At 67.3% G+C, this 50,220-nt stretch carries 48 protein-coding genes and 1 pseudogene (1 of these 49 running past the window's edge); 28 read left to right on the forward strand and 21 right to left on the reverse strand.

What is annotated here, in order from left to right; genetic code table 11:
• The 8 genes from AU188_RS20050 to AU188_RS20085 form a co-directional block, all read left to right on the forward strand.
• Window positions 1-867 carry the 3' portion of an NYN domain-containing protein gene (locus tag AU188_RS20050; protein ID WP_059165223.1) on the forward strand. It extends 3 nt beyond the left edge of the window, so only the last 867 of its 870 coding nucleotides appear in the window; the start codon falls outside the window, past its left edge; it ends in the stop codon at window positions 865-867.
• 63 nt (window positions 868-930) lie between these two features.
• Entirely contained in the window at window positions 931-1,644 is a 714-nt protein-coding gene (locus AU188_RS20055; protein ID WP_059165224.1) for an MBL fold metallo-hydrolase, read from the forward strand.
• Between the two features lie 7 nt (window positions 1,645-1,651).
• Window positions 1,652-2,341 carry a glycoside hydrolase family 25 domain-containing protein gene (locus tag AU188_RS20060; RefSeq protein ID WP_286137572.1) on the forward strand — a complete coding sequence of 230 codons (690 nt, stop codon included), beginning with the start codon at window positions 1,652-1,654 and terminating at the stop codon, window positions 2,339-2,341.
• A gap of 63 nt (window positions 2,342-2,404) precedes the next feature.
• Window positions 2,405-3,235, forward strand: coding sequence for a DUF8453 domain-containing protein (locus AU188_RS20065; RefSeq protein WP_059165285.1), 831 nt, complete (start codon window positions 2,405-2,407; stop codon window positions 3,233-3,235).
• A gap of 67 nt (window positions 3,236-3,302) precedes the next feature.
• Complete coding sequence (locus AU188_RS20070; protein WP_059165225.1) at window positions 3,303-4,004, forward strand: crotonase/enoyl-CoA hydratase family protein; 702 nt, start codon at window positions 3,303-3,305, stop codon at window positions 4,002-4,004.
• A 9-nt stretch (window positions 4,005-4,013) separates the two neighbouring features.
• Entirely contained in the window at window positions 4,014-4,613 is a 600-nt protein-coding gene (locus tag AU188_RS20075) for a TetR/AcrR family transcriptional regulator (RefSeq protein WP_059165226.1), read from the forward strand.
• Between the two features lie 107 nt (window positions 4,614-4,720).
• Complete coding sequence (locus tag AU188_RS20080) at window positions 4,721-5,458, forward strand: hypothetical protein (RefSeq protein WP_059165227.1); 738 nt, start codon at window positions 4,721-4,723, stop codon at window positions 5,456-5,458.
• Between the two features lie 31 nt (window positions 5,459-5,489).
• Entirely contained in the window at window positions 5,490-7,061 is a 1,572-nt protein-coding gene (locus AU188_RS20085) for an HD domain-containing phosphohydrolase (RefSeq protein ID WP_059165228.1), read from the forward strand.
• On the opposite strand, the gene AU188_RS20090 is transcribed toward AU188_RS20085, so the two are convergent.
• Window positions 7,053-8,183: an NAD(P)/FAD-dependent oxidoreductase gene (locus AU188_RS20090; RefSeq protein WP_059165229.1), complete on the reverse strand. Its 1,131-nt coding sequence runs from the start codon at window positions 8,181-8,183 to the stop codon at window positions 7,053-7,055. The genes AU188_RS20085 and AU188_RS20090 overlap by 9 nt on opposite strands.
• A gap of 343 nt (window positions 8,184-8,526) precedes the next feature.
• Window positions 8,527-8,895: a VOC family protein gene (locus tag AU188_RS20095; RefSeq protein WP_059165230.1), complete on the reverse strand. Its 369-nt coding sequence runs from the start codon at window positions 8,893-8,895 to the stop codon at window positions 8,527-8,529.
• Between the two features lie 57 nt (window positions 8,896-8,952).
• Between AU188_RS20095 and AU188_RS20100 the strand changes: the two genes are divergently transcribed.
• Complete coding sequence (locus AU188_RS20100) at window positions 8,953-9,687, forward strand: DUF3060 domain-containing protein (protein ID WP_172799547.1); 735 nt, start codon at window positions 8,953-8,955, stop codon at window positions 9,685-9,687.
• On the opposite strand, the gene AU188_RS20105 is transcribed toward AU188_RS20100, so the two are convergent.
• Entirely contained in the window at window positions 9,684-10,580 is an 897-nt protein-coding gene (locus tag AU188_RS20105) for a haloalkane dehalogenase (protein ID WP_059165286.1), read from the reverse strand. The two genes, AU188_RS20100 and AU188_RS20105, sit on opposite strands and share 4 nt — an antisense overlap.
• 190 nt (window positions 10,581-10,770) lie before the next feature.
• On the opposite strand from AU188_RS20105, the gene AU188_RS20110 reads away from it, so the two are divergent.
• A complete protein-coding gene (locus AU188_RS20110; RefSeq protein WP_059165287.1) occupies window positions 10,771-11,013 on the forward strand; it encodes a hypothetical protein in 243 nt (80 codons plus the stop codon).
• Window positions 11,014-11,086: 73 nt separating this feature from the next.
• Here the strand turns inward: AU188_RS20110 and AU188_RS20115 are convergent, their stop codons facing one another.
• The 3 genes from AU188_RS20115 to AU188_RS20125 are packed head-to-tail and all read right to left on the reverse strand — an operon-like array spanning window position 11,087 to window position 13,023.
• A complete protein-coding gene (locus AU188_RS20115; RefSeq protein ID WP_059165232.1) occupies window positions 11,087-11,932 on the reverse strand; it encodes a sulfurtransferase in 846 nt (281 codons plus the stop codon).
• A gap of 3 nt (window positions 11,933-11,935) precedes the next feature.
• Complete coding sequence (locus AU188_RS20120; RefSeq protein ID WP_059165233.1) at window positions 11,936-12,544, reverse strand: HD domain-containing protein; 609 nt, start codon at window positions 12,542-12,544, stop codon at window positions 11,936-11,938.
• A gap of 11 nt (window positions 12,545-12,555) precedes the next feature.
• A complete protein-coding gene (locus tag AU188_RS20125; protein ID WP_059165234.1) occupies window positions 12,556-13,023 on the reverse strand; it encodes an LppP/LprE family lipoprotein in 468 nt (155 codons plus the stop codon).
• A gap of 85 nt (window positions 13,024-13,108) precedes the next feature.
• Between AU188_RS20125 and recC the strand changes: the two genes are divergently transcribed.
• The 8 genes from recC (at window position 13,109) to AU188_RS20165 (ending at window position 28,299) form a co-directional block, all read left to right on the forward strand.
• Window positions 13,109-16,375, forward strand: coding sequence for an exodeoxyribonuclease V subunit gamma (gene recC, locus AU188_RS20130; protein ID WP_059165235.1), 3,267 nt, complete (start codon window positions 13,109-13,111; stop codon window positions 16,373-16,375).
• Entirely contained in the window at window positions 16,375-19,674 is a 3,300-nt protein-coding gene (gene recB / locus AU188_RS20135) for an exodeoxyribonuclease V subunit beta (RefSeq protein WP_059165288.1), read from the forward strand. Before recC ends, recB begins: the two co-directional genes overlap by 1 nt.
• Window positions 19,671-21,362, forward strand: coding sequence for an exodeoxyribonuclease V subunit alpha (gene recD, locus AU188_RS20140; protein ID WP_059165236.1), 1,692 nt, complete (start codon window positions 19,671-19,673; stop codon window positions 21,360-21,362). Before recB ends, recD begins: the two co-directional genes overlap by 4 nt.
• A gap of 140 nt (window positions 21,363-21,502) precedes the next feature.
• Window positions 21,503-23,107, forward strand: coding sequence for an SLC13 family permease (locus tag AU188_RS20145; RefSeq protein WP_059165289.1), 1,605 nt, complete (start codon window positions 21,503-21,505; stop codon window positions 23,105-23,107).
• Window positions 23,104-24,150, forward strand: coding sequence for a tartrate dehydrogenase (locus AU188_RS20150; protein ID WP_059165237.1), 1,047 nt, complete (start codon window positions 23,104-23,106; stop codon window positions 24,148-24,150). The genes AU188_RS20145 and AU188_RS20150 overlap by 4 nt, the downstream gene beginning before the upstream one ends.
• Window positions 24,151-24,201: 51 nt before the next feature.
• A complete protein-coding gene (locus tag AU188_RS20155; protein WP_059165238.1) occupies window positions 24,202-24,651 on the forward strand; it encodes an SRPBCC family protein in 450 nt (149 codons plus the stop codon).
• Window positions 24,648-26,471: a sulfatase family protein gene (locus AU188_RS20160; RefSeq protein ID WP_059165239.1), complete on the forward strand. Its 1,824-nt coding sequence runs from the start codon at window positions 24,648-24,650 to the stop codon at window positions 26,469-26,471. The genes AU188_RS20155 and AU188_RS20160 overlap by 4 nt, the downstream gene beginning before the upstream one ends.
• A 193-nt stretch (window positions 26,472-26,664) precedes the next feature.
• A complete protein-coding gene (locus AU188_RS20165; protein ID WP_059165240.1) occupies window positions 26,665-28,299 on the forward strand; it encodes a fatty acyl-AMP ligase in 1,635 nt (544 codons plus the stop codon).
• An 8-nt stretch (window positions 28,300-28,307) separates the two neighbouring features.
• Here the strand turns inward: AU188_RS20165 and AU188_RS20170 are convergent, their stop codons facing one another.
• Entirely contained in the window at window positions 28,308-29,435 is a 1,128-nt protein-coding gene (locus AU188_RS20170) for a fatty acid desaturase family protein (RefSeq protein WP_059165241.1), read from the reverse strand.
• Window positions 29,436-29,647: 212 nt separating this feature from the next.
• Window positions 29,648-29,851 carry a cold-shock protein gene (locus AU188_RS20175; RefSeq protein ID WP_059165242.1) on the reverse strand — a complete coding sequence of 68 codons (204 nt, stop codon included), beginning with the start codon at window positions 29,849-29,851 and terminating at the stop codon, window positions 29,648-29,650.
• A 231-nt stretch (window positions 29,852-30,082) separates the two neighbouring features.
• On the opposite strand from AU188_RS20175, the gene AU188_RS20180 reads away from it, so the two are divergent.
• Window positions 30,083-30,586, forward strand: coding sequence for a DUF5994 family protein (locus AU188_RS20180; RefSeq protein ID WP_286137577.1), 504 nt, complete (start codon window positions 30,083-30,085; stop codon window positions 30,584-30,586).
• Here the strand turns inward: AU188_RS20180 and AU188_RS20185 are convergent.
• Window positions 30,561-30,980, reverse strand: coding sequence for a pyridoxamine 5'-phosphate oxidase family protein (locus tag AU188_RS20185; RefSeq protein WP_172799554.1), 420 nt, complete (start codon window positions 30,978-30,980; stop codon window positions 30,561-30,563). The genes AU188_RS20180 and AU188_RS20185 overlap by 26 nt on opposite strands.
• Window positions 30,981-31,142: 162 nt before the next feature.
• Here AU188_RS20185 and AU188_RS20190 point away from each other — a divergent pair, with 162 nt between their 5' ends.
• Window positions 31,143-32,507 (forward strand): flavin monoamine oxidase family protein, encoded by a 1,365-nt coding sequence (locus AU188_RS20190; protein ID WP_059165244.1) that lies wholly within the window; start codon window positions 31,143-31,145, stop codon window positions 32,505-32,507.
• A gap of 6 nt (window positions 32,508-32,513) precedes the next feature.
• On the opposite strand, the gene AU188_RS20195 is transcribed toward AU188_RS20190, so the two are convergent.
• On the reverse strand, window positions 32,514-32,870 hold the full coding sequence (locus AU188_RS20195; protein WP_059165245.1) for a hypothetical protein: 357 nt from the start codon (window positions 32,868-32,870) through the stop codon (window positions 32,514-32,516).
• A gap of 81 nt (window positions 32,871-32,951) precedes the next feature.
• Here AU188_RS20195 and AU188_RS20200 point away from each other — a divergent pair, with 81 nt between their 5' ends.
• Window positions 32,952-35,306: an AAA family ATPase gene (locus AU188_RS20200; RefSeq protein WP_059165246.1), complete on the forward strand. Its 2,355-nt coding sequence runs from the start codon at window positions 32,952-32,954 to the stop codon at window positions 35,304-35,306.
• A 3-nt stretch (window positions 35,307-35,309) separates the two neighbouring features.
• On the opposite strand, the gene AU188_RS20205 is transcribed toward AU188_RS20200, so the two are convergent.
• From AU188_RS20205 to AU188_RS25850, 3 genes are all read right to left on the reverse strand, one after another.
• Complete coding sequence (locus AU188_RS20205) at window positions 35,310-35,684, reverse strand: type II toxin-antitoxin system death-on-curing family toxin (protein ID WP_059165247.1); 375 nt, start codon at window positions 35,682-35,684, stop codon at window positions 35,310-35,312.
• Window positions 35,681-35,887 carry a hypothetical protein gene (locus tag AU188_RS20210; protein WP_059165291.1) on the reverse strand — a complete coding sequence of 69 codons (207 nt, stop codon included), beginning with the start codon at window positions 35,885-35,887 and terminating at the stop codon, window positions 35,681-35,683. Before AU188_RS20210 ends, AU188_RS20205 begins: the two co-directional genes overlap by 4 nt.
• Before the next feature lie 82 nt (window positions 35,888-35,969).
• Window positions 35,970-36,485 (reverse strand): hypothetical protein, encoded by a 516-nt coding sequence (locus AU188_RS25850; RefSeq protein ID WP_286137587.1) that lies wholly within the window; start codon window positions 36,483-36,485, stop codon window positions 35,970-35,972.
• Here AU188_RS25850 and AU188_RS25855 point away from each other — a divergent pair.
• Window positions 36,451-36,621: a DUF2293 domain-containing protein gene (locus tag AU188_RS25855; RefSeq protein WP_286137586.1), complete on the forward strand. Its 171-nt coding sequence runs from the start codon at window positions 36,451-36,453 to the stop codon at window positions 36,619-36,621. The two genes, AU188_RS25850 and AU188_RS25855, sit on opposite strands and share 35 nt — an antisense overlap.
• On the opposite strand, the gene AU188_RS20220 is transcribed toward AU188_RS25855, so the two are convergent.
• A complete protein-coding gene (locus tag AU188_RS20220; RefSeq protein ID WP_059165248.1) occupies window positions 36,607-37,239 on the reverse strand; it encodes a TetR/AcrR family transcriptional regulator in 633 nt (210 codons plus the stop codon). The two genes, AU188_RS25855 and AU188_RS20220, sit on opposite strands and share 15 nt — an antisense overlap.
• Window positions 37,240-37,310: 71 nt before the next feature.
• Between AU188_RS20220 and AU188_RS20225 the strand changes: the two genes are divergently transcribed.
• Both AU188_RS20225 and AU188_RS20230 read left to right on the forward strand, forming a co-directional pair.
• Entirely contained in the window at window positions 37,311-38,531 is a 1,221-nt protein-coding gene (locus AU188_RS20225; RefSeq protein WP_059165249.1) for an oxygenase MpaB family protein, read from the forward strand.
• Between the two features lie 448 nt (window positions 38,532-38,979).
• Complete coding sequence (locus AU188_RS20230) at window positions 38,980-39,999, forward strand: TIGR03617 family F420-dependent LLM class oxidoreductase (RefSeq protein WP_059165292.1); 1,020 nt, start codon at window positions 38,980-38,982, stop codon at window positions 39,997-39,999.
• A gap of 30 nt (window positions 40,000-40,029) precedes the next feature.
• On the opposite strand, the gene AU188_RS20235 is transcribed toward AU188_RS20230, so the two are convergent.
• The 4 genes and pseudogenes from AU188_RS20235 to AU188_RS20245 form a co-directional block, all read right to left on the reverse strand.
• Complete coding sequence (locus tag AU188_RS20235) at window positions 40,030-40,743, reverse strand: hypothetical protein (RefSeq protein ID WP_286137579.1); 714 nt, start codon at window positions 40,741-40,743, stop codon at window positions 40,030-40,032.
• 47 nt (window positions 40,744-40,790) lie between these two features.
• A complete protein-coding gene (locus tag AU188_RS20240) occupies window positions 40,791-41,999 on the reverse strand; it encodes a hypothetical protein (protein WP_286137580.1) in 1,209 nt (402 codons plus the stop codon).
• A 4-nt stretch (window positions 42,000-42,003) separates the two neighbouring features.
• Window positions 42,004-42,162 (reverse strand): annotated as a pseudogene (locus AU188_RS26075) (hypothetical protein); the annotation flags it as partial.
• A gap of 3 nt (window positions 42,163-42,165) precedes the next feature.
• Complete coding sequence (locus AU188_RS20245) at window positions 42,166-42,450, reverse strand: WXG100 family type VII secretion target (RefSeq protein ID WP_059165251.1); 285 nt, start codon at window positions 42,448-42,450, stop codon at window positions 42,166-42,168.
• 692 nt (window positions 42,451-43,142) lie between these two features.
• Between AU188_RS20245 and AU188_RS20250 the strand changes: the two genes are divergently transcribed.
• From AU188_RS20250 to AU188_RS20265, 4 genes are all read left to right on the forward strand, one after another.
• Complete coding sequence (locus AU188_RS20250) at window positions 43,143-45,128, forward strand: RNase A-like domain-containing protein (RefSeq protein ID WP_082686713.1); 1,986 nt, start codon at window positions 43,143-43,145, stop codon at window positions 45,126-45,128.
• A 23-nt stretch (window positions 45,129-45,151) separates the two neighbouring features.
• Window positions 45,152-45,451: a contact-dependent growth inhibition system immunity protein gene (locus tag AU188_RS20255; protein WP_286137581.1), complete on the forward strand. Its 300-nt coding sequence runs from the start codon at window positions 45,152-45,154 to the stop codon at window positions 45,449-45,451.
• Window positions 45,452-45,983: 532 nt separating this feature from the next.
• Entirely contained in the window at window positions 45,984-46,313 is a 330-nt protein-coding gene (locus tag AU188_RS20260) for a hypothetical protein (protein ID WP_059165253.1), read from the forward strand.
• 135 nt (window positions 46,314-46,448) lie between these two features.
• Window positions 46,449-48,068, forward strand: a complete 1,620-nt coding sequence (locus AU188_RS20265; protein WP_059165254.1) for a peptide chain release factor 3 — start codon at window positions 46,449-46,451, stop codon at window positions 48,066-48,068.
• 17 nt (window positions 48,069-48,085) lie between these two features.
• Here AU188_RS20265 and AU188_RS20270 read toward each other — a convergent pair whose 3' ends face one another.
• The 3 genes from AU188_RS20270 to AU188_RS26080 all read right to left on the reverse strand — a co-directional run bounded on the left by AU188_RS20270 (window position 48,086) and on the right by AU188_RS26080 (window position 49,933).
• Entirely contained in the window at window positions 48,086-49,237 is a 1,152-nt protein-coding gene (locus AU188_RS20270; RefSeq protein WP_059165255.1) for a serine hydrolase domain-containing protein, read from the reverse strand.
• 68 nt (window positions 49,238-49,305) lie between these two features.
• Window positions 49,306-49,716, reverse strand: coding sequence for a type II toxin-antitoxin system VapC family toxin (locus AU188_RS20275; protein WP_059165256.1), 411 nt, complete (start codon window positions 49,714-49,716; stop codon window positions 49,306-49,308).
• Window positions 49,703-49,933 carry a FitA-like ribbon-helix-helix domain-containing protein gene (locus AU188_RS26080; protein WP_082686714.1) on the reverse strand — a complete coding sequence of 77 codons (231 nt, stop codon included), beginning with the start codon at window positions 49,931-49,933 and terminating at the stop codon, window positions 49,703-49,705. Before AU188_RS26080 ends, AU188_RS20275 begins: the two co-directional genes overlap by 14 nt.
• Between the last annotated feature and the right edge of the window lie 287 nt (window positions 49,934-50,220).

Below are 50,220 nucleotides of genomic sequence, written 5' to 3' on the forward strand. Positions count from 1 at the left end.
ACCGAACCCGGCGCGAACCGTGTGGCGGTGTACCTCGACTTCGACAACATCGTGATCTCCCGCTACGACCAGATCCACGGGCGCAGCTCGTTTCAACGCGACAAGGCCGCGGGGTTCCACAAGCAGCCGGGCCGGCTGTCGCAGGCGACCGTCGACGTCGGCGCGATCATCGACTTCGCCTCGTCGTTCGGCACGCTGGTGTTGACCAAGGCCTATGCCGACTGGTCGGCCGACGTCAACGCCGACTACCGCGACCAGCTGGTCGGCCGCGCGGTCGACCTGGTGCAGCTGTTCCCGGCCGCCGCGTACAACAAGAACGGCGCCGACATCCGGCTCGCGGTCGACGCCGTCGAGGACATGTTCCGATTGCCCGACCTGACGCACGTGGTGATCGTCGCCGGCGACTCCGACTACATCCCGCTCGCGCAGCGGTGCAAACGGCTCGGCCGCTACGTCGTCGGCATCGGCATCACCGGTTCCATCAGCCGCTCACTCACCGCGGCCTGCGACGAGTTCGTCTCCTACGACGCGCTGCCCGGCGTCCCCGCGGTGAAGACCGAAGCGCCGAAGCGGCGCCGCACCAAAGCCGACGCCGACCAGGAGCCCGAGACGCCCGACCCGCAGGCCGCGGCGACGGCGCTGCTGGAACGGGCGCTGCGGGTCGCCCACGGCAAGGACGACTCCGACTCCGACTGGTTGCACAACTCCGCGGTCAAGGCGCAGATGAAGCGGATGGACCCGTCGTTCTCGGAGAAGTCGCTGGGGTTCCGCTCGTTCAGCGACTTCCTGCGCTCGCGCACCGACCTCGTCGAGCTCGACGAGAGCAGCACCACCCGGCTGGTGCGGCTGCGGCCCGATAGCCAGTGAACTTCCGCCGATACGCGTGACCTTCCGCCGAACGTGTGAAGCTCCGCCGATACGCTGACGGCCATGGCCTCGGATCGGCTCTACTTCCGCCAGTTGTTGTCCGGTCGCGACTTCGCGGCCGGCGACATGATCGCGCAGCAGATGCGCAACTTCGCCTACCTGATCGGCGACCGCGAGACCGGCGACACCGTGGTCGTCGACCCCGCCTACGCGGCCGGCGACCTCGTCGACACGCTCGAGGCCGACGGCATGCGCCTGTCCGGGGTGCTGGTCACCCACCACCACCCCGACCACGTCGGCGGGTCGATGATGGGCTTCGAGCTCAAGGGCCTCGCCGAACTGCTGGAACGCACCAGCGTGCCGGTGCACGTCAACCGCCTTGAGGCGGACTGGGTTTCGAACGTCACCGGTATCGCGCGCAGCGAACTCACCGAGCACCAGCACGGCGACGTGGTCAAGGTCGGCGACATCGACATCGAACTGCTGCACACGCCCGGCCACACGCCGGGCAGCCAGTGCTTTCTGCTCGACGGGCGACTGGTCGCCGGCGACACCTTGTTCCTGGAGGGCTGCGGGCGCACCGACTTTCCGGGCGGCGACGTCGACGACATGTTCCGCAGCCTGCAGGCGCTCGCGAAGCTGTCCGGTGACCCGACGGTGTTCCCCGGCCACTGGTATTCGGTGGAGCCCAGCGCATCGCTGTCGGAGGTGCGCCAGACCAACTACGTCTACCGGGCCAGCAACCTCGACCAGTGGCGAATGCTGATGGGCGGCTGACCGTCGCGTGCCGGACACGCTCTACGCCGACGTGTCGGAGTGGCAGGTCGGCGTCGACGACAGCTACCCGTACCCGGTTCTGTGCATCCGCTCCAACGATGGAACGCATCGAGATCGCCGGTGGCGCAACAACTATGACTGGTGCCGGCGTAACGCCGACGACGGGCGGCTGACGTTCTTCATCGCGTACTTCGTGTGGCGGCCGAACTGGCAGGACGCCGTGGACACGTTCTGCGAGCAGGTCGGCACGCCGCACCCGAGGATGGCGGTGATGCTCGACGTCGAGTCGTGGGGCGGCCGGATCCGCGGCGATCGATCGGCGGGCATCAACGCCGCCTACGACGCGGTGGGCGATTTCGTCGGCGGAACGGCGCAGGTGATCGGCTACGGCAACGTCGGTGACCTGAACACGCTGTGGCCGCTCAAGCCGCCCGGCATCCGCCTGGTGGTTGCCGCATACGGGCACAACCCGTCATACCCGGGCAAAGTGGCGCATCAGTACACCGACGGCAGCGGACACGGCGGGGGCCTGCCGGAGGGCGCACCGCCGTTCGGTCGCTGCGACATGAACTCCGCCGACGGGTTGAGTCCGGACGCGTTCGCCGATGCGTGCGGGATCACCGGCACCGATCGGCCGGGTCGGCGCGGTCCCAGCAAATCGACGCGGATGCCAAATACGCAAATGATGTATGGCTAACTCCTGCGTGGTATACAGCGGTGCGTGAACGGGGATGGGAATCTGCTCGGCCTGTCGGCCGGCATGTGGACGGCGCTCGCCGCCTGGCTCGCCGTGGTGGTGGGCATCGCCGCGCTGATCTACGCGTGGCGGCACTATCAACGGGTACGGCGGCAAAGCGAACAGCTGATGCAGCCCAACGTGGCGATGTTCATGGAGCCGGCCCCCAACGACTGGCACCTCATCGAGCTCGTGGTCAAGAACTTCGGCCGAACGCCGGCCTACAACATCCGATTCGACTTCGCCCATCCGCCGACCGTGGCCAAGTACGAGAACGTCTACGACGACCGCTACGTCGACATCGTTCCGCTGAATCTGCCTGCCGAGATTCCGTATCTGGCGCCCAACCAGGAGTGGCGGATCGTCTGGGACTCGGCGCTCGACCGTCGTGAGGTCGGCGAGGCCATCGCGTCGCGGTTCGACGGGGCGGTCACCTATTCCGACCGGCAGGGGCAGGAGAAGGGCAAGGGCGCCCGGCACCGGTTCCGCTCCACCGCGGTGCTGGACTGGTCGACGCTGCACCCGGTCGAACGGTTGGAGCTGTTGACCACCCACGACCTGGCCCGCCAGGAGAAGCAGAAGCTCGAGCTGCTGCGCCACCTGCTGACGTACTACCACTACGCGGCCGCCGAGAGCCGCGAAGACGTGCTCCGCACCGAGATCAACCGGGTGCGAGATGCCGCGAACGAACTGCGCGACCGCTACCGCGCAGAAGGCGGCGGCCCACTACCCAACCCACGCAACGACACGCCTCGAGGGGCGGTCACCGGTCAGCAGAGCGACGCCGCCACGGATCTCGAAGAGGCGCACACCCAGGTGCTGAGCAACCGGCCGGCACGCCACCGGATCGCCTAGGCCTTGGCATTCGTAGCCATGTTTCGTAACATCGGTACGAATTAGCGGCGCTGCAGAAGGAGCATCGATGACCAGCCTCGTCGGCTATGAACTCAACGACTCGGTCGCGACGATCACCCTCGACGACGGCAAGGTCAACGTGCTCGGTCCGGCCATGCAGACCGCGATCAACGAGGCGCTCGACCGCGCCGAGAAGGACTCGGCCAAAGCAGTCGTGCTCGCGGGCAACGGGCGGGTGTTCAGCGGCGGCTTCGACCTGACGGTGTTCCAGTCCGGCGACGCGCAGGCCGCTCACGGCATGCTGGCCGGCGGGTTCGAACTCGCGGTGCGCTGCATGACGTTCCCCGCGCCGGTGGTCATGGCGGCGACGGGCCCGGCGATCGCGATGGGTTCGTTCCTCCTGCTTTCCGGCGACCACCGAGTGGGCCAGCCGAAGAGCCGCTGCCAGGCGATCGAGGTGGCGATCGGCATGACGATCCCGATCGCCGCGCTGGAGATCATGCGGTTCCGGTTGACGCCCCCGGCCTTCCAGCGAGGCGCGGCGCTGGCAGCGACGTTCGCCGGCGAGGAGGCCGTCAACGGCGGATGGCTCGACGAGATCGTCGAGGCCGATCGGGTGCTCGCGCGGGCGCAGGAAGTGGCGACCGAGGCGGTGACGACGCTGAACACCGGCGCGCACGTAGCGACCAAGCTGAAGGCCCGCGAGCCTGCGCTTGCCGCGATCCGCGCCGGGATCGACGGGCTGGCAACAGAATTCAGCCTCGGCTAGGCAGTTCCGATGCCGAGGGCGAAGCAGCGCACGCCCGAACTGAAGGGCCATCTGCTGGAGGTGGCGATCGCGACGCTGTCCGAGGAAGGCATCGCGGGGTTCACCACGCGACGGGTCGCCGAGCGGGCGGGCACGTCGGTGCCCGCGGTGTACGAACTGTTCTCCGACAAGGCCGGCCTGCTGCGGGCGATGGTCTTCGAGGGGTTCCGGCGGTTGGGCGACGAACTGGCGACGGTGCCGCTGACCGACGATCCGCTCGCCGACCTCGAACGGCTGGTGCCGGTGTTCCGGCGGTTCTGCCGCGCCTATCCGCGGCTGGCGCAGCTGATGTTCGCGCGGCCGTTCGCCGAATTGGAGCCCGGGCCCGACGAACTGGCGGCGGGCGCGTCGGTGCGCGAGGCGTTCACCGGCCGGATTCAGCGGTGCGTCGACGCGGGGCTGCTGGCCGGCGACGTCGCCGACATCGCCCACGTGCTGCTTGCACTGGCCCAAGGACTGGCGGTGCAGGAGCTCGGGCGGTGGCTGGGCTCGTCGGCGCCGACGATCGAGCAGCGGTGGCGGCTCGGCGTGCACTCCCTGCTGGCCGGTCTGCGCCCGCCGCCGTCGTGATTTCGGTGTAGTTGGTGGCGCTCAGCGCAACCGCCGACACCGAAATCCCACGTTTTGGGGCGTTTGCCCCATGTGGGCGATCGGCTCGTCGACACACGATGGCAGTCATGACCACCACACCCCAGGCCGCAGCTGCCGCCACCAAAACCATGCCCCTGCCCGACGGAGACGACGAACGGGTCGTCGGCTTCGGCGTCATGGGCCTGCCCTTCGCCGGCGGCCACTACCTCGCCTACCGCGACTTCCCCGAGACGTCGTTCTCCCCCGCCTACAAGTCGGTGTGGCACCGCACGCCCGACGGGGTGTGGACCTTCTACGCGACCACGCCCGGGCCGCAGAGCTGCTCGCGGTACTTCAGCTCGGCGACGGCGGTCGACCCCATTGTCTGCGGCATCGACGCGCACTGGCCCACACCATGGTCGCTGGCGATTTCGATTGCGGGAGTGCTGGATTGGCGTGTCGACATCACGACGACCGTCGCGACCCGGCTGATGAGCGCCGTCGGGTCACGGCTTCCGGCCGCGGCGGCGCGCAACCGCGAAACACTGCGGGTGATGAGCCGCCTCGTCGGGCCCGTGCTCGGCATCGGCAAGGTACGGCTGACCGGCAGCCTGCCCAACGGCCAGGAGTTCCGCATCGCGCCGAAGCGAGTGTGGGCGGTCGCGGACTCCACGGCCGTCGTGCACGGCGTCGACCTCGGCCCGGTCGGCCCGCATCCGGTGCAAGGCAACCTCGCCGACTTCCAATTGCCGCAGCGGGGCATCTGCGTGGTCGCACAAGGCCGATTCGAGGCTTTCGACGTCGCACGGCATCGCGACGCCGACCGTCTTCACCTTTCCCACTGAACCGAACGGGCCGACGGTGGACAATCGGGCTGTGGCCGGCCGTCGCACCCCGCACGAGCTTCCGACCCGGGCGGAAGTGCTCGCGGCGCTGTCGGTCGCGATCGACCTGGGTCTGGGACAGCCCGCCGAACACATGCTGCGGGCCGCGCTGATCGCGATGCGGCTCGCCGATCGGCTGAATCTGTCTGAGCGTCAGCGTGATTGCATCTACTATGCGACGCTGATCATGTGGATCGGCTGCCACGCCGACTCTCACGAGTACGCCCGCTGGTTCGGCGATGACATCGCGGTGCGTCGAAGCTCGTATCTCGTCGACTGGTCCGGGTTACCGTACCAACGCTTCCTGCTCACCAACCTCGGTCGTGGCGAGTCGCTGCTGACCCGGTTGAGGACCGCGGCGACGCTGTATGCCAATGCGCGAGGGCATATCTCGCAGCTGATCCACTCTCACTGCACTTCAGCCGGGCTGCTCGCCGAACGCATCGGCCTGGCCGCCGACGTGCAGAACGCACTGCGCTACACCTTCGAACGGTTCGACGGCGGCGGCCTGCCGAGCGGCGCATCGGGCGACGGCATACCGGTCGAGATGCGAGTGGCCCAGGTGGCCGACATGGTCGAGGTACACCAGCGTGAGTACGGCACCGACGGTGCGGTGGCGATGGCCCGCAGCAGGCGCGGCGGGCAGTTCGATCCCGCGATCGTCGACGCCTTCGTCGCCGACCCGGCCGGGGTGCTGGCGGTCCCGTCGACCGGAGACGTGTGGGCGACGGCGTTGCGGTATGCGCCGGACCGCGGCGCCCGGCTCGACGAGCAGTCGCTCGACGAGCTGTTGGTCGCACTCGGTGAGTTCGTCGACCTCAAATGCCCATTCACACTGGGGCATTCACGAGCGGTGGCGGAGCTGGCCGCGTCGACCGCCGAGACCCTCGGGCTCGACGAACGTGCGGTCGCGACGACACGGCGCGCCGGTTACGTGCACGATCTCGGCCGCATCGGGGTGTCGAACCAGATCTGGTCGAAGACAAGCGAGTTGAGCATGGCCGAGTTCGAGCGGATGCGGCTGCACCCCTATCTGACCGAGCGCATCCTGTCGCAGGTGCCGGCCCTTACCGAGATCGCAACGGTCGCAGCCAATCATCACGAATGTCTCGACGGCTCAGGGTATCCGCGTGGCGTGGCCGCGCGGCAGCTGAGCATGCCCGACCGGGTGTTGGCGTGCGCGGTGAGTTATCAGAGCGCGCTGGAGCCCCGGCCGTACCGGGAGGCGCTCGGCCCGGCGGGCGCAGCGCGACGCCTGCGGGAACGAGTGACCAAGGGGCAGTTGGACTCGACCGCCGCCGACGCGGTGCTGCAGGCGTCGGGGCACGCGTCGGGCAGGCGGCACGCGAGACCGGACGGGCTCACCGCCCGCGAGGTTGAAGTCTTGCGGCTCGTCGCGCAGGGCACAAGCAACAAGGGCATCGCGGCCAAACTCGTGCTCAGCGAGAAGACGGTGCGCAACCACGTTGAGCACGTGTACGCCAAAATCGGTGTCTCGAACCGGATCGGGGCCAGCATGTATGCGCTGGAGCACGGGCTGGCAACCAGTCGTGAGTCACCGTGACAGCAACGCAACCGCGCGGCGGTAGTCGTCGTCGGCGTCCAGCGTCAGCACGCCGACGACGTCGCCGCCCGCCTCGTACCAGACCGTGAACCCGGTGTGGTGGTCGACGAACCGGGCGTTGTCGTAGTCGACGCCCCAGCCGCGGTACTTGAGCACCGAAGTGCCGATGGTGCAGGCGAATCCGGGAACGGTGTCCCAGGCGGCCGGGAACCCGGCTGCGGTCAGACCGGCGACATAACCCTGATGCGCGGCGTCGCGCCAGTGTTCGGCGGGCACGCGCCGGCCGGCGGTGACGTTGTGCGCCAACGCGACGTCGCCGGCGGCGTAGACGTTGCGCGCCGAGGTGTGCATGTGCTCGTCGACGACGATGCGCCCGTCGAGGGTGTCGAGACCGGCGGCTTCGGCGAGACGGATGTCGGGCCGCACACCGGTGGCGCAGACGACGAGGTCGGCGTCAACGGTCTCACCGCTGTCGAGCACCACGCGCGCGTCTTCGATCTCGGCCACCGTGGTCTCACCGGCAAACCGTACACCATTGTCCGACAGGAGTTTTGCGACGCGTTCGCCGGCTTCGAGCCCGAACCGGCGCTGGAGGGGAACGCGTTCGGCGGCGACGACCATCGTCGCGACACCCACCGCGGCAAGACAGGACGCCGCCTCACAACCGATCAATCCGCCACCGATGACCACGGCGCAGTCGGCGTACCGGGCGGCCATCTTCAGCGCCACGGCGTCGGCGAACGACCGTAGCGTCAGCGCGGATTCGATACCGGGGATCGCGGGCCGCACCGCGACGGATCCGGAGGCCAGCACGAGATGCCAGTAGGGATAACGCTGGCCGCCCGCGGTCACGACCTGCTGGCGCGACAGGTCGATGGACTCGACGGTAATACCGCGGATCAGGTCGACGGCGTTGCGCTCGAACCAGCCCTCGCTGTGCAGGGCGAGTTTGGTGTCGCGGCCACAGAGGAAGTCCTTGCTCAACGGCGGCTTGGCGTACGGCAGCGCGGGATCGGTGGTCAGAATGCGCACCGGAATCCCGGGGTGCTTGCTGCGGAACGTCTCCGCGGCGCTCACCCCGGCCGGACCGCTGCCGATAGCGACGAACCCTGCTGCGACCACTCTTCCTGGGTACCAACTTCGGTGCCCGGATAACCGTGGTGTCAGGGATTCGTCACAGTTGGCGGCTAGGCGGCGCTAGTGTCCTGAGTCGTTACTTCGTCGTCAGTGAGAATTCGAGGTACGCGCGTTCGGTGTGGTCCTTCTCGGCTTCCTATGCTCGAGATTGCACACACGGCTGTGGTCGTCTTCTCAGATCAGCACAACCCTGGATGCAATCTCGGTGCTAGGACCATTTCGCATACCAGCACCCCCGGCCACGTGCGTGCGTACAAGCAGCCCAAATTCTGCTCCCGAACTAATGACTCACGACACTAGTCTCGGGGCTAGGCAGCGCTAGTCGGTGCTAATCGCTGATGCCCCAGACGAGGCAGAACGTGTGTCCGGCGGGATCGCGGAAGACCCGGAACTTCGCGTCCTCCGCGGCGTCTGGCACCCGCGTCGCGCCGAGGTCGAGGGCGTCGCGCTCAGCGGCGTCGGGGTCGTCGACTTGGATGTCGAGGTGGAACTGCTGCGAGCCCCGCGGGTCGGGAAAACGCGGCGGCTCATGCTCTGGTGAGTACTGAAACGCCAGTCGTCGTCCCTGGGGGTCGGTGAGCACGACCCAGGTGTCGTCATCCTTGTGGACCTCGCCACCGAGCACGCCCGCGTAGAAGGTGGCCAGAGCCATCGGATCCCGGCAGTCGATGACCGTCGATCGCAGCTTTCCGAGCATGACGGCCGGGTTGCCGGTATTCCGGCGGCGTAAACGGCCGTGTGGCACCATCTGCGCATGAAACCCGAGGACGACCCGGAGGCCCGGATCAGGCAGCTGGAGCAACCGCTGGCCGACTACGGCGCAGTCGAACTGGGCACGTCGCAGCCGACGGTGAACGACCACCCGACATCGGCCCTGCCGCCACCGGTCTACGGTCCGCCGTACCCGCCTCCATATGAACAGCAGTCGCCCTACAGCGCGCCGCCGTTCGGCGTCTCTTTCCCGCCGGGGCCGACGAAAAGCGGTGCGCCGTACGGGCTGATCTTCGGGCTGATCGGAGTGGTCGTGGTGCTCATCGTCGGCGGAATCGGCGTGTTCGTGTGGTCGATGTCGTCGACGCCCGACCGGATCAGCACCCGGCCCGGATTCCCCGACGCGACCGGTGACGGCGGTCCGCGCGGCGGCAGCGTGACGATCGGGCCGTCCCGCACCGCGCCGACCCTTCTGCCGCCGGGGGTTCCGGACGACCAGGTGGCCGTCGCGCCGGCCGGTGGACAGTACAGCGTCTCCGGGGTCGAGAAGATCGAGACCATCGAGTGCAACGGCAGCAACATCAGCGTGAGCGGTGTCGACAACACCGTGACCTTGCTCGGCCATTGTCAGAGCGTCACCGTGTCCGGCGTCGAAAACCAGGTGGTTCTCGACAGCGCAGACAGAATCGACGCCTCAGGTTTCGACAACCAGGTGATCTACCACTCGGGCGATCCGGAGATCGACGCCACCTCCAGGAACAGCGTCACACAGGGCTAGGTGCGCCACTGCAGGACGCGCTCGGCCAGCTCCGGGCCGCAATCCTCCTGCACGAAATGGCTGCCGTTGATGCGGGCATGCGGTTGACCGGCGGCGCCGGGCACGTGCTCGAGGAGCGGGCGGTCGGCGCGGCCGAGGATCGGGTCCTTGGCGCCGAAGACGCACAGAAACGGTTTCTCCCAGCGGCCCAAGGCATCCCATGCGGCGCGGTTGGCCGGCAGCGCCGGATCGTCGGGTGACGTCGGCACCAGAGCGGGAAACGCCCGTGCGCCTGCCTGAAAACTCTTGTCGGGGAACGGTGCATCGTATCCGGCCCGAACTCGCGCGGGCACGTCGGTGACGGTGCCGAACGCGACGATGCGTCCGGCCGGGAACACCGGCGTGTAGCGTGCGAAGGCCCGCCAAAGGCGGAACGGCAGATTCGCCGACGTCTGCCCGGCGGGCAGGAAGCCGTTGGCCACGACGATGCGCCCCACGCGCGCACCCTGTTCGGCGGCGATGCGCAGCCCGATCAACGAGCCCCAGTCCTGCACGAAGATCGTGGTGTCGCTCAGGTCGAGCGCCTCAAACCACGACGTCACCCACTCGACGTGACGTAGGTAGGTGTAATCCTCGATGCGGCCGGGCTTGTCGGAACGCCCGAAGCCGATCAGATCGGGTGCGAGGACCCGGCAGCCACCGGCGGCCAGTGGCGGAATCATCGTGCGGTACAGGTAACTCCACGTCGGCTCGCCGTGCAGCAGGACGACGGGCGGGCCGTCGCGTGGCCCCTCGTCGACGTAGTGCATTCGTAGCGGCCCGGTATCGCCCGCGGTGACGTCGACGTAGTGCGGCGCGAACGGATAGCCCGCGAGGTTGCCGAAGCGATCGTCGGGCGTGCGCAGAACGTCCATGGTGTGCTCCTGTCCGCCGTCTGCAGCGTAGAACGACCGGAGTCGCCGCTTCCCCCGATCGGTGGACATGCGATTCATCCGGTTCACCCTCCGGTCGGCCGACATACATCGCCGTCGCGGCGCAGCAGTCTTGAGTCATCGCCGGAACACACCGGCACAGAACGAAACAAGACTCACCGAGGAGAACGACATGAACACCAACACCACCCGCCGCATCGCCCGCTTCTTCGCTTTGCCGATCGTCTCGGCCGGAATTCTCGCCGGGGCCCTGGGGATGGCCGGCACCGCCAGTGCCGGCACCTACACGCCGGACAACACGCCGCGGCCGGGCATCGTCGCGACGCCGAAGACGTTCGCGCAGCCGACCCCTGGGGCTCGCCACAACCACGGCCTCCCCCACCTGCAGCGGGTCCAGCCGAACTACCATCCCTGATCAGCACAGACATTCCTCCACAGGGGCCCTCCCGGGCGGCGTATCCCGGGAGGGCCCCTCCTTGTCTGCTCGACTATTCGGGTCCGCGCGCCACCGGACGCGACGGATCCGAACTCCACTCCGACCACGAACCCGGAAACAGCGCCGCGTCCACCCCCGCCGCGGCGAGGCTCGCGACGGTCACCGCCGCCGTGACGCCCGATCCGCAGTAGACCGCCACGTCGCTGTCCCGCACCGACTCGAAGAGTCGGGCCAGATCGGCGTCGGTCCGCAGGGTGCCGTCGTCGGCCAGCAGGCTGGTGCTCGGCACGTTCAGCGCGCCCGGGATGTGGCCGGCGACCGGGTCGATCGGTTCGACGTCGCCGCGGAACCGTTCGGCCGCGCGCGTGTCGAGCAGCAGCATGCCCGAGGTGAGCACCGCGTCGGCGGTGACCGTCCGGCGTGCACCGGCGTACAGATCGTCGTGGGTCACGGTCACGTCGCCGGGTTCGGGTGCGACCGCGCCGGTTTCCAACGCGCCGCCGGCAGCCGTCCACGCCGTCAGCCCGCCGTCGAGGATGCGGACATCGTCGACACCGGCTGCGGTCAGCACCCACCACGCGCGCGCCGATCCAGCGCGGTTCCAGTCGTCGTAGACCACCACCGGAATCCCGGCCCGCACGCCCCACCGCCGCGCCGCGTCCTGCAGCGCCGACCCCGACGGCAGCGGATGGCGCCCGCCGCCTTCGACGGTGTGATCGCTCAGCTCGTCCTCCAGCGACACGTACACCGCCCCGGGCAGGTGCCCCCGTTCGTACGCGGCACGGCCGTCCGGCTCGGCGAGCTGCCAGCGCACATCCAACAGCGTCACGGGGTCCCCCGCATCGAATCGCCGCGCCAACTCCGCGGCGGTGATCAACACCGTGTCACGCGCGCTCATACCTCAGACCGTAGCGGCGACCGGCGGGCCGATCTCCTCGGCCAATGTTTCGACGACGCGGGACAGTTCGTCGACCAGCCAGCTGTCGCTTCGGCGCCGGTACACCTCGAGCAGTGACCGGTAGTACCACAGATGTTCATGCGGATCATCGGTGTTGAAGCGCTGCCACACCTTCGGGCCGTACCGGCGCAGGTCCCGCAGGATCGCCCTCGCGTTGTCCAGCTTGTCGGCCATCGACACGCGAATTGCGCTGTCGGAGGCCGTGTTCAAGTGCGCGATGTAGCTCTCTTTGCGTTCGCGCCACGGCGGTTTCGGCGTCACGACGGTGTCGCTGCACTCCTCGACGATCGCCGCGACCTCGGGTCCGAAGCGCTCCTCGATCTGGGCGAGCGTCGCGTCGCCGCCCTGATCCTCGGCGGCGTCGTGGAGCAGCGCGGCGATCGCCTCGGTCTCGGTGCCGTCGGCTTCGATCACCAGTCCCGCGACCGACAGCAGGTGGCCGATGTACGGCACGTCGCTGGCCTTGCGGGTCTGCGTGCGGTGCAGGTCGGCGGCGAATCCGAGTGCCTCGCGAAACCTCGGGCCCAGGCGCGGTGACGTCGTTTCGCTCACCTGCGTCCCCCTTACTGATCCGGCGGCGGATCGAGCATCACTGCCCGGTCGCCGTTCCATCGATACCGCGCGCTGCGGATCGCCGCGGGCGCGCAGGCGTTGCACTCGCCCGGGACCTTGTAGGTGAGCACGACGGTGTCGCCGGTGCTGGCCGCGGCGTCCAGCGACGTGAAGCCGTACGCCTTCGACGTCCCGGTCCCGACGTATTGGCCGCGGTGGAACAGCAGCGCCTGCACGGGCGAGCTGCCGGTGCCGCCCTCGGTCGTCACCAAGATCGTCGACAGCTCCGCGCACGGGTCGTAGTTGCTGTCCACGGGTGTGCTGTCCCACTTGGCACCGGTCAGCGGCTCGAACGGCAGCCGCGCGAGCGCGAGCCGCAACGCGTCGGCCTGGTCCGGCCCGCACGACGGCTGCGCGGCGGCGGTCGGGATCGCGATCAACGACAAGCAGGCCGCGGCGGCGGTCATCGTCGCGGCCATCCATCGAATCATCGGTATCGATTTCCCTTGCCCGCTCTTCCACAAACGTCGCCCACGTCGGACCCACCTCCTATGGTTGGCTGCGATGGCGCTCCACATCCATCGGGCTGAACGCACCGACCTGCTCGCCGACGGACTCGGCGCCCTGCTCTCCGATCCGCTGCCCGACCCGTTCGCCGAGGAGCTGGTCATCGTCCCGGCCAAGGGCGTCGAACGCTGGCTGAGCCAACGACTGAGCCACCTCCTCGGCGCTGGCTCCGGTGCCGACGGTATCTGCGCCGGCGTGACATTCCGCAATCCGCGCTCGCTGATCGCCGACCTCATCGGAACCGGCTCAGGCCGGATTGCCGGCACCGCCGCCGACGATCCGTGGTCGCCCGACGCCATGGTGTGGCCACTGATGGAGGTCATCGACGCCAGCTGCGCCGAGGACTGGTGCAAGCCGCTGGCCACCCACCTCGGCCACTTCGAAGCCGGCGACGAGAAGGAACTGCGGCAGGGCCGGCGCTACGCCGTGGCCCGCAGGCTCGCCGGGCTGTTCGCCTCCTACGCCCGGCAGCGTCCGCAGCTGCTCGTCGACTGGGAGAACGGCGTCGCCGGTGACATCGCGTCCGATCTCGCCTGGCAGCCCCCGCTGTGGCGGGCGCTCATCGAACGCATCGACGCCGACACCCCACACATCCGGCACGCCAAAACGGTTGCCAGGCTTCAGGAGTCGCCCACGGATCTGCCGCAGCGACTCTCGCTGTTCGGCTACACCCGGCTGCCCAGCACCGAGATCGAACTGCTCGACGCGCTTTCCACCCACCACGATCTGCACCTGTGGCTGCCGCACCCCAGCGACCACCTGTGGCAGCAACTCAAAGGGACACACGGCCAGCTCCCGCGTCGCGAGGACACCACCCACCGCCTGGTCGGCCATCCCCTGTTGGCCACCCTCGGCCGCGACCTTCGCGAACTGCAGCGCGGCCTGCCCGGTGACCCGCGCACCGACGAATACCTGGGCGGGCGCGGCCGGCCGGACACGCTTCTCGGCTGGCTGCAATCCGACATCGCCGACAACACGATCCGGCGAGACGGGCGGGTGCACACCGCAACCGATCGCTCGGTACAGGTGCACAGCTGTCACGGGCCCGCACGCCAGATCGACGTGCTCCGGGAAGTTCTGCTCGGACTGCTCGCCGACGACGAGACGCTCGAACCGCGCGACATCCTCGTCATGTGCCCCGACATCGAGACCTACGCGCCGCTGATCGTCGCCGGTTTCGGGCTCGGCGACATGATCAAAGGCGTGCACCCGGCGCACCAGTTGCGGGTGCGGCTCGCCGACCGGTCGCTCGTGCAGACCAATCCGCTGCTCGGAGTGGCCTCGCAACTGCTGTCGCTGGCCGGTGGACGGGCCACCTCGAGCGAGGTGCTCAACCTCGCGCAGGCCGCGCCGGTGCGTTCCCGGTTCGGCTTCACCGACGACAACCTTGAGGACATCACCCGCTGGGTGCGGCAGGCCAACATCCGGTGGGGCTTCGACACCGACCACCGCAAACCCTACGGCGTCGACTTCGTCCAGAACACATGGCGTTTCGGCATCGACCGGGTACTGGCCGGGGTGGCCATGTCCGACGACTCACACGCCTGGATCGACACCACGCTTCCCCTCGACGACGTCAGCAGCAACCGGGTCGACCTGGCCGGCCAACTCGCCGAGTACGTCGACCGCCTGCGCTGTGCGGTGGAATCCCTCACCGGGGCAAGACCACTCGAGCAGTGGCTGCGGTCGCTGACCGACAGCATCGGCCTGCTGGCCCGGGTGAGCGACGACGACATCTGGCAAATCGCCCAACTGGAACGCGAATTCGCCGATGTGCTCGCCACCGCGGGTGCCCGCGCGCACACGCTGATGCGGCTGTCCGACGTCCGCGCGCTGCTCGACCGCCATCTCGCCGGCCGGCCCACCCGGGCCAACTTCCGCACCGGCACGTTGACGGTGTGCACGATGGTGCCGATGCGGTCGGTTCCGCACCGCGTGGTGTGCCTGGTCGGTCTCGACGACGGCGTGTTCCCCCGGCTGGGTGTGGTCGACGGTGACGACGCGCTGGCCCGTGAGCCCATGACCGGCGAGCGCGACATCCGTTCCGAGGACCGGCAATTGCTGCTCGATGCCATCGGCGCGGCGACCGAGACACTGGTGATCACCTACACCGGCGCCAACGAGTACTCCGGTCAGGAGCGGCCCCCCGCCGTGCCGCTCGCCGAACTCCTCGACACCCTCGACCGCACGACACCGCGGAAGGTCCGCGATGCGATCGTGGTCGAGCATCCGCTGCAGCCGTTCGACACCCGCAACGTCGTTCCCGGCGAACTGATCCCGGGTGTGCCGTTCACCTTCGACTCCACGGTCAAACGCGCCGCCGCCACCCGCGCCGGGCAGCGGGCGGAACGGCCGAAGTTCATCTCCGGGCCGCTGCCCGCTCCCCCCGCCGACGACGTCGTGGTCGCCGACCTGGTCGCCTTCTTCCGCGATCCGGTGAAGGGCTTCTTCCGCGCCCTCGAGTACACGTTGCCGTGGGAGGTCGACGGTGTCGAGGACGCGATGCCCGTCGACATCGATGCGCTCGAGGAGTGGACGGTCGGCGACCGCATGCTTCAGGACATGTTGCGCGGCATGGATCCCGATCAGGCCCGCCAAGCCGAGTGGCGCCGCGGCACGCTGCCCCCCGGCAATCTCGGGTGGCGCCGGGCCAACGCGATCTGCGAGCAGGCCACGCTCATCGCCGACGCCGCACGCCCGTACCGCGGTGCCGTTTCGAGCGCGGTCGACGTCGACGTCGAGATCGGCGGGGGCCGTCGGGTCACCGGCACCGTCACGCCGGTCTACGGCGATCGGCTCGTCTCGGTCACGTACTCCAAGCTCGACGGCCGTCATCTGCTGCAGCCGTGGATTCTGTTGCTGGCGTTGCTCGCTCACGACCCGAGCCGCGAGTGGAAGGCGGTCAGCATCGGGCGGGCCAAACGCGGTACCAACCCGCGGATCGAGTCGATGGGCCGACCGGCCGAGCCCGCGCGTGAGTTGCTCGCCGATCTGGTGGCGATGTACGACCAGGGCCGCCGCGAACCACTGCCCCTGCCGGTGAAGACGTCGTTCGCGTGGGCAGAAGCGGAGCACGGCCACGGCGACCCCGAGCAGCGGGCCGGATACAAGTGGCGTTCGGGCATGTACCCCGGCGAGGAGGATGAGCCGGCCTATCAACTGGCGTTCGGCAAGCCCACCTGGTTGAAACACCTCGTCGAACTCGGCCTCGACACGTACTCCGGCCGGTTGTGGCTGCCGATGCTGCGGGCGCTGGAGACCTGATGGAACCGTTCGACCTGTTGGGGCCGTTGCCCGCCGAACGTTCCACCACCGTGCTGGAGGCCAGCGCGGGCACCGGTAAGACGTTCGCGTTGGCCGGGCTGGTCACCCGCTATATCGCCGAGGGTGTGGCGACCCTCGACCAGATGCTGCTGATCACGTTCAGCCGCGCGGCCACCCAGGAGCTGCGCGACCGGGTGAGGCGTCAGATCGTCGATGCCGTAGCGGCTTTCATCGATCCGTCGAGCGTCGATGAGAACGAGATCATCGGGTACCTACTCGACGGCACCGGAGACCAACTCGCCGAACGTGAGCGCAACCTGCGCGACGCGTTGGCCGCCTTCGACGCCGCGACCATCGCCACCACACACCAGTTCTGCCAGCTGGTCCTCAAGTCGCTGGGGGTGGCGGGCGACACCGACTCCGGTGTCACGCTGGTCGAGAGCCTCGATGAACTGGTCACCGAGATCGTCGACGACCTCTACCTGCACCACTTCGGCCGGGAGCGCGACCATCCGCTGCTGACCTATCCCGATGCGCTGAAACTGGCCAAGGCGGTCGTCGAGCAACCCGCAACCGAGCTGCGGCCGACAAACCCCGACCCGGATTCGCGCGCCGAAGTGTGCGTCCGCTTCGCGAAAGACGTTCTCGCCGAACTGGAGATCCGCAAACGACGCAAGGGCATCCTCGGCTACGACGACCTGCTCAGCCGGTTGGCCGACGCGCTGCAGGCCGACAATTCGGCCGCGCAGCTGCGCATGCACCAACGGTGGCCCGTCGTGATGGTCGACGAGTTCCAGGACACCGATCCGGTGCAGTGGCAGGTGATCGACCGCGCGTTCACCGGACGCTCGACGCTGGTCCTGATCGGCGACCCCAAGCAGGCCATCTACGCGTTCCGCGGCGGCGACATCGTCACCTACCTGAGCGCGGCGTCGAAGGCGGACGTGCAGAAGACGTTGGCCACCAACTGGCGCAGCGACGAAGCGCTGGTGAACCGGCTGCAGGCGGTGCTGCGCGGCGCGCAACTGGGCCACGAGAAGATCGTCGTGCACGATGTGGCCGCCAAGCACCCCGGGTCGCGGCTGGTGGGCGCGCCGTCCGCTGATCCGTTCCGGCTGCGGGTGGTGCGACGGAACACATTCGGGCGCAGCGGCACTCGAGACATTCTCATCGACCAGCTGCGCACCCACATTCCCCGCGACCTGGCGGCCGACATCGGCGCCCTGCTGAGCTCGGACGCCACATTCGGGGGCCGCCAACTCGGGGCCGCCGACATCGCGGTCATCGTGGAGAACCACCGCGATGCGCGGGTCTGCTATCGGGCGTTGTGCGACGCGGGCATCCCCGCGGTCTACACCGGTGACTCCGACATCTTCACCTCCGACGCCGCCGAGGACTGGTTGGCGCTGCTCGAGGCCTTCGACCAGCCGCACCGGCCCGGCATCGTGCGCGCGGCGGCGTCGACGATGTTCTTCGGCGAGACCGCCGAGTCACTGGTCGCCGGCGGCGACGGGTTGACCGACCGCATCGCAGAGACCCTGCGCGAGTGGGCCGGTCATGCCCGCGAGCGCGGTGTCGCGGCGATCTTGGAAGCCGCGCAACTGGCCGGCATGGCCGACCGGGTGTTGTCGTGGCGCAACGGTGAGCGGCAGATGACCGACCTCGCCCACATGACCCAGTTGCTACAGGAAGCCGCGCACCGCGAGCACTTCACGCTGCCCGCATTGCGCGACTGGCTGCGGGCCCAGCGCGACGAGCGCAGCGGCGCCGCCGAGCGCTTCCGCCGTCTCGACAACGACGCCGCGGCCGTTGCGGTGATGACGGTGTTCGTCGCCAAGGGCCTGCAGTTCCCGGTCGTCTATTTGCCGTTCGCGTTCAACCGTCACGTCTGGGAACCCGAACTGGTGCTCTACCACGAGGGTGACACGAGGTGTCTGCACATCGGTGGTGACGACAGCCCCGACTTCCATGCGGTGTCGAAGGCGGGCCGCCAGGAGGACGCCAGCGACGACAGCCGCCTGATGTATGTCGCGATGACCAGGGCACAGTCGCAGCTGGTCGCCTGGTGGGCACCGTCGCGCGACGAGCCGAACGGTGGCCTGTCGCGACTGCTTCGCGGCCGGCGGCCCGGTGAGCCCATGGTGCCGGACGTCGTTGCGCCGGCGAAGGTTTCCGACGACGACGCGATGGCGCGGTTCAAGGAATGGGAAGCCGTCGGCGGTCCGGTGATCGAGGAATCGGTGCCGCGTCCGAAGGTTGCGGGTCCGCCGGTGCCCGGCCCCGGCGACTTCGAGGCCCGGCACTTCCACCGCACCATCGACACGACGTGGCGCCGGACCTCCTACAGCGGCTTGATCCGCGCGGCCGAGGCGACGCCGGTCAGCAGCGAGCCCGAAGTGGTCGAGCTCGACGACGAGGTCGCCGAGATCCCGGTGGCGACGACGGCGGCCGGTGCCGATATGGTCTCGCCGATGGCCGAACTGCCGACCGGTGCGAAGTTCGGCACGTTGGTGCACGCGGTGCTCGAGACCGCCGATCCGTTCGCCACCGACCTCGCCGCGGAGTTGGAGGCGCAGATCCGCGAGCATTCGGCGTGGTGGCCGGTCGACGTCGAGGCCGGCGAGTTGGCGGCGGCGATGGTGCCGATGCACGACACCCCGCTCGGACCGCTCGCCGACGGCACAACGCTTCGGCAGATCGGACTGTCGGACCGGATGCGGGAGATGGACTTCGAATTCCCCTTGGCCGGAGGCGATCTGCGCGCGTCGGCACCCGACATTCGACTGGCGCATGTCGGTGAACTCCTGCGGCAGCATCTGGCGTCGGACGACCCGCTGAGCTCGTATGCGGACCGGTTGACCGCAGCGGGGCTGGGCGCCCAGTCGCTGAAGGGATACCTGTCCGGATCGGTGGATGCGGTGCTGCGCATCCCCGATGAGGCCGGCGGGCGTTACCTCGTCGTCGACTACAAGACCAACTGGCTCGGTGACCCCAACCGGCCGCTGACGGCCGCGGATTACGGGCAACCGCGGCTGGCCGAGGCGATGCTGCATTCCGACTATCCGCTGCAGGCCCTGCTGTACAGCGTTGTGCTGCACCGCTTCCTGCGGTGGCGGTTGGCGGGATACACACCCGAGCAGCACCTCGGTGGCGTGCTGTATCTGTTCCTGCGCGGGATGTGCGGGCCCGATACCCCGGTGCACGACGGCCACCCCGCCGGTGTGTTCAGCTGGCAGCCTCCGGCAGCGCTGATCACCGCGCTCTCGGATCTGCTCGACGCCGGCACGGTCGCCGCATGACCGGCCTGGAGTGGCGGCGGGCGATCAGCGCCAGCGGCCTGCTGCGCACCTTCACCGACGCCGAAGTCCTCGACGCACCGGATGTGCATGTCGCACAGCGGCTCTGCGCACTCGCCAAGGCGCCAGACGAGCGGGTGTCACTCGCGGTCGCGCTGCTGGTGCGCGCGCTTCGCAGCGGGTCGGTGTGCCTGAACCTGCGCACCGCCGAACGGCAGGTCGGCCTCGACGGGCTGCCGTGGCCCGCCATCGACGACTGGCACGGCGCCATCACCGCGCACCCGCTGACCGGCCAACCGTCGGCGCTGCGCGTCGACGGGGATCTGCTGTATCTCGACCGGTACTGGCTCGAGGAGCAGCAGGTGTGCGACGACATTCTCTCGAGGCTCGCCGCCCGGGCATCCCAACCAGCGCCGGAGCTCGACCGGCTCTTTCCGGCGGGGTTCGAGGAGCAGCGCGCCGCGGCGAAACTTGCGCTGTCGCAAGGCCTGACGGTGCTCACCGGCGGCCCGGGCACGGGTAAGACCACCACGGTGGCGCGGCTGCTGGCGCTCCTGGCGAGCGGGACGCGGTTGCGGATCGCGTTGGCGGCGCCGACCGGAAAGGCCGCGGCGCGGCTGCAGGAGGCGGTGCAACTGGAGGTGGACAAGCTGCCCGTGTCCGACCGTGAAGCGCTGGCCGGCTTGCACGCGACGACCTTGCACCGGCTACTCGGCAGCCGCCCGGACACGTCGGCGCGGTTCCGGCACCACCGCGGTAATCGGTTGCCGCACGACGTGATTGTCGTCGACGAGACGTCGATGGTGTCGCTGACGATGATGGCGCGGCTGCTGGAGGCCGTTCGGCCGGACGCCCGGCTCATCCTGGTCGGTGACCCGGACCAGTTGGCGTCGGTGGAAGCGGGTGCGGTGCTCGCTGATCTGGTCGACGGCCTCGGCGGCGACCGTATCGCGGAGTTGAAGACGTCGCACCGGTTCGGCGAGTCGATCGGGAGGCTGGCGACCGCGATCCGCACGGGTGACGCCGACACCGTCGTCGAGGTGCTGCGCGCCGGGGGTGAGCACATCGAGTGGTTCGACACCGAGGAGCCGTCGGAGCATCTTCGGAAGGTGTTGGTGCCGTTGGCGGTTGAGCTCCACCGGGCGGCGGTCCTCGGTGACGACGAAGCGGCGCTGGCCATCCTGAACGAGCACCGGCTGCTGTGCGCGCATCGCCGCGGCCCGTTCGGCGTGCGCTACTGGAACCACCAGGTGGAGCGGTGGCTGGCGGAGTTGACCGGCGAGCCGATCTGGTCGGCGTGGTACGTGGGACGACCGGTGTTGGTGACCGCGAACGATTACGGGCTCAACCTGTACAACGGCGACACCGGTGTCACGGTCCTGCGCGACGGCGTGCTGCGGGCGGTCGTTGCCGGAACGGAACGGCTCGAGTTCGCGACGAGCCGACTCGCCGACGTGGACACCATGCATGCGATGACGATTCACAAATCGCAGGGCAGCCAGGCCGACGAAGTCACGGTGCTGCTGCCGCCGGAGGACTCGCGGCTGCTCATCCGCGAGTTGTTCTACACCGCCGTGACCCGGGCGAAGAAGAAGATCCGGGTGGTCGGCCCGGAGGCGTCGGTGCGGGCCGCCGTGCAACGGCGGGCGGCTCGGGCGTCGGGCCTGGCGCAGCGCCTGCGCAGCCGATAGCCCGTTCCGCCGAGCGCCCAGCTTTGCCCGCCGAGCGCTCACTCAGGTACGGATTTTCGCGTCGAAACCGTACGTAGCTGAGCGCTCGGCATGCGACTGTGGTGTCGCGCATACGCCAGCCCGGGTGGACGGAGCCTGTGATGACCGCGGAGAACCACGTCACGCCGACCGACGTCGACAAGGCCCTACTCGGCAGCGCGACATACCGGAGCCTCGGCGAGCAGAAGCTGTCCCCCCGCGAGGAACGGTTCGAGAAGGCCCGACGCACCGTCGGGCTGTTCCTCGCCCCGCTGTTGACCGTCGTCTTCCTCCTCCTGCCGATCGACATTCCGCGCGAACAGCAGGTGCTGGCCGCCGTGCTGCTCGGCGTGATCGCGCTGTGGATCAGCGAGGCGGTGCCGATTCCGATCGGCGGCCTGCTCGGCGTCGCGGTCGCGGTGTTCCTCGGTGTCGCGCCGGTCGACGACGTGCTCGGCCCGTTCGGGTCGTCGACGATCTTCACGTTCATCGGCGCGTTCATCCTCGCCCAGGCGATGCTCAAACACGGTGTGGCCCGGCGGTTCGCGTTCCGCATCCTGGCGTTGCCGCGCGCCGGCCGCTCGACGACCGGGGTGATCATCGCGTTCGGTGCCATCACCTGTCTGCTGTCGGCGTTCGTGTCGAACACCGCGACCGTGGCGATGCTGTTGCCGACGGCCATCGGCATCCTGTCCGTCATCGCCAAGCTGCTGCAACAGCGCGGCGACGTCGAAGCCGACTTCGACCCGCAGCGGCTGCGGGTCGGTGCGGCCTTGATGCTGATGCTCGCCTACGGCGCCAGCGTGGGCGGCCTGCTGACCCCGGTGGGCAGTCCGCCGAACCTGATCGGCCGCGGGCTGATCGAAGAGGCCACCGGTGAGCGAATCAGCTTCGGCCAGTGGATGGTGATGGCGATTCCCATCTGCCTGCTGATGTTCGCCCTGCTGGCGCTTGTCCTGTTGCGGCTGAACAGGCCCGAGATCAAGCGGATCGACGGGGTCGCCGAGTACGTGGCCGGCGAACGGGAGAAGCTGGGCAAGCTGTCGCGGGCGGAGAAGAACACGCTGATCGCGTTCGCCGTCACGGTGACGCTGTGGATCCTGCCCGGCATCTTCGCGCTGGTCGCGGGCACCGAATCGAACGTGTACGAATTCGTCAGCGACCGGTTGGACGAAGGCGTGGTCGCCGTGTTCGGCGCATCGCTGCTGTTCCTGCTGCCCACCGACTGGCAGAGTCGCGAGTTCACGCTGCGCTGGAAAGACGCAGCCGAAATCGACTGGGGCACAATCATCCTGTTCGGCACGGGCATCATCTTCGGTTCGCTGATCTCGTCGACCGGCCTGGCCGAGACCATCGGAACGTCGGTCGACGATGCGCTCGGCCTGTCGAGCAGCGTCGCGATCACGGTGTTCGCGGTCCTGCTGGCGATCGTCGTGTCGGAGACGACCAGCAACACCGCATCGGCGGCCGTGGTGGTGCCGATCATCATTCCGGTGGCGGTCGCCGCCGGGGTGAACCCGTTCGTGCCGGCGCTGGCAGCGACATTCGCGGCGTCGTTCGGCTTCATGCTGCCGGTGTCGACGCCGCAGAACGCGATCGTCTACGGCTCCGGCGTCGTGCCGATCACGAAGATGATCCGATCCGGCATCACGTTCGACATCGCGGGCGCGATCCTGATCATCATCTTCCTGCCGATGATGATCGGCCTGTTGGGGCTGGGCACATGAGCGACATCGCGGTCATCCCGGGCGACGGGATCGGCACGGAGGTGATCGCGTCGGCGCGCCAGGTGCTCGACGCGGTAACGGCAAAGCACGGTATCGCCTTGTCCTACACCGATTTCGACTGGTCGTGCCGGCGCTACCAGAACGAAGGCGCGATGATACCCGCCGACGGGATCGACACGCTGCGCGGGTTCGACGCGGTCCTGCTCGGCGCGGTCGGCTCCCCCGGGGTTCCGGACCACGTGTCGCTGTGGGGCTTGCTGATCCCGATCCGCCGGGCCTTCCGCCAGTACGTGAACCTGCGACCGATCCGGGTGTTCGCCGGTGTCGCGAGCCCGTTACGGACGGCGGATGACGTCGACTTCGTCGTGGTACGCGAGAACGTCGAAGGTGAGTACAGCGAGATCGGCGGACGGTTGAACCGCGGCTTTGCCGACGAAATGGCCGTACAGGAGTCGGTTTTCACGCGGGTGGGAGTGAGCCGCATCGCCGACTTCGCGTTCGAGCTGGCGCGCAGCAGACGCAGCTACGTGACATCGGCGACGAAATCCAACGGCATCGTGCACACGCTGCCGTTCTGGGACGAGGTGGTCGCCGAACGGGCGGCGCAGTTCCCGGATGTTCGGTTCGACAGCGAGCACATCGACGCGCTGGCCGCGAAGTTCGTGCTGCAGCCGCAGCGCTTCGACGTCGTGGTGGGCTCAAACCTGTTCGGCGACATCCTCAGTGACCTGGCGGCCGCGGTGGCCGGCTCGATCGGCATCGCGCCGTCGGCGAATCTGGATCCGACCAAGCAGTACCCGTCGATGTTCGAACCGGTACACGGTTCGGCGCCCGACATCGCCGGCCAAGGCATCGCCAACCCGGTCGGGGCGGTGTGGTCGGCGGCGCTGATGCTCGAACACCTCGGGCACGACGCCGCCGCAGCTGAGGTGATGGCCGCCGTCGAGTCGACGCTGGCCACACCGGAGACCCGGACGGCTGATCTCGGCGGCCGGGCGTCGACGGCCGAGGTGACCGACGCGCTCGTCGCGCACTTGCGGTGAGGGTCGCCGAAGTCGCCTGATCCCGACATCGATTGCGCGTACGGTGGGGCCGTGGCCGAAATCGACCGCAGCCGCGTCATCGCGGCAACCCCGACGCAGATCTGGGACGTGCTGGCCGATTTCGGCGATCTCGCCTCGTGGCTCGACAAGGTCGACCACTCCTGCATACTCGCGCGCGGTGCCGACGGCGCGATGGTCGGCACGACCCGCCGCGTGCAGATCGGCCGCAACGCCCTGGTCGAGCGCATCACCGAGTGCGACCCGCAGTACGTCCTCGCCTATGACATCGAGGGCCTGCCCAAAGTCATGGGCAAGGCCAACAACCGCTGGACCCTCGAGGCCACCGGCGGCGGCGAGACCGTCGTGACGATCACCAGTACCGTCCGAAAAGGCCGCGGCAGAACGCAACAACTCGTCGAACGCCTGGCCTGTCAGGCATTGGCGCGCGGATCCGACGCCATGCTCGCCGCGTTGGCGAAACGATTGGAGACGACCTCATGACCGAGCGCCCCGACATCATCATCGTGATGACCGACGAGGAGCGCGCGGTTCCGCCCTACGAGGCGCCCGAAGTCCTCGCATGGCGGGACCGAACGTTGTCCGGCCGCAAGTGGTTCGACGAGCACGGCGTGAGCTTTCAGCGGCACTACACCGGGTCGCTGGCCTGCGTGCCCAGCCGTCCGACGATCTTCACCGGCCACTACCCCGACCTGCACGGCGTCACGCAGACCGACGGCATCGGCAAGGTCTACGACGACTCCCGCATGCGCTGGCTGCGCCGCAACGAGGTGCCGACGCTGGGCAACTGGTTCCGCGCGGCCGGATACGACACCCATTACGACGGCAAGTGGCACATCTCGCACGCCGATCTGACCGACCCCGCAACCGGTCAGCCGCTGGCGACCAACGACGAGAACGGCGTCGTCGACCCGAAAGCCGTGCAGCGCTACCTCGACGCAGATCCGCTTGCGCCCTATGGCTTTTCGGGCTGGGTCGGGCCAGAGCCGCACGGCGCGCCACTGGCCAATGCGGGGATTCGGCGCGACCCGCTGATCGCCGACCGCGTCGTGGCGTGGCTCAACGACCGCTACGCGCGGCGTCGCGCCGGATACGCCGAGGCGCTGCGCCCGTTCCTGCTCGTCGCCAGCTTCGTCAACCCGCACGACATCGTGCTGTTCCCGGCGTGGCAGCGGCGCAGCCCGATGCGCCCGTCGCCGCTGGACCCGCCGCCGGTGCCACCGGCGCCGACCGCCGACGAAGACCTGTCGAGCAAGCCCGCCGCGCAGATCGCGTTCCGGGAGGCGTACTACTCGGGCTACGGGCCCGCGCCGGCCGTCGACCGCACCTACACCCGCAAGGCGCAGCAGTACCGCGACCTGTACTACCGGCTGCACGCGGAGGTCGACGGCCCGATCGACCGCGTGCGGCGCGCGGTGACCGAGGGTGGTTCAGACCATGCAGTGCTGGTGCGCACGGCCGATCACGGCGACCTGCTGGGCGCCCACGGCGGCCTGCACCAGAAGTGGTTCAACCTGTACGACGAGGCGACGCGGGTGCCGTTCGTCGTCGCGCGGATCGGGCCCGACGCGACCGCCGCGCGCACGGTGACGGCGCCGACGTCGCACGTCGACATCGTGCCGACGCTGCTCGGCGCGGCCGGTGTCGACGTCGAGGCGGTGGCGGCAAGGCTGGCCGACACGTTCACCGAGGTGCACGACCTGCCGGGCCGTGACCTGATGCCGGTGGTCAACGGCGCCCCGGCCGACGAATCGCGCGCGGTGTACCTGATGACCCGCGACAACGTGCTCGAAGGCGACACCGGCGCGTCCGGTCTGGCTCGTCGCTTGAAGCGGACGACGAATCCGCCTGCGCCCCTGCGTATCCGGGTGCCCGAGCACGTCGCGTCGAACTTCGAAGGCTTGGTGCTGCGGGTGGACCGCGACGACGCCGAGGGCGGGCTGGGTCACGTGTGGAAACTGGTACGCACTTTCGACGATCCGGCGACGTGGACCGAGCCCGGGGTGCGTCATCTCGCGGCGAACGGCATGGGCGGCGACAGCTACCGCACCGAGCCGCTCGACGACCAGTGGGAGCTCTACGATCTGACCGCGGACCCGGCCGAGGCCGACAACCGGTGGGCCGACCCGGACCTGCACGACCTCCGCCGGCACCTGCGGATGCAGCTCAAGCAGGCGCGTGCGGCATCGGTCCCCGAACGGAACCGTCCATGGCCGTACACGCCCCGCAAGACGCCCGCTGCGCAAATGGGGCCGATTCGACGGCTGTTCGGCCGCGATCGACGGGCGTCGCGTCACCTTTGATCAGCCACCTCCGGCGCGCTGCCTCCACCAGCAGGCGCCGGGCGCGTACAGTCGGGAGGCCTGACACGCTCCGCACCGTCGCTTCAGCCGAAGCAACGGACCACTAGGTAATCGAGAGGGACCGGCGAAACCAGCCGGACCACCGCAAACACCTACATATGGCGTCGCCGCGCCCGGGGGCTGAAGGACTGTCGTGAGTCAATTTACCGAGACCATGTACCGCAACGCCCGGTGGAGCACGAACGGGATCGTCACCGGCGAGCCGGATGCCCCCGTGAAGCACACCTGGGCCGAAGTGAACCAACGCGCCAGCCGGATTTCGGGCGGACTGGCCGCGGCGGGCATCGGCCACGGTGACGCCATCGCCGTGCTGGCCGGCGCACCCGTCGAGATCGCGCCGACCGCCCAGGGCATCTGGATGCGCGGCGCCAGTTTGACCATGCTGCATCAGCCCACGCCACGCACCGATCTGGTGCGCTGGGCCGAGGAAACCACCGCCGTGATCAACATGATCTCGGCGAAGGCCGTCGTCATCAGCGAACCGTTCATGGCGGCCGCACCCGTGCTGGCCGGTCTCGGCATGACGGTGCTGACCGTCGAGTCGCTGCTGGCGGACCAGTCCATCGACCCGATCGAGACCACCGACGACGACGTCGCGCTGATGCAGCTGACGTCGGGATCCACGGGTTCCCCCAAGGCCGTTCAGATCACGCACGCGAACATAGTCGCCAACGCCGAGGCCATGACGGTCGGCTGCGATTTCGACATCCAGTCCGACGTGATCATCAGTTGGCTGCCCTGCTTCCACGACATGGGGATGACCGGCTATCTGACGGTGCCGATGTACTTCGGCGCCGAGCTGGTGAAGGTCACACCGATGGACTTCCTGAACGATACGTTGTTGTGGGCCAAGCTGATTGACAAGTACAAGGGCACCATGACCGCGGCGCCGAACTTCGCCTACACGCTGTTCGCCAAGCGGTTGCGACGGCTGGCCACGCCCGGCGAGTTCGACCTGTCCTCGCTGCGTTGGGCGTTGTCGGGCGCCGAGCAGGTGGACCCGCTCGACGTCGAGGACCTCTGCGAGGCCGGCGCACCGTTCGGGTTGCGCCCCGAGGCCATCGTGCCGGCGTACGGGATGGCCGAGACGACGGTGGCCGTGTCGTTCTCCGAATGCGGCCGCGGGATGGCCGTCGACGAGGTCGACGCCGACCTGCTGGCCGTGCTGCACCGCGCGGTGCCCGCGACCAAGGGTCACACCCGCCGGCTGGTCAAGCTCGGCAAGCCGTTGGACGGCCTCGAGGTGCGGGTGATCGACGAGGACGGCGCAAACCTGCCGCCCCGCGGCGTCGGCGTCATCGAGGTCCGCGGCGACCCGGTGACCAGGGGCTACACCACGGTGGCCGGGTTCATCCCGGCACAGGACGAGCGGGGCTGGTACGACACCGGCGACCTGGGTTATCTCACCGAGGACGGTGAGGTGGTGGTGTGCGGGCGGCTCAAGGACGTCATCATCATGGCCGGTCGCAACATCTATCCGACCGACATCGAGCGGGCCGCGGGCCGGGTCGACGGGGTGCGGCCGGGTTGCGCCGTCGCCGTGCGGCTGGATGCCGGGTTGTCGCGGGAGACGTTTGCGGTGGCGGTGGAGTGCAAGAACTTCGCCGACGCGGCCGAAGTGCGCCGCGTCGAGCGGCAGGTCGCCCATGAGGTGTTCGCCGAAGTCGACGTCCGACCCCGCAACGTGGTGGTACTGGAGCCGGGCATGATCCCCAAGACGCCGTCGGGCAAGTTGCGCCGCGCGCACGCGTTGTCGCTCGTGGACTGATCACCCGGTCAGGCGAACTTGCGCTCCGATGCGGTTTCCGGTGCGTCGTCGCTCGTCGCGGTCAGGAACCGGTCCGGCAGGGCCAACTTGTAGATCGTTCGCAGCGTCAGCAGATACTGGCGCACCAGGGAACCGCTGGTGTATGGCAGGTCGTACTTCTCGCAGATCGCCCGCACCCGCACCGCGATCTCCGCCAAGCGGTTGCTCGGCAGGTCGGGGAAGACGTGGTGTTCGATCTGGTAACAGAGGTTGCCGCTGGAAAACGCCAGCAGCGGGCCGGCCTTGAAGTTGGCGGCGCCCAACATCTGCCGCAGATACCATTCGGCGCGACACTCCTCGTCGAGGACGTCGGCGGTGAATTTCTCGGCGCCGTCCGGGAAGTGCCCACAGAAGATCACCACGTACGTCCACAGGTTGCGCACCAGGTTGGCGACCAGGTTCGCCGCCAGGCTTCTGCGCCAGCGGCGCCCGCTCAGCGCCGGGAAGAGCACATAGTCCTTGACCGCTTGCCGGGCGATCTTGCGGACCAGGGTCATCCTCTCCCGCGTCAGTTGTTCGGCATCACCGGCCGCACGGTCCCGTTCGGAGTGCACCCCGTGCAGCGCGATGCCCCATTCGAAGATGCCCGCCAGCAGGATGTTTCGTAGCGGCTGAAGCAGGTGGACGGGTTGCCACGGAATGTCGCGGGTGATGCGCATGATGCCGAATCCGAGGTCGTCGTCCACGCCGACCACGTTGCTGTACACGTGGTGGCGGTAATTGTGCGAGTACCTCCATTGCGACGACACCGCGACCATGTCCCATTCCCAAGTGTTGGAATGGATTTCGGGGTCGTTCATCCAGTCCCACTGCCCATGGGACACGTTGTGGCCGATCTCCATGTTCTCGACGCACTTGGCGAAGGCCAGCGTCGCGGTGCCGAGGATCCAGCCGGCCCGCGATCGGCTGCAGCCGAGGGTCAGCCGCCCCGCCAGTTCGAGTGCACGTTGGAACTTGATGGTGCGCCGGATGTAGGCCGCGTCGTGCTCGCCGAGCGACTCCTCGATGTCGCGACGGATGGTGTCCAGCTCGGCACCGATGGCCTCGATGTCCGACCGGCTCAGATGCGTGTACGCACCGACATCGGTGATGGCCAAGAAATCGTCCTGTGGTCTCGTGCGGGTGGGCTCGAGTCGGAGCCCAGGTGATTGCGGACCACCGGCCGATATCGGAAGTGATGACGGCAGCCGTCGGCGTTGCCGTCAGTCTAGAGAAGCCTGCCTGAGGTGTCGATTCGGTGAGTCAGAGCCCTGATACGAAAGGTGGGCCGGTGGGAGATTCCCACCAGCCCACAATCGACTCGTGAAAGCTAAACGGCGGTTACGCCGATTGCCTGAGGTCCTTTGGCGCCCTGCTCGATGTCGAACTGAACGCGTTGGTTCTCCTCCAGCGACCGGAATCCATTTCCCTGGATTTCCGAGTAGTGGACGAACACGTCCTTTGCGCCGCCGTCGGGAGCGATGAAGCCGAAGCCCTTATCGCCGTCGAACCATTTCACAGTTCCCTGTGCCATACTTTTCAACTTCTCTCATTTTGAACGGATGTCGATGAACATCCGGGTCGAGGCTATCACTCTGGCGAAATGGCGCCGGTGTAGTGTCGACGGCGAACCGTTACCTCTGAAGACGCGATCCCGCCTTCGACGGCTCGAAGCGAGGAAAATGCCGATGCATCACGCCGTTTCGATTTCTCATCGTGTTGTGGCTCATACGGTTCGTGGTCCGGCGATCATGAATGCAAACCTGTGACCGCGGCGAGCCAACGGCGAAGCACCCGACCGGTCCGGCTCACATTGGCCGCTTCCCCTTGCGACGGCCTCGACGGAGCGTGGTGGCCGCGAACCTCGTCGATGGCTCTTGAGCTCCCCGAACTGATCGAGGCGCTGCGCGACTCGCTGGGGCCCGTCGTCGACATCCAGGTCAACTGGTCGTCGGCGAATGCCGTCCCGGACCTCGACATGCTGACCCGCCGCGGTGTGGCCGCCATTCCCGGTTGGAAGAACCGTCCGCAGCGGGTGATGAGCCTGACCGGCGAGCGCGGGCGGGCGAACTTGTTGGTGGTGCCGTCGGCCACCACGTCGGCTCTGGCGATGATGGTGCTGCGGCATGCGGCGGGGCTGCCAGTCGACAGCCGGCACTCCGACTCCGCCCAGAGTCTCGCCGCGTGTGACATCGTGCAGGCCGCGCGGGTCGTGTGCGCGCGGCAGGTCAGCGGCGCGGAAGCTACTCCGTCGAGTAGTCGAAGCTGAGCCAGCGCTGCGGGCGCATCCGGATGACGATCGACGTCGGCGTCAGGTTCTGGTCGGCGAACGCGTTGCCGTCCTGCTCGCCGAGATAGCGGATCGCGATGTCGCGCACCACGGCGTCCTCCGCGGTGTCGATCCCGGTGACGTCGCCTTCGGCCGTGACGTAGCGGTACGGCGGCTGCTCGTCCTGCGCGGTGATCGCGAAGCGGCCGGCGTCCTTGATCAGCCGGTGCTTGAGCGAGCCGGATTCCGTCCACAGCAGAACTTCGCCGCCGGGTTGATAGCCGTACCAGATCGGCACGCTCAGCGGGGCGCGGTCGGTGCGTTCGACCGCGATGACGCCCACGTGGACGTCGGACAGGAACTTCTCTCGTTCGTCGGTGGTCATCTTGGCCATATCGGTCGCAACTGCCGGATCGGCGATCACATTCCCGGAGCCCGGCGCGCGTCGTGCCAGCACTCGTGAGTCCGAGCCGATCACAACACTTTTGCCGAAGCAACGGTTTATTGACAGGGGCGGCAATACGGCGTTGGCTCTAACCGACCGAAGGGGCCGCTCATGGCAGACGTCGACTATTGCGTGGTGGGCGCCGGGTTCGCCGGCTTGACCGCGGCGTTGCGTTTGAAGCAGGCAGGTCATTCGGTGGCGCTGCTGGAGGCGCGCGACCGCGTCGGCGGTCGCACCTTCACCGCAGTCCGGGACGACGGGGTCTGGATCGACCGCGGCGGCGCGTGGATCGGGCCCGGGCAGGACGCCATCTACGGGCTGATGAACGAATTCAACGTGGCCAGCTACAAGCAGTACACCGACGGCGACGCGATGATGTTCGTCGACGGCAAGAAGTACCGATACACGGGAACGATCCCGCTGTCGATGAGCCCGTGGGCGGTCGCCAACATCGGCGCGGTCTTTCTCGAGCTGACGCAGATGTGCAAATCGATTCCGGTGCACGCACCGTGGACGGCTGACAAGGCGCAGAAGTGGGACAAGCTCAGCTGGGCGGCCTGGCTGGACAGGCACACGATGTCCAAACCCGCGCGCGAACTGCTCGAGAGCGCCGTCGCCGGGCTGTACACATCTGCGGCATCGGAAATCTCGCTGCTGTTCGTGCTGTACCAGATGGCGGCGGCGGGTGGGCCGAGCTTCGTACTGGGCGTCAAGGACGCGGCCGAGGACGCGCGGCCCGTCGGCGGCATGGGCGCCATCCATCGGGCTGTCGCGGCCGAGCTCGGCGACACCGTCCACCTCTCCCAACCTGTTCGCAGCATCACCCAGAGCATTGACGGGGTCGTGGTGCGTTCCGACGACATGGTGGTCAACGCCCGCCGAGTGATCGTCGCCGTGCCGATTTCGATCGCCGCCCAGATCTCTTATGAGCCAATGCTTCCCGTCGACCGCTCGTTCCTGCATCAGCGGATGCCGAGCGGAGCGGTCTACAAGATCGCGCTGGTGTACGACGAGCCGTTCTGGCGCGCCGACGGCTTGTCCGGCCAGTCGTTCGCACCGGGTTCGCCGGCGAACCTCACGATCGACTCGTGCACGGACTCCGGGACTCCCGGAGTCCTGACCGTCATCACCGAAGGGCCAGAGGCGCGCCGAATCGGCGAGCTCGGCGACGACGAACGCAAGACCGCGGTGCTCAGCGCGGTTACGGAAAGGTTTGGCGCCAAGGCGCTTTCACCGCTGGACTACATCGAGCAGAACTGGACCGTCGAACGTTACTCCGGTGGCGGGATGATCGCCCACACACCGCCGGGCGTGCTCACCGAGTTCGGTCCCGCGCTGCGTGCGCCGTGCGGCCGCATCCACTGGGCCGGCACCGAAACCGCGTCGGTGATGTACGGGTTCATCGACGGCGCCGTGCGCTCCGGCGAGCGCGCCGCGACGGAGGTCATGGAGCGCGAAGCGATGGCGGTGGTCTGAGAACAGCTACACCCACAAGACTGCGATGGCGGCCGCGGCGAAGGACAGCACGCCGACCGACCAGAACAGTGGGCGTGGTACGGGATTGCCGGTGCGCCGCTGTCTCGCGCTGCCCATTCCGAGCACACCGCCGAGGACCACGAGGATGACGAGCTTCACGCCGATCTTCGGGTAGTTGTGCTCGATCCCCTCGGGCCACGGCGCGGCGAGCGCCAAACCCGTCAGCAGCGAAACCAAGATGCCGTAATCCATCGCGCGGGTGGTGCGGAATCGTCGGGCCGCGGCTTCGGCGACCCAGGCGCCGAACGTCACCGCGAAGCCGACGATGTGCAGAAGCACCACTACATTACGTAGTAGTTCCATGGGCAGAGCTTATGCAGCGGGGCTACGGCTGCACAAGGTTTGGCGCCGAGCGCGCCCCGCGGCGGCGGGTACTGTGCAGCCGTGAGCGGGGACCTCATCGTCACCGACGAGTTTCGCGAGGCGCTGGCGCTGCTTGCCGGCGGCAGGCATTTGTTCCTCACGGGCAAGGCCGGCACCGGCAAGTCCACGCTGATCCGGCACTTCATGGCGGGCACCGACCGCAGTGTGGTGGTGACCGCGCCCACCGGGATCGCCGCGCTCAACGTCGACGGGTACACCATCCACCGGCTGTTCGGATTCCGCACCACGACGACGCTGGCCGACGTCACCGGTGGCGAGTACCGGCCGGGCCGATTCGCCAAGACACTGGCGTCGCTGCAGACGTTGATCATCGACGAGGCGTCGATGGTTCGCGCCGACGTCTTCGACATGGTCGCGACCGCGCTGGAGCGGTTCGGTCCCGAGCCGGGCACACCGTTCGGCGGAGTGCAGATCGTGTTGGTGGGCGACCTGTACCAGTTGCCGCCGGTGGTCGGTGACGGTGAGGAGGGTTACTTCTCGACGGTCTACGAGACGCCCTACTTCTTCTCCGCCCGAACGTTCGCGCGCGAGGACTTCCCCACCGTCTCGTTGACCACGGTGTTCCGCCAGCTCGGCGACGACCGAATGACCGCCATCCTCAACGAGATCCGCGAGGGCATACTGCTCGGCCACGCGCAGGAGCAGCTCAACGCCCGCGCAGACAAGGATTTCGTGCCGCCCGACGACGAGTTCTGGCTGACGCTTGCACCGACCAATCGGCTGGTGACCGCTCGCAACCGTCAACAGCTCGAGCGGCTGGACGGCGACGAAATGCTGCACCGCGCCAGGGAGTCCGGCGATCTGACGCTGTTCGACAAGCCGATCGAGGACGAGCTGCGGTTCAAGGTCGGCGCTCAGGTGATGATGCTCAACAACGACCAGGGCGACCGGTGGGTCAACGGCTCGATCGGCCGCGTGGTCGGCGTCGGTTACGACCGTTACGGCGTCGTCGTCGAGGTCGAGTTCGCCGACGGATCGTGCGCGGACGTCACGCCGTTCACGTGGGAGGCCACCCGCCCGGTGGTCGACGGCGGGTCACTGCGTCGCGAAGTGATCGGGACATTCACGCAGCTGCCGTTCAAACTCGCGTGGGCGATCACCATCCACAAGAGCCAGGGGCAGACGCTCGAGAAGGTGGTCGTCGACCTCACGGGCGGGATGTTCTCGACGGGCCAGCTGTATGTCGCGTTGAGTCGCTGCACGTCGCTCGCCGGGCTGGTGCTCAAACGTCCAGTGCTGCCGAAGGATCTGAAGACCGACCGGCGGATCGCCCGCTTCCTGCGCACCTCGGCCGGTGGCTCGGCGGCGCGCAAATACTGCGCGATCGGCATGCTCACCGTCGGTGAGGAAGGGCGGATGTCGCGTCCGCGACCGGTGGAGCTGGCTGTGGCGTTCGACGACGGCACCGCCGTCTCCACGCTGATCAACCCGCAGCGTGATCTCGCTGATGCGCGAAATGCGTACGGCATCACCGTCTCCGATGTGCTGCTGGCACCGACCCTTCGCGAGGCGTGGGCGGTGATCGCACCGATGCTGGCGGGCTGCACGCCGGTCGGGGTGTCGGTGGACGAGACGCTGGGCCTGATCGACTTCGAGCTCAAGCGGCTCGGTCATGTCGTGGTGATGCCGCTGGGCGTCGAACTGCGCCGCGCGCGGATGACCGGGCGCACGGCGGTGGAGCGGGCGCAGTCGGCGCTGGCGGCTTTGGCGTCGGCGGAAACCGAGCCCGGTTCGTCGGCCTTCGAGGAACCCGAACCGGCGGAATCGGTTTCGGGGTTGCTTCTCAGCCGCGACCACGCCGTTCCGACTCCGGCGGCCGATCACCTGCCGGCGTTGTCGGCGGTGCTGCGGGTCAGCCGCGGAGTCGGCGCGGTGGTGCTGGGCGGAGCGTCGGCCGACGAGGTAGCCGGAGACGAGTCGTCGTGGGACGCGGCCGCCCGGCAGTCGGTGGCCGACCAACTGCGCGCGGCGGCGTCACGAGCGCTGTTGCCCGACGACGTCGTGACGCGTCTGCACGAGGCATCGGCCCTGCTCGGCGTCAACGTGGTGAGCGACGCGGTGAAGGTCGAGCGTCACGACATCGGCACTGCGTTGGTGCCGGGCGCCCGAATCTGTTTCACCGGAACGGCTTTGGATCAGGCGGGCCGCGTGGTGGAGCGCGAGGAGATGGAGCGGCTGGCCGCGTCGGCGGGTTTGGCGCCGGTGCGCTCGGTGACCAAGACGCGATGTGAGGTGCTGGTCACCGCCGAGGCCGGCACACAGTCGGGGAAGGCGCGTAAAGCGCAGGAGTACGGAAAGCCGGTGTTCACCGCCGAGGAGTTCTTCGCCTGGCTGGAGGATCAGCGACGTCGGTAGTGTTCAGCCGCACCAGGTTCGCAACTGTGCGGCGATTTCGTCGACGTCGTCGATCACCCCGGACGCCACGGCGATCATCAAGTTGAAGCGGTCGTCCTCGCTCGCCGTCACCCATTCGCCGGTGAGGCCGAGGAACACTTGACAGGCCGTCCATGCCAACCGTTTGTTGCCGTCGAGGAGGGCGTGGTTGCGGCAGAGCGAATGCAGCAGGGCGCCTGCTTTGGTGTGGATATCGGAGTAGACCTCAGTTCCGGCCACCGTTGTCCTGGGACGCGCCACCGCCGATTCCAAGAGTCCGTAGTCTCTGACCACGACGTTGTCGGCGACGGCGCGTGCTGCGACAAGCAGCAAGTCGTCAAGGTCCAGGCAGACGGTCACGTGTCGGCTAGTCGGCGCAGTACACCCTGCTCACGCTCAATAACCTTGTCCAACACTGCTTTCACTTCGTTCTGATGAGCACGACGCTCGATGTACTCGTCGATGGCCGACAATGCCACAGCCTGCATGGAACGTCCCTCGGCGGCAGCCTGCCGGCGCAGCGCTTCGGCCTGGGCTTCGCTGGTCCGCAGTGTCATACCCACGCCGGGCATGATACCACTTTGATACCAGCATCGGGGGAATGTCGCAGCGCCGACATAACGTCGACGCATGGCTGGTGTGGCTTCACGAGTACGACGAGTCCTTGAGGCGCCCGATGCGCAGGCGTGCGCATTGTGTGGCCGGTCCGGCGACGTTTTCCTCGAGCACAAGGCCGGCGCGCGGTGCCTCGACTGCGCTGGGCTCGGTCAGCTCGAGTTCCTGCCGGCCGGCTGCGCCGCGCTGACCCGCCGCGTCGTGAAGTCCAGCCGAGAGCCCGTCATCGTGATGCGGTTCAACGTCAAGATGTGGCGGAACTTTCGCGGTGCTCGCTATGAGCGTCAGGGCATTCTGGCCGAGCCGGCGGCGATCGAACAGGCGGCGCGCGAATGCCTTGCCGACGCCGATCCGCCGGGCCGCGACGAGATCGCCGTCGCGATTCGCGCGCAGTTTCCGGGTTGTCCAGCCGTCCGCGCCGAGGCGATTGCCCTGCACACCGCTGTTCGGTTTCGCGGCCGGGTCAAGCGATGCATCGGTGCGGGTGAGGTTGACGCCGACGCGGTGGGCCGTGCCGTTGAAGCTTCGGGTTCTCCATGTCGACACCGATTACGACAATCTGATCGAGTCGGGTGTCGACCGGGAATCCGCCCGCGCGCAAATGGATGACCACGTCGAAGCGATTCTGAACGCGTGGCGCGACGGAGTCGCGCTGCTCGACGAATCGTTAGGCGGTGCCTAAGCCTTTGACCTCCGCGACGCACAGATCGGCGACGATGGCCGCGAGGTCGGCCGGCGACTCCTTCGGGTCTTTGAGCCAGGTTTCGATGAGATAGTTGGCGCCGCCGACCATGAACAGCGCGCTGCGGCGCAGCACGTCGGGATCCGGCGTCTCAGCGCCGAGGACTTCTGGGGCGAGTTCGACGATCAGCGCGGCGATGTGGTCGAGAATGCCGGCACGGTGTTCGGCCAGGCCGGCGACGGTGCTGACGTCGCCGGTGGCGATGCGGTGGATGTGCGGATCGGCGGCGATGATCTCGAGGAACGCCGTCAGCGCCGAGGTCAGTTTGTCGGTGAGTGTGCCCGGGTCGCCGACACCCGCGTTGACCAGCGCCGTGAGCAACTCGTCGCGGACCTCGTCGGCGACGGCGAACACGATCGCCTCGCGATTCGGGAACTGCTCGTAGAAGTAGCGGGTGGTCAGTCCCGCGGTGCTGCAAACCCCGCGCACGGTCACTTCGGTGACGCCGGAGGTCCCCCAGATCCGGCGCGCGGCGGTGAGCAGCCTCTGGCGGCGTTCGGTGCGACGGTCGTCCGCGCTCACGCCGCCGTAGTCACGCACCACCTCTACGCGCTTCATTGACAAGGACTCTACCTGCGCGTTAGCTTTGGACAACGGTCGTTATCAGAAGTGCTCGAGGGAGAGACGCGATGAATAAGCCCGTTCCGGCCCGTCATCCGTCGAAGCCGGGCCCCGTCCCGGCGGCCGTCCGGTTGTTCGCGACGCTGCTGGGCATCGAAGCGCCGTCGGGCGAGCGGTGGGCCAAGCTCGGCGCGAACCTCAACATCGGCGACGAGCCGATGGACCGCCTGGTCGAGTGGATGTCGTCGACGGGCATGGAGCAGACGCGGCCGCTGTTCGATCGCGCGCTCACGTCGGGCATCGCCAGCGTGCCCGAGGCACCAGAACCGTTGCGCGCATTCTTCACTGAGGTCGAGACGGTGCCGGAGTGGGTCGACTGGGAGCTCGTGCGGCGAGGACAACGCGCGCTGCGCGCAGGCGGCGCCGACGGTATGTACGTCGCACGTGACGTGTCGCTGCTCGGTGGCTACCAGTTCTCCGGGTTCAACAAGACGTTGATCCGGACGGGCGCGCTGGAGAAGGGCTCGAACAAGCGGTTCGCCGAGACGATGCAGTGGGCGCTGGACATCATCTCCGAAAACGGCATGGCGCCGTTGGGTATCGGCTACCGGTCGACGATCCGGGTGCGGCTGATCCACGCGTTCGTGCGCCGACATGTGGCCGCGATGCCGGACTGGCAGGGCGACGCCTGGGGGGTTCCGGTCAACCAGACCGACATGGCGGCGACGTTGGTCGGCGCGCTGATCGCTCCGCCGGTGGGCGCGTTGGGGATGGGATTGGTGTTGGCGCCCAAGGAGTATGAGGCGATCGCGCATCTGACCCGTTATGTCGGATGGCTGATCGGGGTGGACGACGAGTGGCTGCCGCGCGACTTCCGCGACAGTGTCCGGGTGCTCTATCACACGGTGTCGGCGCTGTCGGAGCCCGACGAGTCGACAAAGCAGTTGGCGATGCCGATGGCCGACGACCCGATGGTGTGGCACTACCGCAGCATGTCCGGGCTGCGCCGGCGCATCGCGCGGTCTCAGCACCTGTCGGTGACAAGCGGATTCCTCGGGCCACGCGCGATGCGGGCGCTGGGGCTGTCGCCGTATGTCGTGCCGTGGTACCCGGTGGTGCGGCTGCCGGTGAATCTGGTGCGCAGCGTTGCGGCGCTGGTGCGTCCCGATGGCATGGAGCGGGCAGCGGTGCGCGGCGACCGGGAGCAGAAAGCCTGGCTGCGCACGATAATCGGCGAGGACGAGGCGACGATCGGCGAGTCCGCGGCGCACGTGAGCCGGGTCGCGTAAACGGCCCAGTAGCGCGAGTATCGTGAGTCGTTCGTTTGGGAGCAGTATCTGGGGTGCCTGTAGGCACGCACGTGGCCGGGGGTGCTGGTATGCGAAATGGTCCTAGCACCGAGATTGCATCCAGGGTTGTGCTGATCTGAGAAGACGACCACAGCCGTGTGTGCAATCTCGAGCATAGGAAGCCGAAACCGGACCACACCGAACGCGCGAACCTCGAACTCTCACTGTCGACGAGATAACGACTCAGGGCATTAGGGTCGCGTGGTGCCCTCGGGCGGGCCGGGTATCCACGCGAGAAGGTCGCCACAAGCTTTTGATCATCACCCCTCTTGTGGCGACGCCGAAAGCGACGGTGACGGACCCGCGACTCTTCGCTCGCAAACGCAATGCGACACGTTGTGGTCCGGCAGTGCACACGCCGGAGAGCGAATCGCCGTACTGTTCCACCGTGCACATCGACGTGATGACGACTCCGCAGCCACTGCGGGAGATCGGTGAGCTGGCCCGACGGACGCAGGCGGCCGGGTTCTCTGGCTTGCTGTTCACCGAGACCGGTCGCACGCCGTACCTGAACGCGGCGGTCGCGGCGGAGGCGGCGCCGGGGTTGGAATTGTCGACGGGGGTCGCGGTGGCGTTTCCGCGCAGCCCGTTCGTGACGGCGGCGACGGCGTGGGAGTTGCAGGAGGCGACGGGCGGTCACTTTCGGCTGGGCTTGGGTACGCAGGTACGCACGCATGTGGTGCGGCGATACGGGATGGAGTTCGAGCGCCCGGGCCCGCGGCTGCGGGATTACGTGCGTGCGGTGAAGGCGTGCTTTCACGCGTTTCGGACAGGCAAGCTGGAACATCACGGCGACTTCTACAGCCTGGACTTCATCACACCGCAGTGGAGCGCAGGGCCGATCGACGCGCCGGACCCGAAAGTCGATGTGGCGGCGGTGAACCCGTGGATGTTGCGGATGGCGGGCGAGGTGGCCGACGGAATCCATGTGCATCCGCTCGGCGAGCCGGGGTACATCGGAAGGCATGTGATGCCGAATGTGGCTGAGGGCGCGGAGAAGTCGGGGCGGTCGGCGGATGACATCGCGGTGATCGTGCCGGTGATGACGATCGTGGGAGACACCGACGAGGAGCGGCATCGGGAACGGGAGTTGGTGCGGGCGAGCATGAGCTTCTACGGCAGCACGCCGAACTATGCGTTCATCTGGGACGAGGCGGGCTTCGAGGGCACGACGGCGCGGATCCGGGAGAAGCAGAAGGCCGGCGACTACCAGGGCATGGCGGCGCAGATCAGCGACGAGCACATCGCGACGTTCGCGACGGAGTCGACGTGGGACGGGTTGGCGGACGCGTTGGTCGAGAAGTATGGCGGGGTGGCGTCGCGCATCGTGCTGTACAACGCGCTGGCCGATCCCGAGCGGTTCGACCGCTACGGCGAGGTAGCGCAGCGCATCACCCAGCGCGGCTGACTCAGGTCGCGGCATACCTGTCGGCCGCCATCAGTCGAGCGCGAACCGCCCTTCTCGAAACCGTTCGGTCGCACGGGTATCCACCAACTCCATCCGATCGTCGGGATGTTTCCAGTAGTGCCGCACTAACCAATACAACGCAACGCCGCGCGGCACGTAGATGTCAGCGACACTGATGATCTCTTCACGACCATCCCGCATTCGAAGCACGACCGCCCGACGGGCCTTCCGGGACTCCGCACGGTCGGCGACGTCCACCACGTCATCCCACTCGAACACCCGTGTTGTCAGAATGTCCGCGTTCTCGATCATGGCAGGCGTCAACTTGACGTGCCCCACCCCGCCTCGGCGCCAAGCGGCGATCAAACCAGTGATACCCATACACACGGCGAATCCTGCCGCAACAGGCAAGATGGCCTGCAATATGCGCGTATTCGCGATCTCGATAGCGCCGAATGGCGCGAACACGGTGAATATCAGGCCACTCGGTATGAACACTACAACGCCCGCGAGCATGAGGATGCTGAACCTTCTGTCTGGCCACACAGTGAAACCTGTTGCATCACTTGTGGTCTGCAATGTCGTCCGGCCAAGCCCGACTAGCGATATCGCCGCCAGAAAGATCAGCAGAAAGATCGCCCACCCGAATGTCACCGCTGTCGTCAGATAGTTCCCACGGGTCGCTGCTGCGACTCCCAGGTAGGCGAACGCCACCGCGACAGCGAACGAGAGCACCACCGCCACGACAAGAAAAGTACGCCCGCCACGCCAACCCGAAGGCTCCGGTAGTTCTAATACGGACACACCACATCCCCTACAAACTTGCCCAACTCCGCGCCGCCGTACGAGCCTCCAAATGCGAACAAGACGGCCAGGGTCGGTACGAAGACCGGTGCAGCCGGACCGGTGGCAAGTCCTGCCGCCGCACCAAACTCCGCTCCGGCCCACCCACCACCGCCGCCCGCGATGCCAGCCACCAGCGCGATGCACCGGTCCTTGCCTGAGTCGGCCATAACCATGTCGAATACCGTCGTCGCCGCGCCCAGTGCTGGGCCACCGAACTTCATTGTCTTCCCGATGTTCTCGACCGAATCCGCGGTGAGCATCGGCAAGGACCCGCCACGAGCGACGTGCTTCTCCAGCCCCGACATGGCGGCCCCGGTATTCATCGAGATGTTGTCGATCAATTCGACCGGAACAGTACTGTGCCGACCGCCTGCCGTGGTGAAGCCCGCGGTCCGGTGGCCAGTCGGGTCCATCGACATCGTCAAGTTCGAGCCGTCGGCGTAGGTGATCGACGTGTAATCGCAGTCGGTCCCCATGTCATGCCACGAACTCGTCCGCGCCACGAAATTGCCATCCTTGTCGAACTCCTCCATTTGGTAGAAGTTCTGCTTGCTCGGCCAATCGAAAGGATCCATGCGGGTGGTGACGGCCTTGCTGCCGTCCTGTTTGATCACTGTCGTCACCTCCTCGCCGTGCTTGTTCGTGGATTCGATGACTTCCCGGACGTTCTGCTGCTGATCGGCGGCGCGGATCGAGTCCTGCGCCATCATGCCGACGACTGTCCGCGGGTCCGGCACCTGATCCTGGGGCCGCTGCGCCGTGGGCAACATCATGTCGCCCAGATCAGTCGGCGGGCCCGCCTCGACGAACCCGAATTCTTTGCCTGCGGCCACGACGGCGTCTGCGGTCGCGTTGTCGGCATCGCCGACCGCCTTCAGCATCGTGTTGATGGTGGCCTGCTCCTGCTGGGCCAACGCCTGCAGCTTGGCCATCTCCTCCTCGGACATGTAGACCGGATCGACGAGCACCACCCATTGATCACTGACGGTCAACGGGCCGGCGTCGAGTTCGTCGGCCTTGGCCAGCAGCGTCTTGCGGGCAGTACCGATCGACTCGGAGCCACTCCTCAGCGCCGCCGCAACCTTGCTGGCGAATTTCCGAGAACTTCGACGCTTCGCGCTCCGCCCGCCCGAACATCGCACTCGCGGCGTCATGGGATGCTCCCGACCATGCCCGGGTTTCCGGCATCTGCGCGCACGCCGTGTCGATACCCGACACGGCATCGGCCACTGTCTGTGCTCGCGTTTTGATCGCCGCGGCGGAGGTCTCCAACGACTCTGGATTCCAACCGCGCAGAGTCGGCCGGGAAGGCAGCATCGGTCAGAACAATCCATCGAAGTTGGTCGCCAGTGTCGCGTCGGCCACCTCAAAGGTGTCCCCCGCCCCGCGCACGGCCTCACCCATCTTCGCCACGTTCGCTGCCAGCTTGTCGGCCATCTGAGTGAAATGCTCCCCCACCGATCTCGCAGCCCACTGTGTTGTCGACCCGGGCAACCCGTCTGCCCCCGACGTGACGGCGGGTCCCACGGCGGCATCAGTGATACGTCCGCTGACGGTGTCTACGTGCCCGGCGAACGCGCGGAGGATCTCCGGATCGACAAGCACAGAATCCCCTGTCTCGTATTGATGGCCCGTCCATTCTCCAGCACGTCGCAGGGGCCGGGACGCACCAGTTAATGCCCCGGGGGCCTCATTCACTCCAGGGGGCGAGATCTTCGCGAATTGGTGCGGTTTCTTGGCTGCACGCCGATCAACGCGACGATCTCACCGACGGCCGAGCCCTCAAGCGTCTTACCGACGGCCGGTTCGCGGCCGGTTCGTAGCATCGGGATCAAACGGCTCGCGTGATCGCCGTCTTGGGCGGGACGTTGCTCAGGGGCCGCGCTGAGCTGCGTCGATTCCGTGGAACCAACGCATAAAGGTGATGCGCGCCCGATGCGGGTGGCGGGACAAACTTCCGCTCTGAGCTGCACTGCAGGTGCGATAGTCTCGCTTGCGGCGTGTGAGGCCGATGAGGGGATTGGCGTGGCAAACGAACTGGAAGTGGACTCGGGCGACCTTCGGGTGGCAGCCGCCGACAGTGATGCTGTGGCGAGCACGTTGGGAGGCGCGGCCGCGGGAGGCTCGACCAGCGCACAGCCCAGCGCTGCGGGCGTTTTGGCTCTGGACGCCGCAATCAACGCTGTGCGTGCTCGCCAGTCGGCACGAGTGTCGGGCCAAGCCGGTGATCTGTCGGTGGCTAGCGCTCGCTACGACGACACCGACGGCGGAAGCGCTGAAACTATTTCGGTAACGGTGTGAGTCCTGCGGGCGCGTCACCCGGGCTGCCTTCACGTTCAGAGATCGAGGAATGGTCGACCAGCGTTCTCGATGGCGCGGCGGCACGGTGGCGTGCGTCAGCGACGGACTCCGATCAAGCCTTTGCCCAGCATCGCGCCAACGTCTTCAACACCAACTGGGCCGGTGACGCCAAAGACGCCGCTGTGAATCGGGTGACCACCGATGCCGTCGTGGTCAGCAACCAGAGTTCGGTGCAACGGGCGGGCGCTCAGATCGCCGAGGACGGTAGCCGCGATATCCAGGCGGCGAAGCAGGAAGCGTTGGACGCCATCGCCGAGGCCGAGGCGAACGGGTTCGAGATTGGCGAAGATCTGTCGGTTACCGACACCCGCGATGTAGATGTGTCCGCGGTGGCGGCGCGGACGATGGCTGCGCGCGAGCACGCCGAGGACATCCGCTGGTTCGCAGAGCGACTGGCGCAGACCGATGAGTTAGTCGGTAAGCGGCTCCAGGCGAAAGCCGTTGAACTGGAGGGCATCCGGTTCGACGGCGAGCGTGATGACCGGCGTGACAGCTCGGTCCAGTTGGTGGACAACGAGATCCAACCCGATAGCGAGCGCAACCCAGACGGCAAGGAGGGACATCCCGCAGCGGACGGGGAACGAACCTGGCAGGACATGCTGCTGCCGCCAAACGAATCAGAAACTGCGGGCGCTGAAGAGACACCGGGTCCGCTGGAGGTGCCGGCGGGTGAGGACGCCGAACGCGCCGACGGCGCGCCGCCAAACCCGCTGGACGCGTTGGCAGGGAAGGAATCCGACGCCAACCCCGACGACACACCCGCCAACCTGAACGAGGCGCTGTTCGGGCCCGGCGCGGCCACGCCGCCGAGCGTGCTAGACCGTCTGGCCGCCCAAGCCCGAGGAGAGAAAGGCCCCACCGACACCCCGTACACCCGGTCCCCGTTGGAGGGCCCGATCGTCTCAGCCGACCCGTCTGTCATAGATCAGCAGGCGGCGCGCGTGGATGCTGCCCAGCAAGCCGTGGCCGCCGCCCAGGCCGATTTGGATGCCGCGGCCGCGCAGACAGTCATGCAGGGTGCCGGCGCCGGCCCAGGCCGCGATGTCACCGACTCGTTGAGCCAGAAGCTGTTCGACGCCCGCGCTGACCTGACCGCGCAGACCGACATCCTCGAGAACCTCAATCAGGCCGCAGCCGAAACAGGAGGTAGGCAGGTCGATGTTCCTGCGCTTCCGCCTAACGCCGACGTGCAAGCGTTCCCGGCGCCGCCCAGCTTCGCCGAGCAGGCCGCTGAGGGGCTTTCGGAGTCCAGTCGCGACATCCACGAGGCCACTTTCGGAATAGTGCCTGATTACGCCCACACCGCCGAAGTGTTCGCCAATTGGGGTGAGCACTCCGGCGCCGAGCAGCTCGGAGCCGTACTCGACACGGCCGGCTCACTGCCGCTGCCCGGCGCCAAACCCCTCGGCGAAGCGCTGGAACACGGGCTCGACGCCTTCAATGCGGGCCGCCACGCGGATGACTTACCCAACACCGGACACCACGACGTGGACACACCGAGCGTGGGCCACAGCGATGCCGATGTCGGGCCTGTCGCGCAGTTCGGAATCGAAGACACTGCCGCCCTGCTTGCCCACAGCGAATCCAGCGGTGGACACCTCATCGAACGCCACGTCGCCCAAACTCCCGCCGATCTCGCCGCACGCCTAGAGACAACCAAACTTCAAACGGTCTCGACATTCGTAACAGCTGAGGAAGCAGCCTCAGCGGTCAGTACTGCTCTTCAACATAATCAGCAAATGCTCAACGACTGGGTCGCGAACGGAGCACTACGCAAACTCGAACTCGATGCGCCTTTCAACGGCGGGACAGTACTGGAGCGTGGCGCCGCTGACGCGACGACGGGCACCAGCGTTAAAGTGGTGCTCAAAGGCGACGGAAACGGCGGATGGTACGTGTTAACAGGGTTCCCCAGGCCATGAACGACGGCTCAATATCTACGGACTTGTACCAATTCCTGGCCACCAACTTCCATCAGGACTGGGATTTGGAAGCTGATGACTGGGAAGGGATTGTCGACAACTATGTCAACGAAGACCCCACGGCCGGGCCCCTACGGACATTGGCACAAGAGATCGACGAGCTGCGCGAGGCCCGTGCGGAACCGGAACTGAAGCAGTTCTTGGTGTACAGCGTTGGCGTTGACTACGGCCCCCAGCCGCTGACTTACAAAGAGTGGCTAGGCCGGATCGCGGACCGGTTGCGCACCCAGGCCGCCGCGATCGACATTGGCAGCGCTCAGTAGCCGTTTGACCACGCGAGTTCTTTGGCTGCCACGAGATCCGTAAAACGCTTCCTCGGAAAGACCAGCCGATGATGTCCAGTCGGGCGCCGTCCAGTCCATGCGAGGGTGGCCCAGTGCCCACCACTTTTGCGTAGCCGTGCGACCAATTAATGAATTTGTGAGGCCCGGCTGCGTTTCCGAAAAGAAGTTCTGCGGTACAAGCGAAATCGGCGGACGCTGACGCTGATGTCCGCATATGTTGCACTAGCGAACGTTGGACCGAGGTGACCAAGCTGGTCGCTGCGGGTTCTTGGAAAGGCATCCGTGGCCCTCAGAATGGCGACGCCGATGTTCTGATCGAGAAGCGTCCATGGGTAGCTGCGGACAACATCGCCGACAGAAGGCACGAGTACAGGACCCATTGCCCAGAATGCGGTGCGGAGATTCCTCCATAGCAGGGACGAGTACAGACCCGGCTAAGCGAGGGCAGCGTCCCGGCCACATGACGTAGTAGGCGACCAGAGCCACCGACAACAGACCTAAAGGAGGATCCGTGGGCTTGTTCAAAAAGAAGAAGCAGTCCGAATCAACTGATTCCACCGATGGGAAGGTCTACTACTCCACCCCTTTCGGCGATACGAGAGACGGCCAACAGAAGCTGTTTCTGCTTGAACGCGAGGGCGTTCGGTACTTGCCCGTTTTTCGCAGCGTGGAGTCCATGAAGGAGTTCTACGAGCGCATGAATCGCGCCGCGTACATGATTCTTGAGGGAGACGTAAAGAGTGTGATGGAGACAAACCGCTCAATTGAGATGATGACGCGGGTCGGGATCGTAATTGAACCTCTGAGCGAACATCCGGTGGAGATCATGCCTGACGCTTGACGGACGCCGAGTCAGGCTGCGAGCGGTGATCGTCGAGTCCGGCGTGGGTTGACGCCACTGCTGATGCGTCACTGGGGCCATCCGCCGAAGGCGATTAACTGGTTTGCGGCCCGGGCCAATACCATCGCTGACGCTATGACCGACATTGCCCTGACGGCTGCGCCGAGCGCCGACGCTTCGCCACCTAGCCGTATCTCCGCCGAGGCGGGCCGCCGCCGAACCTTCGCCGTCATCAGCCACCCCGACGCCGGCAAGTCCACGTTGACCGAGGCACTGGCGCTGCACGCCCGGGTCATCACCGAGGCCGGCGCGGTGCACGGCAAAGCGGGCCGTCGCTCGACGGTGTCCGACTGGATGGAGATGGAGAAGGCTAGAGGCATCTCGATCACGTCGACGGTGCTGCAGTTCCCATACCGCACATGCGTCATCAACCTCCTCGACACCCCCGGCCACGCCGACTTCTCCGAGGACACCTACCGGGTGCTGACTGCCGTCGACTCCGCGGTGATGCTCATCGATGCCGCCAAAGGCCTTGAGCCGCAGACGTTGAAACTGTTTCAGGTATGCAAGCACCGTCGGATCCCGATCATCACGGTGATCAACAAGTGGGACCGTCCCGGCCGCCACGCGCTGGAACTGATGGACGAGATTCAGGCCCGAATCGGGCTGCGCCCCACTCCATTGACGTGGCCGGTCGGCATCGCCGGAGACTTCAAAGGCGTGCTCGACCGGCGGACGGGAAACTTCATCCGGTTCACCCGCACCGCGGGCGGGGCCACCGCGGCTCCCGAAGAACACATCGCGGCCGACGACGCGCACAACGCTGCCGGTCACGACTGGGAGCACGCCGTCGAAGAGAGTGAACTGCTCTCGGCCGATGGTTCCGACTACAACGGTGAGCAGTTCCTCAGCGGCGCAACCACACCGGTGCTGTTCACCTCGGCGGCGTTGAACTTCGGTGTGAATCAGCTCCTCGATGTGCTCGTCGAGCTGGCGCCGCCACCGAGCGGAGCACTCGACGTCGGCGGAGCCAGACGCGATGCCGAATCACCGTTCAGCGCGTTCGTTTTCAAGGTCCAGGCGGGCATGGACTCCGCGCACCGCGATCGCATCGCCTACGCGCGGGTGGTCTCGGGCTCCTTCGAGCGCGGGGAAGTTCTCACCCACGCTGCCACCGGCAAGCCGTTCGTCACCAAGTACGCGCAATCGGTGTTCGGCCAACAACGCGCCACCCTGGACACCGCGTGGCCCGGCGATGTCATCGGCCTGGCCAACGCCGCCGCACTGCGTCCGGGCGACACGCTGTATCGCGATGTCCCCGTTCAGTATCCGCCGATACCGAGCTTCTCCCCCGAGCATTTCGCGGTGGCGCGCGGCACCGACCCCAGTAAGCACAAGCAGTTCCGCCGCGGCATCGAGCAGCTCGAACAGGAAGGCGTCGTTCAGGTGCTGCGCTCGGACCGTCGCGGCGACCAGGCACCCGTGCTCGCCGCGGTCGGCCCGATGCAGTTCGAGGTAGCCGTCCACCGCATGGCCACCGAGTTCAGCACCCCGATCGCGCTGGAGTCGTTGCCGTATCAGGTCGCACGGATCGTCGATCCTGCCGACGCCGAGTTCATGGACAAGCAGGTGTCGGCGGAAGTGCTGACCCGCAGCGACGGTGTCATGCTCGTGCTGTTCTCCACCCCGTGGCGGCTGGAGGGCTTCCAACGCGACAACCCTGAAGTCAAGCTCGGGTCGTTGGTCGCGGCGTAGGGGTTGGCCGTCACCGCTCAGGAGAGCGCCGCGCCGAGCTCCGCGTACACCATGGCTTCGAAGCCGAGGATCGTCTCGACCATCTTGCCGTCGAAGAACGGCAGCAGCTGCGTCGCGATCACGGCACCGATCCCCGCCGTGCGGTCGATCCAGTAGTAGCTGTTGAACAGCCCCGACCAGTCGGCCGACCCGGCACTGCGCATGCCGGGCAGGTCGACGAGGTACACGTGGAACCCGAGGCCCCAGCCCTGTGGCACGTCGAGCAGCTCGACCGGGTTAGCCAACTCGGGGACGGTCGGCTCCAGCTTCTTCGGCAGTGGCACCCCGTTGAGGTGGTCGCGCAACGCGAGCTCCACCGTCTCCGCTTTGAGGATGCGCACGCCGTCGAGCTCGCCGCCGTTGAGCCAGGCGCGCACGAAGCGCCCGTAGTCGGCGATCGTCCCGTAGGACCCGTGGCCGCCTGCATCCCACTCCTGCTCGACGTCAAGGTCGATCGTGGTCGGCGCCAGGCTGCCGTCCGGTGCTCGGGAGAGGGTCGGCAGCAACCGCTCGCGTTGCTCGTCGCTCGGGGCGAAAGTCGAGTCGGTCATGCCGAGCGGGCCGTACACGTGCTGGGCGAGGTAGTCGCCCAGCGTCTGGCCGCTCACGGCCTCGACGACCATGCCGACCCAGTCGGTGCTGACGCCGTACTCCCAGACCGTGCCGGGATCGTGCACAAGCGGCGCGCTGATGCTCTGCTTGATCCCGGTGAGCACGTGCGGGAAGCCGTAATCGGTGCAGTACTTGAAGAGCTTCTCGTTGAGGAAGTGGTAGCCGCAACCGGCCGTGTGGGTCATCAGCTGGCGGACAGTCGCCTGCGACTTGGGCGGGCGCAGCACGGGCTCGTTACCTTCGAAGCCATCAAGCACCTGGAGCTCGCCGAACTCGGGCACGATCGACGCGACGGTCGCGTCGAGCTGGACGCGGCCCTGCTCGACGAGCTGCAGCGCGGCGGTGGTCGCGACGGCCTTCGTCATGGATGCGTTGCGAAACATCGTGTCGGACTTCGCATCTCCGGCTGCACCCCGGTAGAGGACGCCGTCGCGTCCAACCACCGTCGCGGCGATGCCATGTAGCGACCCATCGGCGGTCACGCCGTTCAGCAGGTCGTCGATTCGCTCGAAGCCCATCTGGCGCTCCTTCGCTCACGAAAATCATTGCACGCATAATCGCTGCACCGACCCGATTCGGTGCAACTTCATCGCGCGGAATCGTGCCCCGAGATCGCCTCGATTTCGCATCTGATTCCGGGGGCGCGCGCCAGGCGTGCGTCGGCCGTCACCAAAACAACATCGAGAGCTTCGGCAAGCGCGACGTACGCCGCGTCGAACGTAGTCACACCGTTACGCAACTCCCAGATTCGTTCGAGCAGCGGCCGATGCGGTGATCGCTGTAGCGGCAGATTCTCGAGGTCTGAAACGGCGAGGGTGGCGCGCCGTGCTGTCATCAACTTCGCCGCGACGTGCCGGCGCCACACCGACACCGTTTCGAGGTCGACGATTTCCGGCGCGGCCAACACCTCGTCCGTCAGGCGGACCCGGGCGCGGTCTCCGTCGGACCCGTCGTCGCCGAGCGCGACGGCCAGAACGCTGGCGTCAACGACGATCACGTTCTGCCCGGAGGTGATCCACAGCGTCTGCGAACGGCACCTTGCCTCCCCGCCGCGTCTCTACACGGTTGAACACCTCGTCCAATGTCGGCTGATTCGCATCGGCGATCAGCCGGCTGCGAAGGTATTCCTGTAGGGATTGATGTGCGCGCGCAGCGCGCTCCCGCAACACGCGATGGGTGTCGTCCGGAACGTCTTTGATTTGCACACTCGGCATGGCGCCATTATGGCGCCACTTTGCCAGTGCGGAGGCGGGTTCATCAAGGAACTAGACCGCATCATCCAGGCCCCAGTAACCAGCTTCCTTCAGGCACCCTGTCACGAGAGTGCATTCAGGCAGCGAGCGTTCGCGCAGTACACGCCGGGCAGCCGGCTTTTGTGAATGCGGTATGCAGTTGTCTTTGACCGGAGCATGTGCGAGCTGCGACTAGTTGTACTCGGCAGTCAGGTTGGTGACAGTCGGCTGATCGGGGGTTGGCCTCCGATGGCTGAGTGGCGTCGTTG

Origin of the sequence: Mycobacterium sp. IS-3022 (assembly GCF_001500065.1) — a bacterium.
Taxonomy (GTDB): Bacteria; Actinomycetota; Actinomycetes; order Mycobacteriales; family Mycobacteriaceae; genus Mycobacterium.

Bases quoted from the DNA above. Each gene is read 5' to 3' on its own strand.
- AU188_RS20115 (WP_059165232.1), bottom strand. From the start codon at position 11,932: ATGAGCGCGCGTGACACGGTGTTGATCACCGCCGCGGAGTTGGCGCGG.
- AU188_RS20145 (WP_059165289.1), top strand. From the start codon at position 21,503: ATGACCGCGGAGAACCACGTCACGCCGACCGACGTCGACAAGGCCCTA.
- AU188_RS20105 (WP_059165286.1), bottom strand. From the start codon at position 10,580: ATGGACGTTCTGCGCACGCCCGACGATCGCTTCGGCAACCTCGCGGGC.
- AU188_RS20150 (WP_059165237.1), top strand. From the start codon at position 23,104: ATGAGCGACATCGCGGTCATCCCGGGCGACGGGATCGGCACGGAGGTG.
- AU188_RS20055 (WP_059165224.1), top strand. From the start codon at position 931: ATGGCCTCGGATCGGCTCTACTTCCGCCAGTTGTTGTCCGGTCGCGAC.
- recC (WP_059165235.1), top strand. From the start codon at position 13,109: ATGGCGCTCCACATCCATCGGGCTGAACGCACCGACCTGCTCGCCGAC.
- AU188_RS20070 (WP_059165225.1), top strand. From the start codon at position 3,303: ATGACCAGCCTCGTCGGCTATGAACTCAACGACTCGGTCGCGACGATC.
- AU188_RS20160 (WP_059165239.1), top strand. From the start codon at position 24,648: ATGACCGAGCGCCCCGACATCATCATCGTGATGACCGACGAGGAGCGC.
- AU188_RS20065 (WP_059165285.1), top strand. From the start codon at position 2,405: ATGTGGACGGCGCTCGCCGCCTGGCTCGCCGTGGTGGTGGGCATCGCC.
- AU188_RS20095 (WP_059165230.1), bottom strand. From the start codon at position 8,895: ATGCTCGGAAAGCTGCGATCGACGGTCATCGACTGCCGGGATCCGATG.
- AU188_RS20270 (WP_059165255.1), bottom strand. From the start codon at position 49,237: ATGGGCTTCGAGCGAATCGACGACCTGCTGAACGGCGTGACCGCCGAT.
- AU188_RS20240 (WP_286137580.1), bottom strand. From the start codon at position 41,999: ATGACGCCGCGAGTGCGATGTTCGGGCGGGCGGAGCGCGAAGCGTCGA.
- AU188_RS20110 (WP_059165287.1), top strand. From the start codon at position 10,771: ATGAACACCAACACCACCCGCCGCATCGCCCGCTTCTTCGCTTTGCCG.
- AU188_RS20220 (WP_059165248.1), bottom strand. From the start codon at position 37,239: ATGAAGCGCGTAGAGGTGGTGCGTGACTACGGCGGCGTGAGCGCGGAC.
- AU188_RS20190 (WP_059165244.1), top strand. From the start codon at position 31,143: ATGGCAGACGTCGACTATTGCGTGGTGGGCGCCGGGTTCGCCGGCTTG.
- AU188_RS20265 (WP_059165254.1), top strand. From the start codon at position 46,449: ATGACCGACATTGCCCTGACGGCTGCGCCGAGCGCCGACGCTTCGCCA.
- AU188_RS20080 (WP_059165227.1), top strand. From the start codon at position 4,721: ATGACCACCACACCCCAGGCCGCAGCTGCCGCCACCAAAACCATGCCC.
- AU188_RS20185 (WP_172799554.1), bottom strand. From the start codon at position 30,980: ATGGCCAAGATGACCACCGACGAACGAGAGAAGTTCCTGTCCGACGTC.
- AU188_RS20100 (WP_172799547.1), top strand. From the start codon at position 8,953: ATGAAACCCGAGGACGACCCGGAGGCCCGGATCAGGCAGCTGGAGCAA.
- AU188_RS20125 (WP_059165234.1), bottom strand. From the start codon at position 13,023: ATGGCCGCGACGATGACCGCCGCCGCGGCCTGCTTGTCGTTGATCGCG.
- AU188_RS26080 (WP_082686714.1), bottom strand. From the start codon at position 49,933: ATGCCGAGTGTGCAAATCAAAGACGTTCCGGACGACACCCATCGCGTG.
- AU188_RS20195 (WP_059165245.1), bottom strand. From the start codon at position 32,870: ATGGAACTACTACGTAATGTAGTGGTGCTTCTGCACATCGTCGGCTTC.
- recB (WP_059165288.1), top strand. From the start codon at position 16,375: ATGGAACCGTTCGACCTGTTGGGGCCGTTGCCCGCCGAACGTTCCACC.
- AU188_RS20075 (WP_059165226.1), top strand. From the start codon at position 4,014: ATGCCGAGGGCGAAGCAGCGCACGCCCGAACTGAAGGGCCATCTGCTG.
- AU188_RS20225 (WP_059165249.1), top strand. From the start codon at position 37,311: ATGAATAAGCCCGTTCCGGCCCGTCATCCGTCGAAGCCGGGCCCCGTC.
- AU188_RS20175 (WP_059165242.1), bottom strand. From the start codon at position 29,851: ATGGCACAGGGAACTGTGAAATGGTTCGACGGCGATAAGGGCTTCGGC.
- recD (WP_059165236.1), top strand. From the start codon at position 19,671: ATGACCGGCCTGGAGTGGCGGCGGGCGATCAGCGCCAGCGGCCTGCTG.